This window comes from Desulfatiglans sp. (assembly GCA_012513605.1).
Lineage (GTDB): Bacteria > Desulfobacterota > DSM-4660 > Desulfatiglandales > HGW-15 > JAAZBV01.
Window position 1 is genome coordinate 1 of sequence record JAAZBV010000034.1, and the last position, 57,671, is coordinate 57,671.

The 57,671-nt window shown below is 44.3% G+C and carries 52 protein-coding genes; 30 read left to right on the forward strand and 22 right to left on the reverse strand.

What is annotated here, in order from left to right:
• Window positions 1-396 precede the first annotated feature (396 nt).
• The 4 genes from GX654_04140 to GX654_04155 all read right to left on the reverse strand — a co-directional run bounded on the left by GX654_04140 (window position 397) and on the right by GX654_04155 (window position 2,235).
• Window positions 397-732, reverse strand: a complete 336-nt coding sequence (locus tag GX654_04140) for an mRNA-degrading endonuclease (protein NLD36039.1) — start codon at window positions 730-732, stop codon at window positions 397-399.
• Window positions 733-981, reverse strand: coding sequence for an AbrB/MazE/SpoVT family DNA-binding domain-containing protein (locus GX654_04145; protein ID NLD36040.1), 249 nt, complete (start codon window positions 979-981; stop codon window positions 733-735). It abuts the gene before it with no gap.
• A gap of 124 nt (window positions 982-1,105) precedes the next feature.
• On the reverse strand, window positions 1,106-1,540 hold the full coding sequence (locus GX654_04150; protein ID NLD36041.1) for a hypothetical protein: 435 nt from the start codon (window positions 1,538-1,540) through the stop codon (window positions 1,106-1,108).
• Between the two features lie 269 nt (window positions 1,541-1,809).
• Entirely contained in the window at window positions 1,810-2,235 is a 426-nt protein-coding gene (locus tag GX654_04155; GenBank protein ID NLD36042.1) for a pyridoxamine 5'-phosphate oxidase family protein, read from the reverse strand.
• 273 nt (window positions 2,236-2,508) lie between these two features.
• Here GX654_04155 and dctP point away from each other — a divergent pair, with 273 nt between their 5' ends.
• From dctP to GX654_04200, 9 genes are all read left to right on the forward strand, one after another.
• Entirely contained in the window at window positions 2,509-3,561 is a 1,053-nt protein-coding gene (gene dctP, locus GX654_04160; GenBank protein ID NLD36043.1) for a TRAP transporter substrate-binding protein DctP, read from the forward strand.
• A 2-nt stretch (window positions 3,562-3,563) separates the two neighbouring features.
• Entirely contained in the window at window positions 3,564-4,079 is a 516-nt protein-coding gene (locus tag GX654_04165) for a TRAP transporter small permease (protein NLD36044.1), read from the forward strand.
• 40 nt (window positions 4,080-4,119) lie between these two features.
• On the forward strand, window positions 4,120-5,421 hold the full coding sequence (locus GX654_04170) for a TRAP transporter large permease subunit (GenBank protein NLD36045.1): 1,302 nt from the start codon (window positions 4,120-4,122) through the stop codon (window positions 5,419-5,421).
• Window positions 5,422-5,611: 190 nt separating this feature from the next.
• Window positions 5,612-6,049, forward strand: a complete 438-nt coding sequence (locus tag GX654_04175; GenBank protein NLD36046.1) for a hypothetical protein — start codon at window positions 5,612-5,614, stop codon at window positions 6,047-6,049.
• Window positions 6,050-6,153: 104 nt separating this feature from the next.
• Window positions 6,154-7,071, forward strand: a complete 918-nt coding sequence (locus tag GX654_04180; protein ID NLD36047.1) for a hypothetical protein — start codon at window positions 6,154-6,156, stop codon at window positions 7,069-7,071.
• Window positions 7,068-7,985, forward strand: coding sequence for a hypothetical protein (locus GX654_04185; GenBank protein NLD36048.1), 918 nt, complete (start codon window positions 7,068-7,070; stop codon window positions 7,983-7,985). Before GX654_04180 ends, GX654_04185 begins: the two co-directional genes overlap by 4 nt.
• Before the next feature lie 160 nt (window positions 7,986-8,145).
• Window positions 8,146-8,457 carry an EthD family reductase gene (locus GX654_04190; protein ID NLD36049.1) on the forward strand — a complete coding sequence of 104 codons (312 nt, stop codon included), beginning with the start codon at window positions 8,146-8,148 and terminating at the stop codon, window positions 8,455-8,457.
• 111 nt (window positions 8,458-8,568) lie between these two features.
• Complete coding sequence (locus GX654_04195; GenBank protein NLD36050.1) at window positions 8,569-9,015, forward strand: Lrp/AsnC family transcriptional regulator; 447 nt, start codon at window positions 8,569-8,571, stop codon at window positions 9,013-9,015.
• Between the two features lie 108 nt (window positions 9,016-9,123).
• A complete protein-coding gene (locus GX654_04200; GenBank protein ID NLD36051.1) occupies window positions 9,124-10,968 on the forward strand; it encodes an aldehyde ferredoxin oxidoreductase family protein in 1,845 nt (614 codons plus the stop codon).
• 167 nt (window positions 10,969-11,135) lie between these two features.
• On the opposite strand, the gene GX654_04205 is transcribed toward GX654_04200, so the two are convergent.
• Window positions 11,136-11,792: a lactate utilization protein gene (locus tag GX654_04205; protein ID NLD36052.1), complete on the reverse strand. Its 657-nt coding sequence runs from the start codon at window positions 11,790-11,792 to the stop codon at window positions 11,136-11,138.
• Window positions 11,793-12,037: 245 nt separating this feature from the next.
• Between GX654_04205 and GX654_04210 the strand changes: the two genes are divergently transcribed.
• The 3 genes from GX654_04210 to GX654_04220 all read left to right on the forward strand — a co-directional run bounded on the left by GX654_04210 (window position 12,038) and on the right by GX654_04220 (window position 14,747).
• Entirely contained in the window at window positions 12,038-12,646 is a 609-nt protein-coding gene (locus tag GX654_04210) for a hypothetical protein (protein NLD36053.1), read from the forward strand.
• Window positions 12,647-12,655: 9 nt separating this feature from the next.
• Window positions 12,656-13,765: a hypothetical protein gene (locus tag GX654_04215; protein NLD36054.1), complete on the forward strand. Its 1,110-nt coding sequence runs from the start codon at window positions 12,656-12,658 to the stop codon at window positions 13,763-13,765.
• Window positions 13,766-14,105: 340 nt separating this feature from the next.
• Window positions 14,106-14,747, forward strand: a complete 642-nt coding sequence (locus tag GX654_04220; GenBank protein ID NLD36055.1) for an arginine N-succinyltransferase — start codon at window positions 14,106-14,108, stop codon at window positions 14,745-14,747.
• An 83-nt stretch (window positions 14,748-14,830) separates the two neighbouring features.
• Here the strand turns inward: GX654_04220 and GX654_04225 are convergent, their stop codons facing one another.
• The gene (locus tag GX654_04225; GenBank protein ID NLD36056.1) at window positions 14,831-15,181 is read right to left on the reverse strand and encodes a PEP-CTERM sorting domain-containing protein; all 351 of its coding nucleotides are present in this window, start codon (window positions 15,179-15,181) and stop codon (window positions 14,831-14,833) included.
• Window positions 15,182-16,845: 1,664 nt separating this feature from the next.
• Between GX654_04225 and GX654_04230 the strand changes: the two genes are divergently transcribed.
• Window positions 16,846-17,760: a hypothetical protein gene (locus tag GX654_04230; GenBank protein ID NLD36057.1), complete on the forward strand. Its 915-nt coding sequence runs from the start codon at window positions 16,846-16,848 to the stop codon at window positions 17,758-17,760.
• A 101-nt stretch (window positions 17,761-17,861) separates the two neighbouring features.
• On the opposite strand, the gene GX654_04235 is transcribed toward GX654_04230, so the two are convergent.
• Window positions 17,862-18,095, reverse strand: coding sequence for a hypothetical protein (locus GX654_04235; GenBank protein ID NLD36058.1), 234 nt, complete (start codon window positions 18,093-18,095; stop codon window positions 17,862-17,864).
• A 362-nt stretch (window positions 18,096-18,457) separates the two neighbouring features.
• Here GX654_04235 and GX654_04240 point away from each other — a divergent pair, with 362 nt between their 5' ends.
• From GX654_04240 to GX654_04265, 6 genes are all read left to right on the forward strand, one after another.
• Window positions 18,458-19,084: a GTP-binding protein gene (locus GX654_04240; protein NLD36059.1), complete on the forward strand. Its 627-nt coding sequence runs from the start codon at window positions 18,458-18,460 to the stop codon at window positions 19,082-19,084.
• A complete protein-coding gene (locus tag GX654_04245; protein ID NLD36060.1) occupies window positions 19,071-19,493 on the forward strand; it encodes a hypothetical protein in 423 nt (140 codons plus the stop codon). The genes GX654_04240 and GX654_04245 overlap by 14 nt, the downstream gene beginning before the upstream one ends.
• Window positions 19,494-19,762: 269 nt before the next feature.
• Entirely contained in the window at window positions 19,763-20,518 is a 756-nt protein-coding gene (locus GX654_04250; GenBank protein ID NLD36061.1) for a glucose 1-dehydrogenase, read from the forward strand.
• A gap of 10 nt (window positions 20,519-20,528) precedes the next feature.
• Window positions 20,529-23,132, forward strand: a complete 2,604-nt coding sequence (locus GX654_04255; GenBank protein NLD36062.1) for an FAD-binding protein — start codon at window positions 20,529-20,531, stop codon at window positions 23,130-23,132.
• A 432-nt stretch (window positions 23,133-23,564) separates the two neighbouring features.
• Window positions 23,565-24,776 (forward strand): OprD family porin, encoded by a 1,212-nt coding sequence (locus GX654_04260; GenBank protein NLD36063.1) that lies wholly within the window; start codon window positions 23,565-23,567, stop codon window positions 24,774-24,776.
• Between the two features lie 21 nt (window positions 24,777-24,797).
• Window positions 24,798-26,486, forward strand: a complete 1,689-nt coding sequence (locus GX654_04265) for a methyl-accepting chemotaxis protein (protein ID NLD36064.1) — start codon at window positions 24,798-24,800, stop codon at window positions 26,484-26,486.
• 35 nt (window positions 26,487-26,521) lie between these two features.
• Here GX654_04265 and GX654_04270 read toward each other — a convergent pair whose 3' ends face one another.
• Together GX654_04270 and GX654_04275 are read right to left on the reverse strand one after the other, a co-directional pair.
• Complete coding sequence (locus GX654_04270) at window positions 26,522-26,845, reverse strand: hypothetical protein (protein NLD36065.1); 324 nt, start codon at window positions 26,843-26,845, stop codon at window positions 26,522-26,524.
• Window positions 26,846-26,969: 124 nt separating this feature from the next.
• The gene (locus GX654_04275; protein NLD36066.1) at window positions 26,970-27,266 is read right to left on the reverse strand and encodes a hypothetical protein; all 297 of its coding nucleotides are present in this window, start codon (window positions 27,264-27,266) and stop codon (window positions 26,970-26,972) included.
• 634 nt (window positions 27,267-27,900) lie between these two features.
• Between GX654_04275 and GX654_04280 the strand changes: the two genes are divergently transcribed.
• On the forward strand, window positions 27,901-28,095 hold the full coding sequence (locus GX654_04280) for a hypothetical protein (protein NLD36067.1): 195 nt from the start codon (window positions 27,901-27,903) through the stop codon (window positions 28,093-28,095).
• Between the two features lie 258 nt (window positions 28,096-28,353).
• On the opposite strand, the gene GX654_04285 is transcribed toward GX654_04280, so the two are convergent.
• The 4 genes from GX654_04285 to GX654_04300 all read right to left on the reverse strand — a co-directional run bounded on the left by GX654_04285 (window position 28,354) and on the right by GX654_04300 (window position 33,048).
• Window positions 28,354-29,106, reverse strand: a complete 753-nt coding sequence (locus GX654_04285) for a hypothetical protein (GenBank protein NLD36068.1) — start codon at window positions 29,104-29,106, stop codon at window positions 28,354-28,356.
• Between the two features lie 37 nt (window positions 29,107-29,143).
• The gene (locus GX654_04290) at window positions 29,144-30,340 is read right to left on the reverse strand and encodes an MFS transporter (GenBank protein NLD36069.1); all 1,197 of its coding nucleotides are present in this window, start codon (window positions 30,338-30,340) and stop codon (window positions 29,144-29,146) included.
• 26 nt (window positions 30,341-30,366) lie between these two features.
• Window positions 30,367-31,167 (reverse strand): inositol monophosphatase, encoded by an 801-nt coding sequence (locus GX654_04295; protein NLD36070.1) that lies wholly within the window; start codon window positions 31,165-31,167, stop codon window positions 30,367-30,369.
• A 63-nt stretch (window positions 31,168-31,230) separates the two neighbouring features.
• Window positions 31,231-33,048 carry a response regulator gene (locus GX654_04300; GenBank protein NLD36071.1) on the reverse strand — a complete coding sequence of 606 codons (1,818 nt, stop codon included), beginning with the start codon at window positions 33,046-33,048 and terminating at the stop codon, window positions 31,231-31,233.
• Between the two features lie 390 nt (window positions 33,049-33,438).
• Here GX654_04300 and GX654_04305 point away from each other — a divergent pair, with 390 nt between their 5' ends.
• From GX654_04305 to GX654_04320, 4 genes are read left to right on the forward strand one after another with little or no spacing between them, the layout of a single operon-like run.
• Window positions 33,439-35,670, forward strand: a complete 2,232-nt coding sequence (locus tag GX654_04305; protein NLD36072.1) for a response regulator — start codon at window positions 33,439-33,441, stop codon at window positions 35,668-35,670.
• A 24-nt stretch (window positions 35,671-35,694) separates the two neighbouring features.
• The gene (locus GX654_04310) at window positions 35,695-36,462 is read left to right on the forward strand and encodes a hypothetical protein (GenBank protein ID NLD36073.1); all 768 of its coding nucleotides are present in this window, start codon (window positions 35,695-35,697) and stop codon (window positions 36,460-36,462) included.
• Window positions 36,463-36,480: 18 nt separating this feature from the next.
• On the forward strand, window positions 36,481-37,698 hold the full coding sequence (locus tag GX654_04315) for a hypothetical protein (GenBank protein NLD36074.1): 1,218 nt from the start codon (window positions 36,481-36,483) through the stop codon (window positions 37,696-37,698).
• Window positions 37,699-37,726: 28 nt separating this feature from the next.
• Window positions 37,727-39,373, forward strand: coding sequence for a response regulator (locus tag GX654_04320; GenBank protein NLD36075.1), 1,647 nt, complete (start codon window positions 37,727-37,729; stop codon window positions 39,371-39,373).
• A 14-nt stretch (window positions 39,374-39,387) separates the two neighbouring features.
• Here the strand turns inward: GX654_04320 and GX654_04325 are convergent, their stop codons facing one another.
• Window positions 39,388-40,740 carry an MATE family efflux transporter gene (locus tag GX654_04325; protein NLD36076.1) on the reverse strand — a complete coding sequence of 451 codons (1,353 nt, stop codon included), beginning with the start codon at window positions 40,738-40,740 and terminating at the stop codon, window positions 39,388-39,390.
• A gap of 160 nt (window positions 40,741-40,900) precedes the next feature.
• Here GX654_04325 and GX654_04330 point away from each other — a divergent pair, with 160 nt between their 5' ends.
• The 4 genes from GX654_04330 to GX654_04345 all read left to right on the forward strand — a co-directional run bounded on the left by GX654_04330 (window position 40,901) and on the right by GX654_04345 (window position 47,739).
• On the forward strand, window positions 40,901-41,305 hold the full coding sequence (locus GX654_04330; protein NLD36077.1) for a hypothetical protein: 405 nt from the start codon (window positions 40,901-40,903) through the stop codon (window positions 41,303-41,305).
• Between the two features lie 18 nt (window positions 41,306-41,323).
• Entirely contained in the window at window positions 41,324-42,634 is a 1,311-nt protein-coding gene (locus GX654_04335; protein ID NLD36078.1) for a hypothetical protein, read from the forward strand.
• A 5-nt stretch (window positions 42,635-42,639) separates the two neighbouring features.
• Complete coding sequence (locus tag GX654_04340) at window positions 42,640-44,730, forward strand: hypothetical protein (GenBank protein NLD36079.1); 2,091 nt, start codon at window positions 42,640-42,642, stop codon at window positions 44,728-44,730.
• Window positions 44,731-45,162: 432 nt separating this feature from the next.
• Entirely contained in the window at window positions 45,163-47,739 is a 2,577-nt protein-coding gene (locus GX654_04345; protein ID NLD36080.1) for a DUF4268 domain-containing protein, read from the forward strand.
• A gap of 35 nt (window positions 47,740-47,774) precedes the next feature.
• On the opposite strand, the gene GX654_04350 is transcribed toward GX654_04345, so the two are convergent.
• The 4 genes from GX654_04350 to GX654_04365 form a co-directional block, all read right to left on the reverse strand.
• Entirely contained in the window at window positions 47,775-48,200 is a 426-nt protein-coding gene (locus GX654_04350) for a PIN domain nuclease (GenBank protein NLD36081.1), read from the reverse strand.
• Complete coding sequence (locus GX654_04355) at window positions 48,200-48,391, reverse strand: type II toxin-antitoxin system VapB family antitoxin (GenBank protein ID NLD36082.1); 192 nt, start codon at window positions 48,389-48,391, stop codon at window positions 48,200-48,202. Before GX654_04355 ends, GX654_04350 begins: the two co-directional genes overlap by 1 nt.
• A gap of 410 nt (window positions 48,392-48,801) precedes the next feature.
• On the reverse strand, window positions 48,802-50,034 hold the full coding sequence (locus tag GX654_04360; protein NLD36083.1) for a DUF2846 domain-containing protein: 1,233 nt from the start codon (window positions 50,032-50,034) through the stop codon (window positions 48,802-48,804).
• 20 nt (window positions 50,035-50,054) lie between these two features.
• Window positions 50,055-50,195: a hypothetical protein gene (locus tag GX654_04365; GenBank protein NLD36084.1), complete on the reverse strand. Its 141-nt coding sequence runs from the start codon at window positions 50,193-50,195 to the stop codon at window positions 50,055-50,057.
• A 277-nt stretch (window positions 50,196-50,472) separates the two neighbouring features.
• On the opposite strand from GX654_04365, the gene GX654_04370 reads away from it, so the two are divergent.
• Window positions 50,473-50,922 carry a CBS domain-containing protein gene (locus tag GX654_04370; protein ID NLD36085.1) on the forward strand — a complete coding sequence of 150 codons (450 nt, stop codon included), beginning with the start codon at window positions 50,473-50,475 and terminating at the stop codon, window positions 50,920-50,922.
• A 181-nt stretch (window positions 50,923-51,103) separates the two neighbouring features.
• Here the strand turns inward: GX654_04370 and GX654_04375 are convergent, their stop codons facing one another.
• Entirely contained in the window at window positions 51,104-51,802 is a 699-nt protein-coding gene (locus GX654_04375) for a hypothetical protein (protein NLD36086.1), read from the reverse strand.
• 1 nt (window position 51,803) lies between these two features.
• Window positions 51,804-52,847 carry a hypothetical protein gene (locus GX654_04380; GenBank protein NLD36087.1) on the reverse strand — a complete coding sequence of 348 codons (1,044 nt, stop codon included), beginning with the start codon at window positions 52,845-52,847 and terminating at the stop codon, window positions 51,804-51,806.
• Between the two features lie 180 nt (window positions 52,848-53,027).
• Between GX654_04380 and GX654_04385 the strand changes: the two genes are divergently transcribed.
• The gene (locus GX654_04385; GenBank protein ID NLD36088.1) at window positions 53,028-55,373 is read left to right on the forward strand and encodes a glycoside hydrolase family 3 protein; all 2,346 of its coding nucleotides are present in this window, start codon (window positions 53,028-53,030) and stop codon (window positions 55,371-55,373) included.
• A gap of 82 nt (window positions 55,374-55,455) precedes the next feature.
• Here GX654_04385 and GX654_04390 read toward each other — a convergent pair whose 3' ends face one another.
• Together GX654_04390 and GX654_04395 are read right to left on the reverse strand one after the other, a co-directional pair.
• Window positions 55,456-56,355 (reverse strand): hypothetical protein, encoded by a 900-nt coding sequence (locus GX654_04390; GenBank protein NLD36089.1) that lies wholly within the window; start codon window positions 56,353-56,355, stop codon window positions 55,456-55,458.
• Window positions 56,356-56,379: 24 nt separating this feature from the next.
• Window positions 56,380-57,348, reverse strand: a complete 969-nt coding sequence (locus GX654_04395) for a DUF2333 family protein (GenBank protein NLD36090.1) — start codon at window positions 57,346-57,348, stop codon at window positions 56,380-56,382.
• Window positions 57,349-57,671: the final 323 nt, after the last annotated feature.

The following is a 57,671-nucleotide window of genomic DNA, read 5'->3' on the forward strand; positions in this document are numbered from 1 at the left end:
AGTAATTTATATAAATTACTACTACTGTTCACATGGTCTAAGGCTAGAGGTATGACTAAAATAACAATTAACACTAATTTGGCTTGACAAGTGGTCCCATAGAAGAGACAAGGCATGCCTTGTCTCTGATGTGGGGCATAAAACCAATATTGTTAACTCAGCCATTTCGTTGGATCGCCCTGATATTACAGCATCTCAGGGATTATTTCTGTCAACTTTGTAGGTCATACACCTATTGTCTTTTTTAAAGGAACTCAATGTCGCCAATCGAGATATGGGCCTCTTCAAGCAACTGTTTGGTCAGGCGGAGACCATGACTGTTTACCCATTTTTGGATTTTAGTTGCCATATCAAATATCACTGAAGGATATCCAAAGCTTAGCTAATTCCGGTCTTTTAATAGATGCAGGCATCAAGTATCGACAAGACATTGTCAAGCAGATCATTAGAAGCCCTTCCGACAGTCTTGGCTTGACGTGCAATGTAATCAATGGACTTGACCTGCTCTACCATAACAAATCCAGTCATATGTGGTTCTCCTGTGACCGCTACATGAAAAGGGTAGCTTCGATCGGTGGTAGTCAGGGGACAGACAATGGCAAGGCCTGTCCGCTGATTAAACAGGGTATTGCTCACAACGAGTGCAGGACGCCGCCCTTTCTGTTCATGACCGGACTGGGGATCAAAACTGACAGTGATGAAGTCTCCCTTTTTCGGAACATATGTTCCCACCTACCAGGCCTCCTTACCAACTGGCTGGCCCCAGTCGATTTCCTCAGCCTTGCGATTTTTAGGTATACGCGACACCAGTTCCTGCAAGCTACATTTACCGCGAACCTTTCTTACCGGCGCCACAACTATGATGCCGTCCTTCGCTGTTACGTCAACGTCGTCGCCAATCGATATATGAGCATCTTCAAGCACCTGTTTAGCCAGGCGTAGACCCTGACTGTTTCCCCACTTTTGGATTTTAGTTACCATATTAAACCTCTCTGATGGATAGCCAAAGTATAGCCAATAGGGGTTTAAGTGTCAAGCCAGGAAAAGCCTCTCAACCCGAATGATTGTTCATCCTTTTACCTTTTTACCTGCGTCCATCAGTTTGTTATGCCTTTTTCTCCCATTGGTCTCGTTTGACCTGTAATTCATCTCTTAACCATCTCTTAGCGTCGAGTAATGTAGTAATGTATGATCCATCCGATTTCATTAGGATCCATCCATCAACTATTTTGTCCGGATAATAAAATCTGAGGAAATGTAGTGGCTCAGGAGAGTATCGAATTATATCCACTCGTCTTGGTTTTTCCATTTTACCATTAATTCCAGTAATAATTCTACGGCCAGTGGGCTGGTTATTCTTCATAAGGCGAACAGTACGAAGAACGTTAGGATTAAGCTGACGGTATTCATCCACTAATTTGAAAAATTTTACCAACTGATTTTCCAGTTTAACCGAATACCTCTCTAAGGCATTTGCCCATCCAATTGAAGTTTCCCACCCTGTATAATAGTTAACCCAAATTAAAAAATGGTGTCCCATTTGAGGAACGGGCTCTATGATACTGTGATTATTAAGTGCAGAGTATTAACCCAAAATTTCTGATTCTAATTCATGGATAGATTGAACGTACATTCTTGGTCGTTCACGGATCAGATCAAGCCACGTAAATATATTACTGTTTTTTTTCATCGAATTCTCTCACTCTATGGGCATAACATATGACTATCAGGCATATATTTCACTTTAATTGTTCACAGGGCATAGCATAAAGAGAAACAAAAATAGCCATGCCCTGTTTATAAACAAGTCTAGAACTTTGCCCTTGGTATGGATGCCTCCTTCATGCTGTCGGCCATTGTCCAGAAGTATGCCTCACCGGTATAGAGATGAAAGACCGCAAGAAGTGGATTATCTGGCTCGGTAATGCCCATGGTCTTAAGAAATGGCCTTTCGGCTATGCATTTTTTCTTAATCTCCATATCCTCAATGATCTTCATCTTGCCGGAAACCCTCATTACCTTGCTGAAATTTGGCATTGTGAAATAGACCTCAACTTTACTGTTTTTCTCTATCTGTTTATAGAGCGCCTTTACAGACTGGGCCTGAAACCAGAAACCTGTTTCATCAGCATACCACATGCCCACTGCCCTCACCCTTGGCTGGTCACCCTCAACAGTTGCAAGATAACACATAGGATTTTCATTTGCGAATTTGGTATATTCCTCGATACTCATATTGGCCTCCATTATTAAAGGTTGGATATAATGTGCCGACGCTGAAATAGATATTGCCGGTCTTTCTATAAATTGGATGGCTTAATTTATGACCTAACCCCCTGCTATTGTCAAGGTATTCATGCCTCATAACCTTACCATAACTGGAGAAAAGGGTTGACAATAAAAACCCTCTCAGATAGAAAAACCGAACACTCGGTAAAGTGTACGTCAGGAACTCAAAATTGATCCTGCATAATAATGATATTTGTACTCTTATTAATGGAGCAAGTTATGATCAGTAAAAACCTTCTGTTCCGACTCTCTTCTTTTATCTTCCTCATGATCCTGATTGACTCAGCCTTTTTCATTTCACATGCAGAGGCGCAAAAGGCCAAAGTTATAAGGCTGGTGGTGCCTGCCGCAGCCGGTGATCCGCTTACTATCAAGGATGAGGAGCTGGCAAAAAGATTCAATGAACGTGTAAATGGCCGTTACAGGATACAGGTTTTTCCGGGTGAATCACTTGCACGCATACCAGAATACTTTGATGCAGTACGGGTCGGGGCCATAGAGATGGCCGATGTGGCGTGGGGCATATATTCAGGCTCTGACCCCAGGCTCTCCCTCATAGAGACCCCCTTTCTCTTTAACAGCATAGAGGCGGGCATGGCAGCGACAAAAGAGCTCCTTCCCCTTCACGATAAAATACTCCAGGAAAGGTTTAATGCAAAGGCGCTGGGGCTTATGCATTTTAGCGGTATTGAACTGATTATGCGCAAACCAGTAACAAGGCTTGAAGAGTGGAAGGGAAGAATGATTGGGGCCATAAGCCCTGCCATGTCAAGGATGATAAAGGATCTTGGCGGGTCGCCTGTTACGGTAATGTGGACAGACCTTTATACCAGTCTCCAGAAGGGTGTTATAGACGGCACTGCCAACGGCATCCACGGAAGCATAGAAAACGGGCTTCTGGATGTCTGCTCTGATGTGACATATTTTTTTGGCGCCGCCGCATGGAACGGCTACACCATCAACCTGAATCTCTGGAACAGCATGCCCCCTGATGTCCAAAAGATCCTTATTGAGGAGACCGAAAAGGCGGTTGACTGGATGCATAATAAACTTCTTGAATATGAAAAAGAGGATATGCAGACATTTATAAAAGGCGGGAAAAAGATTCACATCATCTCAAAAGAGGAGCGCGACAGGTGGAGAGAAAGGCTTTTACCATACCAGAAACAGCAGATAGAGAGTATGGGAGAGTTCGGTAAAAGGGTAAAGGAGATTGCAGATGATGTTAACAGCAGGTATCCATACCAGGTAAAAACCATCAGCGTGGAGTAAAAATGTCTCAGGGGCTGCTTAATAAGACAGACAGGGCACTTGAAAGGTTAAGCAATCTTTTTGCCGCACTGAGCGGCATAATGATCCTTTTTATGGCCTTTACGGCGACATACGGTGTTGTGAGAAGATATCTCTTTAAAAGCCCGGAACCATACTCCTATGAACTGAGCACCATATTCCTCTTATGGACCTTTGTGCTTGCGCTCGCCTATCTTGAAAAACTGGATGGTCACCTGAGGGTAGATTTTTTTATCGTGCTTCTCCCTGAAAAGATCAGGCTTTTCCTGCTCAATGTAGCAGGCCCCTTTTTCGGCCTTGTGTTCTGTTCTGTTTTGACCTGGGAGGGGTGGAGATCTGCCGCATACTCCCTTGAGATAGGAGAGACAAGCATGTCTGTATGGGCTATCCCCCTTTTTCCTGTAAAAATTGTTATTCCTTTTGGATATGGCCTGCTCTGTATCGTGCTGTTATTGAAGATCATAAGAGGTTTTATAAATATTGATGGGCGTAAGATGTAATTGACATTGTTTTTATCTGGTAGCTCAACCTGGAGAGAGATTGGATTACAACACCGCATCCCTTTTATGTGCAGGATTAATGCTTTTCCTGCTGCTGATAGGCGTGCCCATAGCATATGCACTGGGATTCAGCTCAATAGTGGTCGGCTATTTTGCCTTTGGAAGCTTTGCCCTCCAGAAGGCGGGCTGGACAACATTTCAGTTACTCTATAATCTTACCTGGACCCCGCTTCCCCTTTTTACACTTATGTCATTTCTGATTGCAGAGACCAGGATGGGTGAACACCTGTTCAGGGCAGCAAGAAACTGGATGTCAAGGCTGCCGGGCGGTCTTTTTGTTGCCGCCATTATGGGCGAGGCGGGCATGGCTGCGGCCCTTGGGGCAAGCGGGCCTACCATAATCGCTGTTGGCAATGTGGCAGTGCCTGAATTCAAAAGATACTCATACAGCAAGGCCATTGGCCTTGGGGCATTAACAAGCGGGGGAGTGCTTGGGCCGCTTATCCCGCCAAGCGCAACAATGATTATCTATGCCATACTTGCCAATGTGCCCCTTGGTCACCTCTTTATTGCAGGTGTTATGCCGGGGCTCCTTCTGGCAGCCATGCTCTCAATCGTGCCGGTTATCATGTGCGCCAGAAACCCGCTTCTTGGAAGGGCCGCAGGAAGGGTAAGCTGGGAAGAGAGATTCTCATCGCTCAGGCTTATATGGCCTGTTGTGCTTGTGATGTTCGGTATCCTGGGCTCTATCTATTTCGGGATTGCAACACCAACCGAGGCAGGGGGCGTGGGCTGCTTTATTGTGCTTGTTGTGGCGATCCTCTTTTTTGATCTGAGGTTAAAGGGGCTATACAGGGCAATAGTTCAGACCGCTGTACTTAACTCAACCATAATGATCATACTTGTGGGCTCATCCTTTTTCACATATGTGTTTGGCAGCTCATCAGTAGCACAGAACCTCTCTCTGGTTATTGCCTCTTTAAACATGCCGCCAATGGCGGTTATTGTGGCCATAATGTTTTTACTCCTGGTTCTGGGATGTTTCATAGACGGGATTACCATCATGATGCTTACTATCCCTATCTTTGTACCGATAATAACTGAACTCGGGTTTGACCCGGTATGGTTCGGCATACTGTTTGTAATTAACATGGAGATAGCCCTTATAACCCCGCCAATGGGGATCAACTTTTTTCTTGTGAGAAACAATTTTGATATTTCAAGCATGGAACTCTTAAAAGGGGTGTTTCCATTTTTGATTATGCTTGTAATTTTTCTGGCAATAACAGTAATATTCCCCCAGATCAGTTTATGGCTTCCGGGGTTGATGAGAGGGAATTGAGAGGGCTCAGGGCTTAAGGCGCAGGGTAAGATAAGGGTATTTCTGTAGGGGCAGGCCTGTGTGCCTGCCCGTATCAGTTTGCATGTGGTAGAAATTTCAGGCAACCACAGGGGGTTGCCACTACAGATATTTATTTTGCAAAGAGAAGTATTCCGGATAGAAAATCGGATTTGATTGACAGGAGAATGGAATGAAATACAGCAAATACATAGTCCAGGGCATAACCCCTGAGATGAAGAGGATGTCATATGCGGGGAAACCCCAGGATATCCCCCCTGAAAATGCAAAGCGGATCGCCTGGATGGATGACCACATTGTAGAAGGCGCATTCTATACAGAGGCGGTATGGATATGGAAGGGGGACGAGGGCTCTGTTGAGCGGCCCCATACCCATGAGTTTGATGAGGTGATCACCTTTTTCGGGAGCGACTTTAATAACCCGGATGAACTCAATGGTGAAATCGAATTCTGGTATGATGATGAACAGCACATCTTTACAAAAAGCGTTATGCTCTTTATACCAAAGGGGCTCAAACACTGCCCGCTGATCATCAGGAGGGTGGATAAACCCATATTCCATTACACGGCAGGGACAGGGAAGAGTCACTTGCAGGAGATTAAGGGATAATAGAAGATAGGCTTGAGGTCTGAGGTCTGAGGGCAGGAGACAGAAGTCAGAATACAGAGGACAGAGGTCAGAAGTCAGGAGAGAGCAGGAAGGAGGAAGAGAAAATGCGAATAGATGATGTGCAAAGCTATCTGATGGAGAAACCTATAAGGAACAGGCTTAAGGGTAAAAACCAGGGGGAGGTGCTCACCTATGCAAGTGATGCCCTTATACCCGGCCTTAACTATTATGCCCAGCTCAGGTGGATAACAGGCATGCCTGTGCCTGATGTGTCAGACACAGGTCTGGTGAGTGACTGCAACAAGATAGTGCTCTTCTGGGGCAATGATTATAAAGAGCCTGAAAGCTTAGGCGCAGAGATTGAGTTCATGCTTGATGGAACATCTTTAAGGTTCAGCCGTTCAAGCGCCATATTTATCCCGGAGGGTGTTAGCCACGGGCCTGCCACATGGAAGAGCTTTGCATCTCCCCACATGGAGATGACAATCCTTATCAACAGGGGAAATCGAAATGGAGAAATAGCTGCGGATAAGGCAGGCAGTTTGAGGCACATATCTGATCCTGAGAAATACCTGGTACGAAAACCCGCATATGAGGTTGTGGCCCCAACACCAACAAAAAACAGGATGCACCCCTCCATGACCTTTATGAGCAATAACCTTGTGCCTGGCTCAAACACATACCTTGAGTTCAGTTGGATATGGGGCATGCCTGACCCTGATCCACATATCTTTGAGCATGTCCATGATGATTCAAACGAACTGGTTTTCCACATAGGTGGAGACCCTGATAACCCTGAAAGCTTAGGCGCAGAGATAGAGATATTTCTTGATGAACGACCTCTTTTATTAAAAAAGACATGCGCCCTTTATGCGCCTAAAAATGTGACTCACGGCCCGCTTAAATGGAAGAGTTATAAGCGGCCACATATAGAGATGGCCATAATTTTTGATGCAGGTGTGCTTGCCCAGTCTGACCCTGGCGGGCATCAGAAGAATATTAACGTAGAGGATGGGAAATGACCTTAAACAGTTGTAAAAAATATATGGTCACAAATCCCCTTAGAGAGGCGGGTAAAGATATCAAAGGAAGAAGCGCCCCTGTTATGACATATATGAGTAATGACCTTGTGCCGGGGTGCAACAAATATATTGATATAAGCTGGATAACAGGCATGCCTGATCCCAATCCCCATGTTATTGAACATGTGCTTGACTATGACAGGGTGATCTTTTTTGTGGGGAGCGACCCATTTAACCTTGAAGATCTGGGCGCAGAGATAACATATTACCTTGGCGGGCAGCCCATAAAATTTGATACAACAACTGCCATCTATATCAAAAGGGGGATAAAGCATGGCCCGGCCATATGGAACTCCTTTTCAAGGCCGCATCTTGAGATATCAATCATCATGGGACCTGAAAAGAATGACAGGGCATGGGTTGACCCGATGCAGAATGGAAAATCATCGGAAATAATCCCTCAGAAAAACGATGAAGTGGATTATGAAAAATATGTGGTAAGAAAACCGCTTATACTTCAGGGTACAGATGTAACAGATGCAATGGAGAGCCCGGCACAGATTTATATGAGCAGCGCCCTTATCTCTGAGAGTAAGCTCTATGTGGATTTTGGCTGGATACCGGGCGTGCCGGGGTTGAATCCTCCTATACCTGACCACTCCCATGATTATGAAGAGGTGGTGCTGCTAGTGGGTAATGACCCAAATAACCCTGAAGTTTTGGGTGCTGAGCTGGAGTTCTGCATAAATGATGAACCCCTCACATTTGATACAACAACAGCGATATATGCCCCGAAATCCTTAAAACACGGGCCGCTTACATGGAAGGGTTTTGAAAGACCCCATTTGCTTATGCCCATAGTCTTCGGTACGGGGTCGATAGCGGAGGCAGCGCCTGCGGGGTATAGGGAATAAGAGGGGTGCAGGGCTCAAGGCACAGGGCCCAGGGTAAAAAATGTAAGGCGCATCCTCCTTCGCTAAAGCTATGGCGGACAAGAGGCACAGGGTATAATAGGGTATAAGGTTTGCGGTTTGAGGTCTGAGGTATTCGGTAAAGAAAAAAAGGAGAAAAGATATGATCAGGGCTACTGTATTTTATCCATCTGGTGAGGGCAGGTTTGATATGGAGTATTATCTCAATTCACACATCCCCTTTGCGGAAAGACTCTTGAAGCCCTACGGGCTTATACGTGCGGAGGTGGACAAAGGCATTTCAGGCGGGGGCCCGGGTGAGGCTGCCCCATTTGCAACTATTGCCTGCATGGTATTTGATAATATGGAGGAGATGACAAAGGGAATGATTGCCCATGACGTTGACCTGTCAGCCGATTTGAAAAACTTCACAGATATAAAGCCCTTTTTCCAGATAAGCGAAATTTTAAGATAAAAATCTTAATTCTTGCTAAAGTGTTTTTATTTGTATTATTATTTCAATCGTATTCGAATCGGGATAAATCAAATAAAAAGATTCAAATCAGCCTGAAATGGAGGTGGGGGTATGTTACTGGATGAGATAGATCTGGCATTGATCAAGGAGTTGGAAAAGGATGCAAGGATTAGCAGTGACGCTTTGGCAAAGAGTCTTGATATCAGCTCCACAACAATAAGGAGAAGGACAAGGAGGTTAATTCAGGAGGATGTAATCAAGATCGTTGCCATCCCTGACCTGAAAAAACTCGGCTACTCCTTTATTGTAGGTATACAGATGGAGCTGGATCAGAAAAAGATCGAGAATGTTACCAAGGAGCTTATTAAGCATCCCAATGTAAGGAGTGTCTGGACTGTCACTGGCAGATACAATCTTACATCTATGGCGGTTTTTAAATCCACAGAGGAGTTTTCAGAGTTTATGCGCTCGGTAGTGGGCGAACTCGATGGCCTGAAATCCGTTGAAACAAACATTTACCTTGAACTGATTGGCTCACAGTCACAGGTGAAATCATAGGCCGCCTGGTGAGGGGAAGCCCTCACTAAAAGGCCATTTTGTTCTGCGTATGCTTCAATGCGACCGTCCCTTGGGATATTCACTTTTATCATCAAAATGGAGGGTAAAATGTACAGGGGGGGATATACAGGCAGGATACTCAGAATCAACCTTACAGATCAATCCATAAAAACAGAACCTTTACCCGAAAATCTTGCAAGGAGCTATATAGGAGGCGCAGGTTTTGGCATTAAACTCCTTTTTGATGAGTTGAAAAAGGGAATCCTCCCTCTCTCCCCTGAAAATAGACTCATATTCGCACCCGGACCGCTTACCGGTACCTCTGTCCCGTGCGCGAGCCGTATGGCGATTACGAGTAAATCACCCCTTACAGGTGCGGTGGGGATCTCTCTTACTGGCGGATATTTTCCTGTGGAGCTCAAGTTTGCAGGATATGATGTCATGATCATAGAAGGCAAATCTGAAAAGCCGGTCTACATTTCTATAAAAGATGACAGCGTAAAAATAAAGAGTGCTGAAAAGGTCTGGGGCATGAAGACCACAGATACCCAGCAGATTATAAAAAACGAACTGAATGATCAGAATACAAGGATAGCCTGTATAGGGCCAGCTGGTGAAAACCAGAGCAGGCTTGCATCCATTATAAATGAACTAAGGGCAGCCGGAAGAAAGGGGCTGGGCGCGGTTATGGGCTCAAAAAATCTCAAGGCAATAGCGGTAAGGGGCACTGGCTCTGTAAGTATTGCATCAAATGAAAGGCTTAAGACCGCCCGTGACTTCATGGCAAAGGAGATGAAGAACAGCCCTGTGCTCTACCCTCAGTTTGCTAAACTCGGTACACCCATGGTGGTGGATGCCTTGAGTGAACTTGGCATATTCCCGGGCAAAAACTATGGGGAGACAGGCGTCTTTGTGCCGGTTGATGAGATAGGGGTAAAGACGCAGCTCACCAGAAATATGGGGAAGGAGCACTGTTATGGTTGCCCGGTAGGGTGCAGCCAGTTAAAGCTTGCAAAGACAGGAGAGTATTCGGGTATTATGTCAGAGGGGCCTGAGTTTGAGACCATGTACTCATTTGGCAGTACAACGGGTGTGGACAATATAGATGCCATTATCGCCGCAGACAGGATATCAGATGAACTGGGCATAGATACTATTTCTGCCGGGGTAACCATAGCCTTTGCAATGGAGCTTTATGAAAAGGGGATAATCAATTCCTCAGATACAGGCGGGATAGAGCTCAAATTCGGAAACCACAGGGCAATGGTGGATATGCTGAGACTAATGGCCTACAGGGAGGGTTTTGGTGATATCCTCTCTGATGGCTCAAAGGCAGCAGCAGAACGTATCGGGAAGGGGTCCGAAAGGTATGCCATGCATGTTAAGGGGCTTGAACTGCCCGGTTATGATGTTAGGGGTGCAAAGGCGCACGGGCTTAACTATGCCACCGCATACACAGGGGCAGACCATAATAGGGGCTATGCATTTCAGGAGATATTTGGCATACCGATCCCTGAACCTGTGGACAGGTTTTCAATTAAGGGGAAGGGGGCGCTCACAAAATGGAATCAGGATGTGCGATCCGCCACCTGTGATGCCCCTACCATGTGCGCATTTCTTCTGGATATGGCTGTTCCAGCGGTTGCTACACAGAATACTGCTAACATTTTAGAGGCGGTTACCGGTTTAAATTTTACCCCGGATGAGATAGAAAAGGTTGGAGAGAGGATGAATAACCTTGCAAGGCTCTTTAATGCAAGGGAGGGTTTTGGCCGTAAGGATGACAATCTCCCTGAAAGGATACTTACAGAACCTATAAAGGATGGCAACTCAAAGGGCAGCTTTATAAGCCGGGAAGAGCTTGATACAATGCTGGATGAGTATTATGCAGCAAGGGGATGGGACAGGGAGGGCATGCCGACAAAGGCCAAGCTTGAGGAATTGGGGTTATGAAGGGTGCGGCTGAATAAATAATAATTGATTTGCACAAGGCTCAAGGCGCAGGGCACAAGGGAAAACATAATAACCCTAAATCTATGATCCTGAATTTTAAATTTGAGATTACAGATCTTCAATTTTGAATCTTCAATCTTGAATTTTCTCCCCCTGCGCCCATCTTTTTATATCCCCATTTCCTGATTTATCAGCACCACCTTTATCCTCCCCTTTGGAAATGATTTTTCAGTAATCGTCCATGAGTTGCATATCCTTGCAGGGCTTTTACAGTCAGCGCATCGGGCTGACTTTACGCACGGCGTCTTCATATCAAGCCTCATGGCATTTATGGGGGCTGCATAGTTTTTTATCCTGTACATGGCATCCTCTAAATCCGCCACTATCTTGTTTCTCCCGGCCAGTATTATCACATTCTTTGGCCCGTAGGTTATTGCCCCAACCCTGTTACCGATCATGTCCAGGTTGATCAGGTGCCCTGCCTCTGTAATTGCATTAGTGCCTGTAATAAAAAGGTCTGTTAGCAATGCCTGCCTGCGCCTTTCAGCCACCTCTTCCTGAGTAAATCTCTTTCTGTCATATGTATCAAGTATCTCATAATCCCTGCTGTTTTTAAGGGCATCATAAATGCCCGATGCAAGGAAGGTCATGGATCCACCCCATGAGATGCTTTTAGGTTTTATATCAGGGATAATTTCCAGCTCCACAATCTCTTTTGCCTTTGCGGCGTCCTTTGCAACAAAGGCATCAAAGTTGTTTTTTATTAATGCGCTTTTTACCTCTTCAAGCCGGTTTGCCCAGTAAAATTCAGCCGGTTTTTCCATTGGTTTTCTCCTTGTTAAATAGGTATTTACCCTTTAAAAATTGCTTTTGTGGACATTTATATAATATTTTGATTACAATGTTGAACAAATTTCAGTGTATGGTTGTCTATTCACTTATACTTTTTTGGCCTTTTAACGACTTATGGGATATTATACCCGGTATTTATTATAAAACCCTGTTTTATAATATGGAGTAAACAGGGAAATGCAATAAAAGAAAACCATCAATTAAAGGAGATGATATCATGAAGAATATCTACAGGCTTTTATTAACAGTATTTTGTCCGGCCCTTCTTGTATTTTCAGGTTGTGCCGCCCATACAAGAAACCTTAACCCTAAGGGTGAGGCACCTTATGATGCAAGTTATGATTTTTCAGATAAAAACAAGATCGTTGAAGGGCTTGTTGCCCCGCTGCTTGCTGCGCCGACCTTTCCGGTAGAAAAAAAGCCGATACTGATTGTTTATCCAGTGGTTAATGAGACATCTGAACATATCAGCACAGGGGGTATCACAGATGCGATCAGGATGAGGCTTATAAATTCAGGCAGGTTCAGGTTTATTGATGAGCGTCAGAGAGAGAACATACAGGAAGAGACCATGTATCAGGATCAGGGTTTTGTTGACCCTGCCATGCGTGTTCAAAAGGGGCGGCAACTGGGGGCAGATTATATCCTGAGCGGGACTCTCAGATCAATAAAGAGTAAACAGCCCAGGCAAATGCGCCTTAATAAAAAAGAGCGAATATACTACAGCCTTGATCTTACTATGACAGACCTTAAGACCGGTGAAATCGCTTATGCGGATCAGGTAGAACTTGCTCGCGAGGCATCAAGACCCATTATAGGCTGGTAGCAAAATAATATGCGCCACAGATATATCCTGCTAATCGTCATACTCCTGTTATCAGGCTGTGCAGGCAGGCCGCTTCAGAAGGCCAGGCTGGACTTCTTTTCAGGCAACCTTGCAGCAGCGGATAAGACCCTTGGAGACTGCCTTCAGCTCCCTTCACGGAACCGATTGCTATGTTATATGGAAAAGGGGTTAATCCTTCATTACATGGGAGCATATGAGGAGAGTACAGATATACTTCTGAGGGCATCCAGGTTTGTAAAGGATCAGGATTTTGTAAGCATCAAAGATCAGTCAGCAGCAGTAATGATCAACGACCTCACTGCCACTTACAAGGGCGAATATGCTGAAAGGCTCTGGATACATACATTCCTGATGATAAATTTCCTCTTGCAGGGGAGGCATGAGAGCGCCCTTGTGGAGGCCAAGCAGGCACTTGAGGTCTTTGACGAATATCCTGACTCACTTGAAAATGACCTTTTTACAAGGGCGCTTATTGCACTGTGTTTTGAGAACATGAACCAGCCTGACAGCGCCCGTATAGAATATGAAAAGCTGGCAAGGGCTATGGCGAGGGAATCATATCGGCCTGAACCGGTTACACAGGGTAAGGGTGAGCTGGTGCTCTTTATAGCCCAGGGGCGGATACCCGCCAAGGTCTCTTCCGATGTTGTATTGCCGCCGTCTATAAGGATATCTGTACCCAGGTATGAAGAGACCTCTGCCTACCCAACTGCGGATATAAAGGTGAATGACACTGCTATATACCCTTATACTGTAGAAACAGATATGGGTGAGGTTGCCAAGGCATCCCTTAATGACCGGGCAGCACAGTATCTTACAAGGCAGGCACTCAGGGCAGGCGCAAAGGAGGCAATCGCCCAAAAGGTAGGTAAAGAAAATGAGCTTGCTGAAGTGCTGGCCAGGGTTGTCCTTTTTCTTTTAGAGGAGGCAGATACCCGCTCATGGGAGACCCTGCCAGGAAGCCTTACCCTTGCCAGGGTCACGCTGGATGCGGGCATGCATGATATTACTGTCTCTTCAGGGTATTCTAACCCTATCCGGCTAAAGGATGTTGATATTCAGGCCGGGAAAAGGGTGTACAGATCTGTAAGATTTTAGTAATTCACCACAGAGGCACAGAGTTCACAGAGGGTTTTTATTATAATGTTTTTCTCACTGTGCTCTCCGTACACTTGTATGGTTGAAGTGAAAGACTAAAATTTAACCGCAAAGACGCAAAGGGCGCTAAGAAAAATAAAAATTATTTTTATATAAAAGCTTTTCCCCGTGCTCTCCGCCTGTCCCGCCATAGCTTTAGCGAAGGCGGATGTACTCCGTGGTAAAAATGTATTATGTTATACTTTCTCAATGCCTTTAAGATACACAATCGATTGGAGAAAACATGGCATATCAAAATGATCTATCTGAAACAGGCAGCAATAAAAAGCGGCCAAATCCTCTGTTAATTGCCCTTATTATTTTTGGTGTTGTCATTGTAACCGCAATCGTTACTGTATGGCTGACCATGATGTTCCTCTTTCCAAAGGAGTTCAGGCCTGTAAAGCTGAGCGAGCGTGAAAAAATAACCCTTGAGCAAAAGATATCCAGACTTGACACAACAGGGATATCTGACAGAGTTGGTAGAGAAAATAAAAAAACCAAACCTGAAAAACCGGTAAAACCGGAGAAATACAGCGAAGAAGGGGCAGCAAGGGAGATAAGGTTTACCGAGCGAGAGATAAATGGCCTTATAGCCAATAACACTGACCTTGCCTCAAGGCTTGCAATAGAATTGTCTGATGACCTTGCCAGCGCAAAGCTCCTGATCCCAATGGAGCCGGATTTTCCGATCGTTGGCGGTAAAACCCTGAAAATAACAGCAGGTCTTGAACTTAAATATGTAAATGGTAAACCTGTTATTGCCTTAAGAGGCGTAAGCCTCATGGGTGTGCCAATGCCAAATGCCTGGCTTGGAAATTTAAAGAATGTTGACCTGGTAAAGGAGTTTGGTAGTGAGGCTGGTTTCTGGAAGTTCTTTTCAGAAGGTATAGAGTATATACGTGTTAAAGATGGGAAGATTACAGTAAGGCTCAGAGAATAAAAGAGCGGTCCTTCAGGAAAAAGAAATGGGGAAGAGGTTATTCACCTCTTCCCCATTAATCATGAATGGGTTAACCATTAACCCTATTTGAGGAGTTTTTTACGTCCAAAACCCGCAAGACCTATTAAGCCTGCGCCAAGAAGAAGCATTGTAGCGGGTTCGGGAACTGGGGCTGGCATCCTTACCAGGTAGTTCTGTCCGCCTTGTCCTTCATCAAGCCCGATAAATGTATCGCCATATAGCAACCCTGGACTTACAGCAAGCCACCAGTTATTTGTGTCCATATAATTGATACTATTACTTAGTATGCCATTTACAGTTGTTGGAAGATAAGCTGACTGGAAAAAACCGCTAGATAAATTGGTATCATTAAAATCAAATATAGTTTCCCATATTGCTACCTGGGCAGCGGCTTTATTAGTTAAATAATTCATTTCTGCGATTTTGGCGGCAGCCTGATATTTTGCTCTAATACTCTCATCAATTACATCAAGGGTAATCAAAGTATATGGACTTGAGCCAAGTATCCCAGGCGCATTTTCAACACAGAAAACCTCGTTGCTGAGCAGAAGGCCTAATCCACCATCAGATAATTCATAATCAAGATAATAGTCTCCAGAACTCGTATCAAAAGTTGCATTTCCAGTAGGTGATTTAGCTACTAAGTTCAAATTAACACCAGAAATAATATCTGCAATAGCAGAAACAGGAACAAGTAAAAACATTAACATTACTAACAACAGTTTAATCCTTTTCATAGTTTTTCTCCCTCGCTTACTCCAATTTATATTCAAAATAAAAATATTTTTTGATTTCTTGTTTACAGATATAGCAACTGCCATGCCAATATGGAAAATATTCGTCAATTATAAAAAGTCTAGAAAATAGCTATGAATACAGCATGTTACAGGCAGCAGATTTTAGGGTGGGAAATAAAATAGAAATAAAACCTAAAAGTGTGTAAAAGTTTGCCAAAAATTAGTGTAAAGTAATTCCTAACATTGGAAATAAAATATATAGAATAAAGGAGGGCTGAAGGCTCAAAGTTGGAAGGGGGAAGAAAGAGGCTGAAGTCTGAGGGTCAAAGTTCTTTTGTATTTCTTGCCAAAGAGGCTATTATATCCGGACTTCTGTAAATAGTTTATATGACGCCCCTTTGGAGCTTTGTTTTTTGTTATCGGTTTTTCTATTAATATGCCACCCCTTTGGGGTTAAAAACAATTTTCTACCTGAATTTTGTACCGGGTTTCGTAGTGCGGTAAAGAAAGCTCGTGTTTAAAGCTAAATTGGAATGATTTTACTCCGCAAGTCAATCAGCTATATGGAGAGAATTAAAATTATGAAAAGCCTTTTGATTTTATTGCAGAGACGGGTTCTATCCGCCGCCGCAGTATGGATATGGCGCATTGTCGTCAAGCTAAGGCGAAAAGCAAAATCCTAAAGCAATATCTCACGCAGAGGTGCAAAGAACACTAAGAAAATCAAATGCTTTTTAACATAATATTTTTTTTCTTAACTTTGTGAGCTTTGTGACTTTGTGTGAGAAATGATTTTTCGTCTTGAATTATGAATAGATGTTTTTCTCATGGATCTTTATCTTATATCCCCTACCAAGTAATATGTTTTCGGTACGATATTTTTGCTAACTTGTCGCCAATGGGCTATGGCGGGACAATAACCCGTCTCTACATAATAGATACCTGGTGTGAAACCCAGGCTTTAATCTCTATGGGCAAACAATAAAAGCGCCATAGGTGCGGTATATTAATAGAACTATATGTTTGCCATTATTATCAGCCCCATCGGGGCGAAATATTAATCACATTTATACTGCCCTCCTGTGATGCTGTGAATATCTCGGTGCTGTTTAACCCTTATCTTTGCTCACAAATTCTTATGAGAAGCCAAACAAGAAGCATTTCTGCATCTCAAAACCTTAAAAATCCTTCCTTTTTGAGGTTTTGAAGTGTTTGAGTTGATTTTTACATATTGTTGGCATATCTTCACCATGTTTTAAGAACATTACAACGTTTCCGGTCACACAGGCATTAAAATGCCTTGATGATATCTTATCAACTTATAATAAAGAGGGGGGATTATGAAACGTCTTAGTATTTATTTTATTTTAATGCTTTTTGTTGTGTCCATTATTATGGCTGGCAGCGCTACAGCACAGGATTCAAAGGTAGAGGTAAAGGCATGCTGCAATCGTGCAATGCTTCAGGCAGCAGTTGACAGCTATCTGGCTACCCAGTCGTCCGGGGATATCACAAAGATGGCGCTGGCGACCAGTGTTAAGTATATGGAAAACATGGAGCCCATTGCAAAGGAAAAGGGTTTATGGCATACCGCCCTTCCCATTGCATTCAGCCGCAGCTATCTTGACCCGGATATCTGCAAGTCATTTACCGAGGTAATTGTTACTGAAGGCGGCCACCCATATGTAATAGGGACAAGGCTCACTGTTGAATATGGGAAGATATCAGAGATCGATTCACTTGTGACAGACAAGGATGACTGGCTTTTCGATGCAGAAAAATACCTGAAATATTCCAAAATAGAAGACTGGAGCGTACTGCCCCCGGAAAAACGCAGCAGCAGGAGTTTTTTGATACAGGCGGGCAATTCATATCTGGATATCTTTTTTGACAAGAGTGTTATTGTGCCCTGGGGCAAACCATGCGCCAGACTTGAGGGCGGGGCATACACCCTTGAACCCTTTCCGGGCATGCCTGCACCAAAAGAGGAGCCGGGCTGCGATATAGGTATACCTGACAATGTGCCTATTGTCGGAAGGAGCTATCTTGTGGATGAGGAGCTTGGGGTGGTTAACATCTTTTGCCGTTTCGGGGATGCTCTCACAGGCATGCCTGATTCCCACACCTTCAGGCTTGTGGATGGCAAGATGCGGTATGTGCATACCCTGAGCGTTTCACCTCCCGGAGGTATGCAGATGCCAATGCCTAAAAGCATACCTTTGAATAATGACAAGCCAAAGGTGGAAGGGAAATAATAAGACAAGGAGGTAATCATTGCGGATGTGCATCCGCCATGATTACCTCCTTATTGGAATGGGTGGGGTGTTTAGTCAGGTTTAGATGACTATTTTCAAGGCTAATCACCCATATTTATTTCATTAATCTGATTTGCTGCCACTCTTAATCCCTCCGCCTCTTCATGTGAGAGGTAACCTGCCATTTCACGGATCAATTGTTCTGTGTTTTTGGTAAGCCCCAGCTTTTCATCGATAGCTTCATTTATGAAGGCATTTACAGACTTACCTGCTTTTTTAGATGACCGCTGTATCAGTTTTTCTTTGTCAGCCAAAATATTTAGTCGTAAAAACATATAGTAACCTCTGTTAGTCTTTTATTTTTGCTCATTTTATCACTTGATATTTAAAACATCAAAGACAGTGATTCTTTAAAATGTGAGGTTAAAAAAATCACCTTAATTTTACCGGGTGTCGTATCTAATTATTTTTTGGCATAAATTTGGTAACGTATGATATACACTTTGATAACCACGGCCGCTTTCATATAAAGCTATGGCGAGATAGGGGGGAAATGATGGTTGCGGAGATTTTTCTTTTAAGTTTTATTCCGTGTTCTCCGTGCTCTCCGTGCTCTCCGTGGTGAAAAAATGTTACAGTCTTTATGCCAATGAATATGTAACTGATCAATTATTTGTATAGAAGATAGAGGCTAATTTTGAAAATAATTATTCTGGGAGGATTCTTAGGTTCAGGCAAGACGACTGTTTTACTACAGTTTGCCAGGTACCTTGTTAATATGGAGCAGGCGACCAAAAATCAGATAAAGGTTGCTATTATAGAAAACGAAGTGGGTGAAGTGGGCGTCGATGACAAGGTGATCGCCAATGAGGGATTTTCTGTAAATAACCTCTTTTCCGGCTGCGCATGCTGCTCACTCGCAGGCGACCTTATTTACAGCATAAGAAACATAGAGGAAAACCTCGGCCCTGAATGGCTGATCATAGAGGCAACAGGCATAGCACACCCAGGCAGCATAAAAAACATCATTTCAAAAAGGCTTGAGATTCCTTCCTACATATTGACTGTAGCGGATGCAAAGAGATGGAAAAGGCTTGCAAGGGCAATGGAGACATTTGTTTCCGGTCAGTTGGAAGAGAGTTCAAAGGTGCTCTTGAACAAGGCTGATCTTGTAACTGATGATGAGCTGGAAGAGGTTAAGAAAAGCATCGCGAGTTATAACAGCGGGGTTGAGATCATATCTACAAACGCAAAGGATGTGTTGCCGGATCACCTGTGGGAAAGGCTGGTAGTTGAGGTAAAAGGGCTGTATGGAGTTAATTAAAAATATACTTAGCGGAGTCCGGCAGCATGAAGATTCACACAGAGGCGCTGAACAGGGCATCTATCCACCGGATGGGATCTCCACAGATTTTCATGATAAGGCCCTTGTCTGCTCCGCAAACAGGCATGTAACAGGAGAGATTGAAGAGATAAAAGAGAGGCTTGCCTTTGAGACAGGTGCGCTTGACAGATGGGTAGAAGAGGAGGGTGGCATAACAGGTCATATAAAGGCGATTGTAAGTGCTAACAGCCCTGTATGCAGGATCTCTGCAACAGCAGGAGAGGTTGATATAAAAGAGCTGCCCATAAAAAATTTTCATGTAAGCCTGGTGGCGATTGTTTTTGAGATTGAGAAGACGGATTTGGAGAAACGGGTTAAGTCTTTAATGGAAGGATTGGTAATAACATGAGGGGTTATTACCAGTGGCTTAAATACTGTAGCATCAATATTTGCGTCATTCCCGGCCAGGCGCATAGGCGCAAAGTTAAGGAGTTAATATACTGAATGCTATTTATTTGGTGAGAAATACGATATGTTTTTACGTATAAGGGTGGGGGTCTATACCCATAGAAGAGACAAGGCATGCCTTGTCTCTACATATATTCCTGTAAGGTATAAAACCTGCCCCTACGAAAACCGACGCGTGTGATCTGGTGAAAGGCTATTATAGGAAAAGATATGAACTTTAATATGAATAATAAGATTGCCCTTGTAACTGGGGCCGGGTCAGGCATTGGAAGGGCTATAGCCATTGCATTTGGTGAACATGGGGCTCATGTAATAGTAGCCGATATCTCACAAAAGTTAGCAGATGAAACAGTCAACCTCATTACCGCAAAGGGTGGCAAAGCGGTATTCAGGCACTGTGATGTCTCGAAATCTGAGGATGTTAAGAATCTCATAGAAAATGTTGTTAAAGATTATGGTCATCTGGATTATGCTGTTAACAATACAGGAATTCATAACCCAGATGTTGAGTTTCTGCCTGATGCAGATGAAGACCTCTGGGACAGGATAATTTCAGTAAATCTCAAGGGTGTGTTTCTCTGTATGAAATACGAAACGAAAGTCATGCTGGAGCGTGGATGCGGGGTTATTGTTAATATAGCCTCCATGTCTGGCCTATTAGGTGAACCTGGGTCATACGCCTATGTGGCATCAAAGCATGGGATTATGGGGCTGACAAAGACCGCGGCATATGAATTTGCAGACAAGGGTATCCGCATCAATGCGGTATGCCCTGCTGCGGTTGATACACCGGGTATGGCAGAAGCGCCGCCGGAATTTAGACAGAAGTATACAGATTCAAACCCTATGAAAAGAATGGCAAGGCCGGAAGAGGTCGCAGGGGCGGTTATGTGGCTCTGCTCTGATATAGCAGGGTTTGTAACTGGTACAGGATTAGTGATTGACGGTGGGGTTAGTACAGTATAAGGAGTTTTAAATGGAATATATAGATGAAATAATAAAAATAGTCGGCGATAAAAATATCTTCACTGACCGCGTAGAGTGTCTTTGCTATTCACGCGACATGTCTGTGCATCAGGGTATCCCTGATGCCATTGTGTTTCCATCTACCACAGAGCAGGTCTCTGCAATCATGAAACTTGCCTCGGAACATAAGATACCTGTTGTGCCAAGGGGCACAGGCACAAGCGTTACAGGGGCAGTGCTTGCCATAAAGGGCGGGCTGATCCTTGATCTCCACCTCATGAATAATATCATCGAGATCAACAAGAAGGATTTTTACGCACGCGTTGAGACAGGTGTAATATGTGATAACCTGAATAAGGTGCTTGCAGAGGATAATCTCATGTTCCCTCCAAACCCGGGAAGCGAGGTTATTGCAACCATAGGAGGCATGGTATCTACTAACGCGAGCGGTCACAGGGCGGTTAAATATGGCACCACCCGCGACTATATAAAGGGCTTAAAGGTGGTACTCGCTGATGGCAGGATTATAGAGACAGGCACGATCGCCCCCAAGTCATCACTTGGCTATGACCTTACCCACCTCTTTTCTGCGGCTGAAGGAACCCTGGGAATCATCACCGAGATAACAGTTAAAATAATGCCAAAGCCTGAATACAGCGCACTTGCAATGGCCATATTCGGCAGTATCAATGCTGCTGTTGAGGCGGTTACTGAGATCTCCACATCAGGGATAAAACTTGCCGCATGCGAGATCATGGACAACTTTGCACTCAAGGCTGTAGAAAAGGCGCTTGGCAGGGATACCAGCAAAATAGAGGCAATGCTGCTTATGGAGGCGGATGGTGCTGAGCCTGTGGTTAAAAGGGATATGGCCCGTATGGAAGAGATATGCAAGGGCCATGATGGTATGGAATTCACATGGAGTGATGACCCCGTAAAAAGGGAAGAGATGATGAAGGCAAGGGGCGGGCTGGTGCCTACTCTGTCGCGTATCAAACCGGGAAACCGTATGATCTCCATTACAGAAGACCTTGGCGTACCATCCACGCGTATCCCTGAAACAATTAAAAAGGCACAGGCAATATCAAAGAAGTACGAGATACTTATTACATCATTCGGCCATGTGGGTGATGGAAATATCCACACCACCTTTGTGGCGGATGTAAGAAGCAGGGATGACTGGAACAGGGTTAAGGGTGCATCTGAAGAGCTTTTTAATGCAGTGCTGGAGGCAGGCGGTACAATCACTGCCGAGCATGGCACTGGTCTTGCGCGGGCCCCCCACATAGAAAGGCAACTGGGCGAGGGGCTTAATGTAATGCGGAGTATTAAAAAGGCGCTTGATCCGCTTAACATATTGAATCCAGGCAAGATGAACCTTGATGATGGCGCAATACCGGGTATCTTTGACCATTTTGCATATAAGCAGTTCATGGAAAACCCTGATGCTGTAGATTCCTATGGCTCTGATACTGATAATGAGCTCCTGGGTTGTATTCAGTGCGGTTACTGCCGTATGGGGTGCCCCACCTTTAACGTTACACACAGAGAGTCAAGAAACGCCAGGGGCCGCAACACGCTGGCCTATTATCTTATGACAGGGGAGGAAAAGCCATCAAAGGAGATGGCAGAGGCATTTTATACCTGTGCCACGTGCCAGACATGTACCTATTACTGCCCGGCCCTCATTAAGGTGGATGACATTGTACAGGGCGCAAGGGAAAAATTGTTCAGGGAGGGCTTTGGGTCAGAAGCTGTTATTGCTCTAAGAAAAAATATCTTCTCAAACGAGAATGTTTACGGCAGCCCGAAAGAGGAGAGGATAGAGGTATATCCCCCTGCGCTTCTTGAGATAGCAGAAGGGGGTGCGTTAAAAGAAACAGCAGAGACACTCCTCTTTATGGGGTGTGTGCCAAGCTATTCTGATACAGAGATGGTGCCCAGCCTTTTGAAGCCCCTTGATGCAGCAAAGGTTGATTACACAGTGCTTGGTGAAAACGAGGGGTGCTGCGGCCTTCCCCTTTATCTGATGGGGGCGGCTGGTGACTTCAATGCCCATATGCAGAAGATGATCCAGAGAATAAAAAAGACAGGGGTAAAGGAGCTGGTGACGCCATGTGCAGGATGTTACAAGGCATTTAAAAAACTATATGCGAAAAGTAGTGACTTTGATCTGGAGGTATACCACTCTGTCCACTACCTTGAAAAACTGATAAGGGAGAAGAGAATAAAACTCAAAGAGGGTTTTACAAAGAGGATAACATACCATGACCCGTGCGACCTCGGGAGGTCTTTTAAGATATTTGATGAGCCACGGAACATAATCAACAGTATCCCCGATGTTAATTTTGTTGAGATGGAGAGAAACAGGCTCCTATCACGTTGCTGCGGTGGTGGAGGGCTTATCATGGCAAATGACCATAATCTTGCAAAGGATGTTGCAACAGTAAGGGTAAGGGATGCCCTTGATGTGAACGCTGAGCTTATTATCACAGGTTGTGCTGCCTGCAAGGATAACCTTACAAAGGGGGCAAGGGCCATACCAAAGGAAAAGCGCAGGAATATCAAGGTTATTGATATTACCGAGCTTGTTGCACAGTTGATGGTTGAGTAGATAAGGCCGCTTAACATTTTTACATGGAGATAAAAGGTATCCAGAATTATCTCCCTGATGTAACTTCTTTTTACTGTTTGACAGGTTCGACCCTGCGGTTTTTCTGTTTCCCCTCCTCTGTACTCTATTTAATCCGGCTGTGAGCAAGAGGATCAGGCTGTCATGAATCCGGTAAACTGTCAAAAACAAAGGGATGTCACTATCTGTTTTGTGTCTAAAGACAGATAACTATTTGATATTATGTGATAAAAAATGTGCCATCTGCTGGCATATTATATGCAAAATACAATTCAAGCCTTGCTCAGACCAGTATCTTAAGATAGCGACAGGTGGAGTGAATAATTAAAGATCCTATAATTATTTTTTAAAATCAGCGTGGCAAGTTTTTTCAAGATTTTTTTACCTGTGTGTGAATCGTGAAAGGAGGTATTTATGTTTCTTAAATCTATCCTGGTCGTAATTATTTTATCCCTATCCTCAAACCTCTTTGCCGCTGAAGATCTGAAAAGCGCCCTTAAAGAGGGAAAGGCCAGTGGCCAGTTCAGAACATACTTTTTTCAAAGAGATTATGACACAAGAAACACACGGGAGGATATCGCGACAGGAGGTATGGTTTATTATAACTCAGGGGAGCTTTATGGCATAAGCCTTGGCCTTGCTTTTTATACTGGCCAGGGTATGGGGCTTAATGATGATGACAAGGATGTATATGGTCTGCTGGACAGGGGGGCGAATGGCGATCATGAAAACTTTACTGTTCTGGGAGAGGCTTATATCAAGGCAGCATTTTCTGATACAACCCTTAAACTTGGAAGGCAGGAGCTTGAACTCCCATGGGTAAACACGGACGATAACAGGCTTACCCCCCAATCCACAAACGCATATACAATCACCAACAACAGCATTAATGTCCTTGAACTCCTCTTCTCCTATATCACAAGGATGAGAGGCAAGGCATCCGAGTCTTTTGTGAGCATGACCGAATATGCGGATATACCTGCTGACAAACATGTGGCTGCATTTGGCCTGACCTACAAAGGTATTAGTGACCTTGAGATCCAGGCATGGAACTTTCATGCAGAAGATTTTATCAATAACATTTATATGAAGGCGATCTACTCAGGTGAAACTTATAAGGGCCTTGCATGGCATTTAGCAGGGCAATATCTGAAGCAGGATGATACAGGTGATAGTTTAGGTGGTATGGTAGATACTTATATGTATGGCCTTGAGGCAGGTATTAAAAAGCACGGGTTATCATTCAGCCTTGCGGTGTCAGATATAGGAGATAATGATATCTTCTATCCCTGGGGTCATGATTTTATGGTGTCAGCTATAGTAAATGACCTTTATCAGGCAGAAGGCAAGGGATGGATGGCAACCCTGGCTTATGACTTTGCTGAGGTGGGCATACCTGGGCTTACCTCAAAGATTGTTTATGCTGACATGGACACACCGGACAGCGGCAGAAATGCGAGCACGGATGTGACAGAGAAAGACATAACCCTTACATATAAATTCAAAGGTCTTCTTGAAGGGTTAGGAATAAGGACAAGGTACGGGATCATAGGACAGGATGAATCCATTGGGGGTGAAGACTATAATGACCTGAGGATACAACTGACCTATGATTTTGAGATATAACCTAATTTTGAGGAGCGAAAAATGAGATGGTTGAGTGATCAGAAGATTGGCGTAAAGCTTGGAATCGGCTTTGCTGTAATGATTTTTTTTATGATCTTTATCGGGGCGAGAGGTTACCTCAATGTAAAAAGTATATATGAAAATCTTGATGAGATATTTTCTGTAAGTCTACCTGCCCTGGACAAGCTGATTGAGGCAGACAGGGATCTTCAGCAGCTCCTTGTGGCTGAAAGAACCATGATATTTGCAGATGCGACATCAGATACATTCAAGAAACTTATTGCTGATTATGATGAAAATATGCGGCAGTCTGATGAACGCTGGAATATTTATAAAGGGCTGGCTTCTACAGATGAGGAAAAACAGCTTATACCCAAATATGATGCGGCCAGAAAAGAATGGCAGGTGCTTACGAAGAAGGTTGTGGAGAGCCGAAGGTCTGACACAAGCGAGGGCAGGAGTGAGGCCATTGATTATACCCTTGGGCCTGCAATGGAAAAGTTCGAGGATATGAGGGAATACATCAATCAACTGACAGAGATCAACCTGAAGCTTGCAGAGGAGTCAAGCATAGAGGCAGGAACAACATACAGAAATACCATAATTACCTTTTTTATTATAATCGCTATAGGTGTATTGATAGGACTATTGATGGCCTTTATACTGGGCAGGGGGATCACAAAACCTGTCAAGGCAGCAATAGCAGGTCTGAGGGACATAGCAGAGGGAGAGGGTGACCTTACAAGGCGGCTTAACATATCCAGTAAAGATGAGGTGGGGGAGCTTGCAAGATGGTTTGACACATTCATAGGAAAACTACAGGGGATTATCAGTGACGTTGCACAGAGTACAAACACACTGGGGGTATCATCAAAAGACCTGTCCGGTTTATCCTCCGAGATGTCAGAGGGCACAGGCAACATCTCATCAAAATCAAGGACTGTTGCATCTGCCTCTGAGCAGATGAGTTCAAGCATGGTTTCCATAGCTGCCTCCATGGAACAGGCATCAACCAACCTTGACATTGTGGCATCATCAGCAGAGGAGATGAGCGCGACTGTAAACGAGATCGCCAAAAATGCTGAAAACGCAAGGGGGATTACAGGAAAGGCTGTTACCCAGGCAGGGAGCGCCACTGCCAAGGTGGATAAGCTTGGAGGGTCTGCAAAAAAGATAGGCAAGGTTACAGAGGCTATAACAGAGATATCAGACCAGACTAACCTGCTTGCGCTTAACGCAACTATAGAGGCTGCCCGTGCAGGTGAAGCAGGAAAGGGTTTCGCCGTTGTCGCAAACGAGATTAAAGAGCTGGCCAAGCAGACTGCGGAGGCTACAGAAGAGATAAAGACACTGGTAAAGGATATACAGGATGATACATCAGGGACTGTTGTGGAGATCAGCGAGATAACAAAGATAATAAATGATGTTAATGAGATTGTTACCATGATTGCAACCGCTGTTGAGGAGCAGTCAACCGCCACAAGGGAGATAGCCGGTAATGTCTCTCAGGCATCACAAGGTATAACCAGCGTTAATGAGAACGTTGCCCAGAGTTCAACCGTCTCAAATGAGATCGCAAAGGATATCGGTGATGTTAACAGCCTTGTTGATGATTTGAACAACGTGGGTGCTAACGTGAATAAAAGCGCAGTGGAACTGAATGGCCTGGTAGAAAGGTTATTAAGTATAGTTGGCAGGTTTAAGACATAGGGCTGCTGTATAAAAAATATGCTCGAATGTTTAATTCAGGGCTCTTTTAATAAAAATGAGGTTATTAAATACCATAAACAGTAACATGTAAGAGATGATATTGGTTCTTTCTCTGTAACCAAATAATGACAGCGCCATAGGTGCGGCATATTAATAGTTATATGTACATCATTGTTTTCAGCCTCTTTGAGGTCGATTGTGATAATGTGTACTTTAAATGGCGCAATAGACGGTGGCCAGATCGGGCCGAATTTATCGTGACGTGCTTCAATAACAGATGCCATCAAGCGACCGATTCCAATACCATAACACCCCATGATAGGTGTGCATTCATTACCCTTTTCATCCAGATAGCGCATTCGCATCTTGCCAATCATCTTAATACAGGAAGGATAATGCTCATAAAATAACCTCTCCTATCTATTGCGCTCCTTCGGCTATAAGACTTCCTCTTAAGGTTCCGGTGCAGACAAGTTCACCTTTTTACCATTCCCCGTCCTCAAAGGTAAAGGGCATCTGACTGCCTGCGACCGTGGCGGTTCCGTTCATCTCAACCATACCGTTGTAACATATGGAGGCCCGGTTTAAAAACGCCGTGGGTATCAGTCCTGTTTCGATGTTTTTTGTGTAGCCGTTCTGGCAGGCGACATAGGTGCCGAAAACATAATTTGACCAGCATGCATACCTGTTATTGAGATCGGGTATCCTGGATATTCTTTTCCAGCGTCCTGTAACAGTGGGGGCGCCAAACGGACTTCTTCCAATCATAATGGAGCTCATCTCATACCCCTGTTATGGACAATTATCTCTGCTTTTGAACCGCCATCCCACTCTACAATACCTGTGCAATCTGAATTTACAGTAATCTTTCCCAAAAAGTTTTTCTGACATAAGCTCCTGTATTGCTACAGGTTTAAGTAATTCCAATATTAAAAAAGCAATACTGAGTAACGATTTGATTACCCACAAAATGGCCAGTCTTGTCCTGCATCTTAATATTTCCATAGGTTACCCCTCCTTTTTTTGCCCTGTGATCCATCGGAAACACTTTTTAATATTCCATAAAATACCTGGATGTTGCCATGTTCATTAAAACATTCATAGGTGACATGGACAATAGCTTCATCTCCGGAAAGAACGGCTGTTTCTTTCACGCAGACTCGGCCACTCTTCTTGGTGATTCCTTTTAATGAAAAACTAAAGTCAGGATCAGAAAAATAAACCCAATGCCACCCCAGGTTCTCTCAACGTGATGCAGGTTATAGATATTGAATTGTGTAAAGTTGTGAGTAGAAATAGCGCTTGAATGGCAAATTTATATGGCGTTCAATGTTTCATGTCAATTGAAATTCCTGCATTAAGCAGGAATACCTGAAGGGTGGCGCAGGAGTAGACAATCAGACAGTCGAGATGTATGAAAAGAGCCTGGAACATAACCTTAAAAGGATATCAGAAGGAATTCAGCTATAACAGCTATGGATTCCGACCCGGAAGGGGCTGCAAGGATGCCCTTCTCAGAAAGCGTAAAGGAGGAAACGGTCGAGTAGAGGCAGTGATCATCAGCGCTGGCCGAATGCTTTCTTTACAGAGAAGGGGTTATTCTCATTAACCGCAGCCTTTTCAGAACCCTGTCAATCCTGTAACAGGTGAAGTGCCAACTGGAGAGCCGTGAGCGGGAAAACCGCCCGCACGGTTCGGAGGGGGGAGGACCCCTGGGTATTCAACCAGATCTTCCTACCCCTATCACCAGGATAAGGCGACTCGGTAGGCTGTTTTTCCAAATAAATTATTTAATCCAATCATTTCCTGTTAGCGGGTATTTTCCCATAACATAGCGGTGAATGGGGTTGTAAAACACCCAGTATCTTCACTTTTGTTCTCCGCTAATCGGTTTTTTAAATGGTGTTCCTCGCTTTATCTCCTGCACAACAGGATCAGTCTCATACATAGTCATATATACCTTGCGCCCTGTGTCTGTTGCAAGGTACGGGATTGATGCGGCCATCAGCATGGGGAAGATACGCCTCAAATCATCGGTTGTGCCGGTGCTGGATACTGTTGTCTTCCAGAGCTGCACTTCTGTTTCATCCTTTTTAAACTGACTGTAATCATAGGCCGTAATAACCGCAAACCTCATATAGGTTGTTACAGAGTCTATATAGCTATTGTAGCCAATAAAGCCATATGAGGGGGTGTATGTTGTATATGTCCTGTAACTTGTCTTGCCATCTGTCGTGGTCTCTGCGACGCGGGTTCTAGATGCGTAATAACCTGTCCTGCCCCAGACAGGCATATCATATGAGTACAGATGCGTCTCAGGGTCACCCATTCCATAGGCCAGGTATATGGCCACATCGGCATCATCCTTTGACTCTGTGTACACATATCCCTTTTTATTAAGCACGCGCTTAAGATATTCCGCATACTCCTTGAACTGAAGGTCTGCCTCTGTTACACCCTGGTTACCTGGTAAAAGCAGGTACGTCTTTTTTGAGTCTGCACCCGAAGCAGCTAGTGAATCAACAGCTATACTGAACCTTGCCCTGCCAAAATTGGAGAGGGTCGAACAGCCGCACAGGGCGAGTATGCACATGAGTGTAAATATTTTTTTGAGTTTCATGAAAGCCTCCTCTTAATGACATTATAGATTTGTAAAATCACTCTTTTTTTGTCCCTTTCATTATAAGTCCGAAAAAGAACATGAAAAGGCCAAAAAATGCGCCGGCAAAAAATGGCCCCCTGATGCCCCACAGGGTTAATGCAAGCCCCATTATAAGCGGGCCCAAAGTCTGACCCAGGCGAAGCACCATGCCGTTTATGGACATAAATGTTGCCCTGTGTTCCACAGGCGCAAGCCCTGCCAGCAGTGTCTGGATGCATGGTATGTTAACACCATGCCCGATCCCGAATATGGCCATCGGTATAAACATGAACCAAATGCCGGGCATAAACGGGATCAATAATACCGCAAGACTGTACAGGAGAAAAGAGTACCGGAATATTACACGCGCGTCAAATCGCTCTGTAATTCTACCGATCTGGGAAGACATTACAGCCGTGATAAATGACATGGAGGTAAAGATCATACCTATTTGAGCGGATGATGCATTAAAGGAGCGGGCCATAAGTATCGGTATATATGTGAGACATGTGCCATAGAGTATAAGAAAGAGTGTGACGCTTGCTGTAAAAAGCACCAGCACCTGTCGGTTCATCATGCTTTTTAAGGCCCCTTTAAACTGGTCAATGATCCGCTCATCATTTATGATTACAGGGGTCTTAAGAAAAAATAAAACGACAAACCCCATTGGTATGGCAAATAGCGGCAGGAAAAAGGGCCAATTCCACCCGATCATGGCAAGCGCCCCGCCAATAGCAGGGTAAGAGGCAGTCCCGATGCTGAGCACGCTGGCATTATAACCCATTGCCTTTGTCCTTTGCCTGCCTGGAAATATGTCGCCTATCAGTGTGACATTCATGGAACCCAGGGAGGCCGCCCCTATCCCCTGAAACATCCTCAATAAGAGCATTGTATTAAAATCCCTGCTAAAGGCGCAGGCTGCGCCTGCAATCCCAAATAGAAACAGGGATGGTATAAGCACCCTTTTTCTGCCGTAATGGTCTGCAAGTATGCCCAGCACAGGGGTAAGTATGACACCGGGCATGGTAAAGACTGTAATAAGCAGGCCGACTGAACGGGCTGATATGTTTAGCTCCTGCATTATTTTCGGGAAGGCGGGTGTAATACTGGCCACACCCATTACAGAGGTGAGTGTCACCCCGAATATTATCCGGAGATTTTTATCCAGATAGAGTCTCCCGCCCGGTGTTGAATTCATGCCACTATTACCCATGATTATCCAGGTTAGAGGTTGCCTCTCTATATGCCCATTAACCTTAGCATATCATTATGTATGTGGCTGTTTGTTGCAAGTATGCTCTTTAACCAGGGGTTAAAGCCCTTTCCGCTAAAGTCACTTATCTCACCGCCTGCCTCTGTGAGTATGATACTCCCGGCTGCCGTGTCCCAGGGTTTTAAATCCTGTTCCCAGAACCCGTCCAGCCTGCCATTAGCCACATAACAGAGATCAATGGATGCAGCACCCGGTCTTCTCAACCCCTGTGCCTCCACAATGATCCTTTTCAGGCGGCCAATAATCTCGTCGCTCTTTTTATCAATATCATAGGGGAACCCGGTGGCAACAAGGGCATCCCTGATATTAGCTGTTGCAGATACATTTATTGATTTTTTATTAAGAAAGGCTCCCTTTCCCTTTTCAGCCTCAAAGAACTCATCCATGACCGGGTTATAAACAACACCTGCCACAACCTCATCACTGACCATGAACCCTATTGATACGGCAAAAAATGGGAATGAGTGGGCAAAATTGGTGGTGCCGTCAAGGGGGTCAATAACCCATTTGCGATCGGATATCTTACCCTGCTCTCCACCCTCTTCCGCAATGATCATATCATCAGGGAATGCCTTTGTTATTGCTGAAACAACCGCCTTTTCTGACAGAAGGTCTGCCTCTGTAACAAGGTCTCGCTTACCCTTTTTTCTGATCTCTTCAAGGTTCCCGTAAAAACCCTTTATGATCCTGCCCGCTTCAAGCGCTGCTAAGCGGGCTGTTTCCATCTCTTTATTGTACATATGAATAATCCTTTTATATTTAGACATCTTATTTTAAAAGGTATCTGTAACATATAAAAAACAAAAATTAATAGTTAATCTGGATGGACACTAATTATACACAATCCTTTCCTTCGGCTTTTTATCCAGCTCCTCCCTTACCGCACAGGCGACAGTCTCTGTCAGGTACGGTTTTTTAAGGTATGCCCCTGCACCCAGCTCAAGTGCTCTTTTGAGACGATCCGTTTCAGCATAGCCGCTTATGATTATTACCTTTTGTTCAGGCCTGAGTTCATGGATCTTCTGGTATGTATCAAGTCCATCCATTCCCTTCTGCATAACCATATCCAGCAGGACAAGGTCAGCAGGATGATCTTTAATATAATCAAGGGCCTCTTCGCCGTTTGATTTCACTGCCACTGAATAGCCAAGCATGGTCAATATCTTTGTGGCTATCTCCCTCTGCTCTTTAACATCATCCACAACCAGTATAGATTCACCCCTTCCATTTTTAAGGGACAGGGCAGGCCTCACCTTTTTTTCAGGCAGGGGTTCATGGGTTATTGGGAAGTAAAGACGAAATGTGGTGCCACGTCCCTTTATACTGTCCAGAAAGATATAGCCCTCATGATCTTTGATTGAATTCCATACAATGGTCATACCCAGGCCTGTCCCGCTTCTCCCCATCTCTTTCTTGGTATAAAAGGGCTCAAAGATCTTCTCCTTTTCCTCTTCTGAGATGCCTTGACCCTCATCAGAGACCTGTAAGAGGGCATATTCACCCTCGCTCATTTTACTGTCAGGCCGGTTTTCCACAGTAATTATTTCACTGGAGGTCTTTATAACTATTTTACCACCTTCCGGCATTGCCTCAGCGGCATTGGAGACAAGGTTTGTAATGGTCTTTGCAAAATGTACCGGAAACCCCTTTATCTTGAGGGGTGTTCCCTCATGCTCCACCCTGATATCAGCCTTCGGGTGAAAGATTTTGATCCTTTCCACCTCCGGGCCTGCAACACACTCAGCAACAATATTGTTTATATCAAGCACCTCTTTATTTGCCACCCTCCTCCTTGAAAGGGTAAGGAGATCTTCAACGATGGCTGCTGCCCTGAGACCTGATTTTTTTATGGTTTCCAGGGGCTTTCTCAACGGGCTATCTTCAGGTGTGTCTAAGAGGAGCATTTCAGGGTAATTGATTGATGCCGCAAGCACATTATTGAGGTCATGTACCACGCCCCCTGCTACAATACCCACAAGTTCCATCTTCTGCGCCTGCTCAAGCCCTGTTTTTAGCCTCCTTGTTTCATCGAGGGCATCGCTTAATGCCCTGTTTGTTGTGAGGAGCTCTGTGTTCTGCGTATTCAGGTCTCTGACAAGCCCGGCAAGCTGACTGTTTACCTTTGACATGATAATGACAATGAGCCCTGTTAAAAATACCATGCTTACAGTGCCCAGTATCCAGGAAAAAGGGGATTGTATATATCCAAGGATATCCAGGTTTAATGTCAGCATACCCTTAACAAAAGAAGCGCCGACAACAGCTACAGCGACTGAACTTAACAGGACAGATATTATCCCGCCACGGGTTCCATAGAACACTGTCACCACAATACAGAAAATAAGCATCATTGCTGAACTGTATCCGACAAGACCAAATTTTGACAGACCTGATACGGCAAGTAAAAAAAGGATGCCTGCCAGGAGGATTGACTTTATTGTGTGAGGAAGGTGTTTTTTATAGAGGGAAATCCATAAGACTACGATATAGGAGAATATATGAATATAGAGGAAGTTTTGCCATCCCATAGAGAACACCCTTGAAAGGGATGCTGCAAGAACAAATGCGCCTATATAGTTAAGGCACATTAGTACACGGTCAAGCTGCTCTTCATGAATTTTTTTCATTACATCTTCATTATTACCCATAATTACCTCCCTGGTTTCAACTGTAATTAAAAAGGAATAGGATCTATCGCTGCTTCAGTTTATTATGGTTTTGCACCTATTGTGATTTTCATACCTGAAAAGTCTATGTTCAGGACATTATATTCCCCCTTTATAGTCAGATATTGTTATGAAATGGTGACAGCAGAAGGAGTATGACACCTGAACCAGCCTTTGCGGGCATAAGGGTATTTGACTGTGGACAAAAAACTTGATCATTAAAGCCGCTAAATGGAAATTAATGGAAAAAAATGCCTGTACAACTAATTATGTATAATGTATTTGTACGCGTGTTTCAAAAAAAAGCAAAGTAATTTTGTTTTTTTTTGATCCGACTGGTAAATACTGTATCTCAAGGCAGCAGCTGATATTATGACACCAGAAAAAATAATTTTACAGTCAGCCGGGTCATTATCTGTAGGCATAATCGCCCTTCTCATGTTTACCCTGCAAAGCCTTCTTTTTTTAAAAAGGAGAGAAAAAACCTGGTACGCATGGAGCGCTGCCATATCATTTTCCGCTGTTCTTTACACAACAGGAATTTTTATAGAGTATAACACCCCGGCAGGGCCGCTCAACCGCTTTTCCGGCATCCTTGAATTTGCCGCACTGATCCTTTTGATTCACTGCATGTATGGCTTTACCTATTCGTACCTTGGTATGAATGCGAAGAGATACCATCTGATAGCAGGGCTATTTCATCTACTTATCATGACACTATTATGGGCCACAGACCTGATTGTCTCTTATGAGTTTTCCACATGGCAGTTTCTGTTCCTTAAGTCACCCTATGTGGAGCCCTCCATAGGTATTATTGGCCCTTTTTTTATGCTTTATATCGCTGCTTCTGCTCTATATGGGATGATATTATGGATAAGGCACAGGCAAACAGAGGTTAAATATCGAATAATATTTCTGTCAGGCATGGGTTTTTGGATTATACTCGGTATTCATGACGGGCTTGCTGCATCCGGTGTATCAACCATTCAATATATGATGGAATACGGGTTTCTTGGCTTTGCCTTTACAGTCCTGTGGGTTGTTATCAACAGCTATATGGATACGGAAACCGATGAAAAATACCGCCTGATTACTGAGCATGCAAATGAAAGTATCATTATAGTGCAGGATGAAAAGATCGTTTTTGGCAATCCCGCCTTCTGCAATCTTATTGGTGAACCCTTGACCGATTTATCTTCTTTAACTTTTTATGAGATGATGAATCCAAAAGACCGGGAATTTTACACCAATGTCTACTTTTCACTTTTAAAAGGAGAGGCCCCTCCCGGCAGGCACACCATGTGTGTTAAAGAAAAGGGGGGCGAAGAGCGGTTTCTTGAAATAGTTATAACCGCAATAACATACAGGGGGAGGGCTGCCGCTCTCGGGGTTATGCGTGATATCACTGAACAAAAAAAAGAGGCAGAGGCGCTTCGGGACACAGAAGAAAAAGTGCTAAGGTTGAAAAAGATGGAGTCCCTTGGCCTGCTTGCCGGAGGGGTTGCCCATGATCTTAATAATGTGCTTTCAGGTATAATAAATTACCCTGAACTGTTGCTGATGGACATTGGTCAGGATAGCCCCCTGAGAAAACCGCTTGAAGGGATAAAGAGCTCCGGGGAGCGTGCAGTAGCCATTGTGCAGGACCTGCTTACAGTGGCAAGGGGAGTAGCCATTCAGAAAGAGCCGTTAAATATTAATGATATAGTTATAAGCTATCTTGACTCCCCTGAATATACAAAACTTAATCAATTTCATTCCGGGGTCACAGTGAAAACAGCCCTTGACCCTGATCTGCCAGATATTGAAGGCTCACCGATCCATATAAGAAAGGTGATAATGAACCTTGTTTCAAATGCGGCAGAGGCAATCAGTGATAAAGGTAATATACTGATATCCACCATGCCCTGTTGTCTTGAAAAGCCGGTAAAAGGCTACGATACTTTAAATACAGGGGAGTATCTGATGCTTTCTGTGGCTGATAACGGGCCGGGGATCGATCCAGAGGATATGGAAAGGATATTTGAGCCCTTTTATACAAAAAAGGTTATGGGGAGGAGCGGTACAGGCCTTGGGCTTTCAGTTGTCTGGAATGTGATCCATGATCACAAGGGGTATATAGATGTAACGAGCAGCAGTGAGGGCACTACATTCAGCCTCTACTTCCCTTCATTGAAACTGGTTGATTCCAGAAGAAGATTTGCGGTTCCTGTCAGTGAGTATCAGGGGAATAATGAAAAAATTATGGTCGTTGATGATGTTGATGCGCAGAGGGACATTACATGCAGCATGCTGGAGAGGCTCGGCTATGAGACAATTGCTGTATCGAGCGGTGAAGAGGCGGTTTCCCGTATCAAAAATAATCCTGTTGACCTTGTGCTGATTGACATGATCATGGAGCCTGGTATAAACGGTAAAGAGACTTATGAAAGGATGTTAAAAATCAGACCCGGACAAAAAGCTATAATAGTGAGCGGTTTTGCTGAGACAGATGATGTAAAAAAGACACTTAAAATGGGGGCTGGCAAGTACTTGAAAAAGCCGTTTTCATTTGAGGATATTGGACTTACAATAAAGGCGGAACTTAAAAGAAAGGCCTCTTAACCATTCGACAACAAGGAGAATAATATGATCCAGACCTCTATAACACCTTCGGCAGGGAAACGTCTGATTGCAAGATCCATTGTCTGTCACCCGGCGATCAGGGAAGCGCTTACATCCGGGACCATCGTTGTTGTTGCAGGCACCACAAATGGATATGTAGCAGAGGAGCTGCTTGCTGCATGCGGAGATGAAAGTGGGTTTTCCCGCAGACGTTTCTTTCGCGGCATAACACTCCCGCCCTATCAGAAGATTACTGATTCAGGAAGGATATCAGATGAGAGCCGTTTTCCCGGGGACATTATTATCCAAAAAGGGACAATCATAAAGGGAAAGACCATATTTGATGTGGTTGATGAACTCAGGGAAGGGGATGTTATCCTTAAGGGCGCCAATGCAGTTGACCTGATACATAAACAGGCTGGGGTTCTGATCGGCGATGCAAAGGGCGGCACCATTGTAGCAGCATTACAGGCCGTTACAGGAAGACGTGTGAGGTTCATCCTGCCTGTGGGCCTTGAAAAACGGGTCTCAACAGACCTGAATATCATAGCAAATTTATTGAATACACCAGGGGCATCGGGTGCCAGACTGCTTCCGGTACCGGGAGAGGTTGTAACAGAGCTGGAGGCAGTTAATATACTCACAGGCGCCAGCGCTGAGCTGGTTGCAGCAGGCGGTGTTTGCGGGGCAGAGGGCACAGCATGGCTTGCAATATTAGGCTCTCCTGAGCAGGAAGAGGCGGCAAAAGAGCTTTTTACCGATATCAGGAAAGAGCCCAATTTCACGCTGTAAACAGGTATAGGAGGAAAAATGAAAGCCGGTATAGGGTATGCAAACATAGCTGATGGAATGTCCTCTGGCAGGAAGGTTGCTGAAAATGCTGTCAAAGATGGCAATATTGTTAACCCCGGTATTGTTATTGCCTTTGCAAGCGGTAACATTGATCATTACCAGTTTTTTAATGGTATCAGGTCTGTGGTGGGCCATGATGTGCCTGTTATCGGGGGTTCTGCAATCGGTGTTATCACAGGCACGGAGATCTCTTACGAGGGATATCCCTCAGCTGCGGCGGTAATAGAGTCTGATACCCTCAAACTGGAATTGGGTGTAGCAGGGGATCTTGATAAGGATGAAAAAACCGCTGGTGAAACCCTGGGTTCAAGATTTACAGATACAGGCAAGCTTTTATTGATATTATATGATTCGGTAAAAAAAGGTCCATCAGAATCCGGGCCGCCCGTGATAAATGCATCACGGCCCCTGATCAGGGGAATAGAGAAGAAGCTGAATCAAGAAATACCGATCCTTGGCGGAGGAGTTATCGGCGATTACGGGTTTGGCACTACATGGCAATTTTGCGGCTCATACGTGGCCAATCAGAGCGTTGCAGGGTTAATGCTTGGCGGTAAATTTACACCATATTACCGGATTATGCATGGCTGCATCCCCAAGGATGGGATTTATCACAGGGTTACAAAGGCGGAAGGCCCGGTTATTTATGAGCTGGATGGAAGGCCGGTCGTGAAAATCATAGATGAACAATATGGAAGCAGCGAATGGCGTAAACAGACCCCTGTTCACCGTCTCACCCTTGCCATAAACCATAGCGAAAAATATGCGGACTTCACAGAGACAGACTTTGTAAACAGGCTGATTTCAGGGGCATTGCCTGATGAAAAAGGGATAGTGCTTTTTGAACCTGATATAGAGGAGGGTGATGAGGTATTGTTTATGCTGCGCAACGGGGCAATGATGATAGGTTCCGCAAAAAAGAACACGCTGGAATTATTTGAAGAGATAGCCTCAAGGGGTGAAAAACCGATGTTCGGTCTCTATATAGATTGCGCAGGGAGGACTGCGGTTTACTCTGAAACCCTTTCTGAGGAGGCATCAGAAGTGCAGAAGGTTTTCAATCAGCACAATGTTCCTCTGCTGGGGTTTTATTCCGGGGTCGAGATTGCGCCGGTTCAGGGTAAAAGCAGGGGGCTTGACTGGACAGGGGTTTTACTGGTACTTGCACAAAAATAATATATGACAACGGGTTTCAGGGATAAAGATGGGAACAGAACTTGAAGAGGCCAGAAAAGAGGCTGAATATTACAAAAAGGTTGCTCAAAATACCGGGAACCTGTTTCTAAGAGAGACAGAGGAGCTGTCAACCCTTGTCAACCGGATCAGGGGCGTTGAAAAGGCACTGAGAGAAGGTGAAGAAAGGCTCCGCAATATCATAGAACACAGCAATGAGATGTTTTTCCTGCATGATACCAGCCATAAATTTATTTATGTGAGCCCTAAATCACAGGAATTTTTTGGTTTCAAGCCGGATGATATGAATATCATGTGGACAGATCTGGTCACTGATAACCCCGATAACAGGGCTGGATTTGAATCAACTGCCAAGGCGATAGAGACCGGCATTAAACAAAAACCCTATATTATTGAATGCAGAAAGAAAGATGGTAATAAAATCCTGCTCGAAATCGATGAGTCCCCTGTCAGGGATGAACAGGGTCGGGTCGTTGCAATAGCCGGTGCTGCAAGGGATGTAACAGGAAGAGAAAAACTGGAGGCGGATCTGCGCCAGGCAATCAAAATGGAGGCTATCGGTACACTGGCAGGGGGAATAGCACATGATTTCAACAACCTGCTTATGGGGATACAGGGCAGGACATCACTGATATTGATGGATATTGACCCGAACCACCCCTTTACCGAGCACCTTAAGGGCATAGAAGAGCATGTACAGAGCGCAAGCAACCTCACAAGTCAGCTCCTGGCCTTTGCCAGAAAGGGAAATTTCGAGGTTAAACCTCTTGATCTTAATGAACTGATCAAACACTCTTCGCACATGTTTGGGCGCACCAAGAAAGATATCAAAATCAATCTACAGCTTCAGCCTGGCCTCTGGACAGTTGAAACAGACAGAGGCCAGATGGAACAGGTATTTTTAAATCTCTTTATTAATGCCTGGCATGCAATGCCGGGTGGCGGAGAAATATGTATTATCAGCGAAAACATTATGCTTGAAAATACTTCTGCCATATCATTTTCGGTCATGCCCGGTAATTATGTAAAGATTTCAGTGAGCGATACGGGTGTCGGCATAGACGATGCCATAAAGGAAAAGATATTTGACCCATTTTTTACAACAAAGGAGATGGGCAGGGGTACAGGTCTTGGGCTTGCCTCAGTGTACGGGATCATCAAGAACCATGGCGGTATAATTGATGTTCACTCAATAAAAGGTAAAGGAACAACCTTTGATATCTACCTGCCAGGGTCAAACAAAGAGGTTGCAGAGGTCAAGGCTATTAATGAAGAGGCAATAAAGGGCACAGGGACAATACTGCTTGTCGATGATGAGCCCATGATCATTAATGTAGGAAAGGCCCTGCTTGAGAGACTGGGATATAAAGTAATAATAGCAGAAAGCGGCAATGCTGCGATCAACGTTTTTGAAACAGATAAAGATAAGATTGATATAGTGATTCTGGATATGATAATGCCGGGCATGAACGGAATAGAGACATATAGACGCCTGAAAAAAAGCAATCCGGGCATAAAGGTCCTTTTTTCCAGCGGGTACAGCATGGATGAAGGGACATCAGAAATATTGAACCTGGACTCAAATGGGTTTATCCAGAAACCCTACAAATTTGAAAAGTTATCGCAGAAGCTGAAAATCATGCTGGGTACGAATTGACCCTGCCCGGCCTTTTATAAACTGTGTTTATGCCGCCTCCTGTATTCTCTGAGCAGAAAATAGAACACCACATGAAAACTCAGGACATCTGAAACTGGCAATGCAAGCCATATACCGGTTAGTCCGAACAGGTATTCAAGGAGAAAAAGCACCGGGATAAAGAGTATAAACTGGCGGATGAGTGACAGCCAGAGGGCCATGCCCCCCATTGACAGGCCCTGAAATGCGGTAATAAAAAGTATGGATGGCCCGATAAAGGTAAGGGCTGAGAGCATTATCCTCATGCCAGGTATTGTTACCTTAAGCACTTCAGGGTCTTTCATGAAGATGGCAAGGATCTCCGGTGTCCAGATCTCAATTATTATGGTGAAGATGATAAGGAGCATTGCCGTGCCCACTGATGAAAGCCTTATGGCCTTCCAGAGCCTTGCCTCTTTTCCTGCGCCCATATTGTATCCCACCACTGGAAGCAGCGCATTTGCAACACCCATGATTGGCATAAAGGCGAGATCAGACAGCCGCATTGCAAGGCCGACAGCCGCAATAGGCGCTGAACCATATGCGGATACCACCTTGTTAAAAAGTATAAATGCCAGGCTTTCTGTAAGCTGCTGAATGGAGGCAGGGGCGCCCACATGATATATCCGGTTCAGGATGATCCACCTTGGCACAAGGCTCAACGCGCTTATCCTGAATGCTGTCCTCTTTGCAAAGATAAAATATAGACCTATCGCCATTCCCGAGCACTGTGCAATGACAGTGGCAAGGGCCGCCCCCTTGATCCCCATTTCCGGGAAAGGGCCTATACCTATGATCAGAAACGGGTCAAGGAGTATGTTTATTACACTTGCAGTTATCATGATTACAGTGGGTTTTACTGTGTCTCCTGACCCGCGGATAAGGCCGCCAACCAGAAATATAAAGACATTGGCAGGCGCCCCGAATGCGGTAATAACCAGGTATATCCTCCCCATATCCATGATATTATCTGTGGCCCCGAGAAGGCGGAGTATTGTATCAGGCATAAACAGAGGCGGTATCAGAAATAAAAGGCCCCATACAACACTTAAGAAAAAGATCTGCCCGGCGGCAAGGTTTACGCCATTAATATTCTTTTCACCAAAATATCTGGACACAAGGGCGCCTATGCCTGTGCCTGTGCCCATACCCACAGCCATTGCAAGTATCTGGTATGGGAAGACGATCGTTAATGCGGCAATAGCCTCATGGCCGAGCCTTGCCACCCAGAATGTATCTACTATATTATAGAGGCTCCCGGCAATGGTAGCGGCTATACCCGGAAGACTGAGTCGTATAAGAAGAGGGCCTAAAGGGGCTGTCCCGAGCCGTTCGGTATATTTTTCCATATGGCAAATCCGAAAATAAAAGTTTCAAAAGCGAACGGTCACGATCGCCAACTTTAAAAATATTGTCAACCATAAAATAGCTGATAACATGGAGAAACAATTACTTTGACACCCTTAACCCGGATTCGTATACTTCTTCAATACTGATAAGGAGGAAAAAATGAACAGAAGATTTGTATTACACTATTCTCTTTTAATATTTTTTCTAATGGCAGTAACAGGCATTGCCATGATACCAGGTTTTTGCAGTGCAGCTTCCTCAAAGGAGCCGCTGATCACCGTCATGAACCCCGCCATTACAGAGAAACCCGCCGCCAGGGTAAACATTGCGCCAAGACTCACAACGCTTGACGGGAAGACCATTTATCTTGTTGATGTCAACTACGAGGGTATCTCAGGCACCCCTGTAATGGGAGAGATACAGCGATGGTTTGCCAAGAACATGCCAAAGGTAAAGACAGTGCTCAAGGTAAAGAGCGGTAATTATGCAACCGATGACCCTGCATTATGGAAAGAGATAAAGGATAACAAGGGGGATGGTGTGATACTCGGCGTGGCCGGGTGATGGGGCTGCATAGCGGCCGTGAGCCGTTTCTGCGGAAGCATAGAAAAAGAGTATGGACTTCCCACCGTGGCGCTTTCAAATGAAAATATCGTATCATTCGGGATTGATGGCCATGCAAAATACAGCACAGGCATGCCCCTGCGTTTTGTAGGCATGCCCTATCCCTTTACTGGTTTAAGCGAGGAAAAGCTTAAGAACTACCTCAATGGAACAGATAATGTAACAGGCAAACCCCTGATGCAGGCCATTATTGATGCACTCACGCTTCCCATAAAGGAGTCCGAATGGCCGGGTGAGCCAGCCCCTGAACCGAGGCTTTTAAAGCCCGACACAGAGGATAACCTCCAGCGCCTTTTCAAGGATAAGGGGTGGACAGATTACAACCCTGTGATCCTCCCCACAGAAGAAAAGGTAAAGAGGATGCTTGAAGGCACAAGCCATGCCCCTGATGAACTTGTCAAAAAAGAGGCAGGCACATTTGGGACCCAGAGGCCGTTTACAGTAGAAAAGATCGCCATAATCGCAGTTATGGCCGGTGCAAAACCAGAATACTTTCCTGTAATACTTGCCCTTTCAAGCCAGGTGCCATACATGGACTCAACCACATCAAGCTCCCGCATGGTGCTCATAAACGGCCCCATACGTGAAGAGATAGGGGTGAACTCAGGCATAGGGGCGCTCGGCCCAAATGCAGAGGCCAACTCTGTTATTGGCCGCTCAATGGTGCTTATACACAAGATCATCCAGGGGTACAAGGAGGGTGTAAGCGGATTTTCTTCTTTGAGTAACCCCATACTCTACAATAATCTGACCATTGCGGAAAATGAGGAAAACCTGCCCGAGGGGTGGAAGCCCTTCCATGTACAGAAGGGGTTCAAGCCTGAACAGAGCACCCTTACTGTATTCTTTGGCTGGAACTTTGTAAACTGCTCGGGTTCAGTGGTGGAGCATTATGCGCCCCAGCTTATGATGAGGGATTTTACGAGGGTCCTTGCTGCAACCTCAGGTGCAACGCTTATTATGGACCCCTCTGTTGCAAATCTTTTAATGGAGACGCAGGGGTTTAAGACGAAAGAGGCATTCCACGAATGGCTCGCCAAAAATGCCGAGATGCCTGCAAGGCAGTACTGGGCAAACTCCATTGTCTCTGGCATGCAGGGGCCCACAGGGGCAAAGGATTATAAAGATATCCCTGAAGAGAGGATGGTCAACCATATGAGTAACCCGAAGATGATAAACACGGTTGTTGTTGGAGGTAAGACAGCCAGTGTCTGGTTTATATCAGACTTTATGGCAGGTATGCCTGTCTCTATTGATGCATGGAGGTAAATAGAATGGCTGCACAAGTGAAGGGTGGCTATACAGGTAAAATACTTAAGGTGAACCTTACAGATAACTCCTTTACCCATATCCCCACTGAAAAATATGAGGAGTATGGTGGAGGGCATGGCATGGGCTCTGCCATATTCTTTGACCTGGTGGGCGATCAGCTCCCATTTGAGGCATTTGATCCGAGGAACCTGATCATAATCATGGGCCACCCGTTTGCAGGCACCTTTATGCCGGGTTCCGGCAGGAGCGAGGTGCAGGGGCTTGCGCCCATGCTCTACCCTGTTGAATGGTTCGGCCACAGCAGCTTTGGGGGCAGGTTTACCAGCCAGCTTAAATTCGCCGGGTGGGACGGCATTGTTGTTGAAGGGGCGTCAGACAAACCTGTGTGGATCAATATTGTAAACGATAAGGTCACCATCGAAAACGCTGACGGGATATGGGGCATGGACACATGGGATACACAGGAGGAGATTTCAAGGCGTGTAAACCCCTCCCTTAAATTCGGTGAATGGGCGGATTACAGTGACAGCTTCTCCACCCAGATACCCGCGGTTGTCTGCTGCGGGCTTGCAGGAGAAAACAAAAGCCGCATGGCAGCGCTGCTCCACGGCCCCGGCTCACAGGCCGCCCTGGGCGGTTATGGCGGGGTATTCGGTTCAAAGAATCTAAAGGCCATAAGTGCAATAGGGACAGGCAGCGCACCTGTTGCTGACCCTCATGCATTTATGGAGACCCGCCTCTGGTACAACCGGTTTCAGTTTAATGTGGATAACCCCAGAAGAAAGGATATGATGGGCGGGTTCTACTTCTGGATCAACGGCTCACCTGCCGGTGCAAGTGTATCCAATAATCCCTTTTTCATGTCTGATAACACCCCTATTGTGCCGGCAAGGGCAGCAGCATGCGCATCATGCCCAAGGGGCTGTCGCCAGCGGCTCGCGAGCGGTGATAATAATGAATCGGTCTGCGCTGGCGCTGCCTCTGTATTCCTCGATAATGCCACACGCAAGATGAACCGCCAGGGTAATGACATGATGCAGAAATACGGGCTGAGCCACTGGCATTTCATGGCTACAACCCAGTATGTTAAACATCTCTATACAACGGGCATCCTTGGAAAAGGAAAACGTATCGAATGTGACCTCCCGATAGACAAGGCTGGAACATTAGGCTTTATGGATATGTTCATGAGGCAGATAGCCACAGGCGAGGGCATTGGTAAGGAGCTGTCACAGGGGCTCGCCAGGGCAGCTAAAAGCTGGGGCACCTATGATGAAGACTTTAACAATGGTAAACTCCAGCTCGCCTACTGGGGCACCTCCATGCACTATGACCCGAGGGTTGAGGCAGAGTGGGGTTATGGCTCACTCATGGGAGAACGTGACCTCATGCTCCACGGTATGGCAAACTATCCCCTGCACTGGATGCCGGAATCTTTCCGCATGGAGGGTAAGGAACCATACCTCACGGCTGAACAGGCGGTGCAGCTTACAGCGGACGCAATGATCCCATACAAGGGTGATGTGTTCATGCTTGACTACAGTGACGGCCCCACAGGCATCTATTCAGAGCACAAGGTAAAGCAGGTGGCATGGGTAAAGCACTATGAAAAATTCTGGCTTGGCTCAAACGGCTTTTGCGGCTGGGTATGGCCCATGTGCTTTACAAATAACTCCGCAGATAACAGGGGCGCAACACCAGAGGCAGAACCAAAGTTCTTTAATGCGGTAACAGGTAAAAACATTACATTTGCTGATGGCATGGAACTTGGTCATAAGATATTTACCCTGGACAGGGCAATATGGACACTTCAGGGCAGACACAGAAACATGGAGGTGTTCCCGGATTACCTTCATGAACAGGGCTCTCCCGGCGCGCTCTTACCCATGTATGACAGCAAGACAAAAAAGTGGGAATACGCAGATGGCAAGGGACGCAAGCTTGACCGCAAAAGGTTTGAAGAGTGGAAGACAAAGTTTTATGAGTTTGAGGGATATAACAAGGAGACCGGCTGGCCAACAAAAAAGACACTTGAAGACATGGGGCTGAAAAGAGTGGCTGATGTGATGAAGAGTAAAGACCGACTGGGATGATGCTCTAAGAACAATCGCGAGTTGTATCTGAAAACCTGTTCTCTTATTGGCAATAGGAGTACAGGGATATCCATGGTATCATTAGTAAAAAGGTTTCAGGTAGCGTTACCCTCTGCAAGTGAATCGGTAAAAAAGGGCACATGATTGTGGGAAAAAGGCTTTAACCTTTTAAACCTTAGAAATCCCATAACATAAGGATAATCCCCTTTTCCACATTTTCATAAGTACTAATTTATTTCTGGTTTTTGTGTTTTGCTAAGTTGTTTCGGAACAACAGTCTCGATTTACGTTTTACAAGGCATGGGACAAGGCATATAATCTACGAATGGAAAAAAAGGAGTAAGAGTCAAGACCAGGATTGACCTCTCACCATTGAAAGAAATTGAAAGCAAAATAAGCGACCACCACTGAATACGTTAAGGAGCATATCGAATGGCAAATGAACTTCAATCTTTATCAGTACTTTTTCAAAATAGATTATTCCGTATACCTGACTATCAACGTGGTTATGCTTGGAAGCACGAGCAACTTGCGGATTTTTGGGAAGACCTGTTGAATCTCCACGAGGATAGATATCATTATACCGGTCTGCTTTCTCTTAAGACCGCCATCCGCAAAGAAACGCACTTATGGCATGAGGATGAGTGGTTGCTTGATATTGGGTATAAACCGTTCCATGTTGTAGATGGGCAACAACGTTTGACTACGTTTTCTATACTTATGTATGAAATAACCGCCTTTGTTAAAAGTCTTTCTGATAACAAAGACAAGCTAGATGAAGAGATATTCCTTGGGTACGAATCACTTAAGGACATTAAGGCGAAATATGTTCTTCGCAAGCGTCCTCCCCAGAATATTGTAACAACGTATTTGTTCGGATACGAAACTGATAACCCAAGTTCTGACTATTTAAAACACAAGGTTTTTGAAGAGCCTTTCGGTGGAACTGTTTTTGAGACGTATTATACAAAAAATCTGAAATACGCTAAGAATTTTTTTGGGGAGAATCTACGTGCAATGTATGATACCGACGGGATAGCGGGTATTGAATCACTATACAAGAAACTAACTCTACGCCTTATGTTCAATCTACATGAAATAGAAGATGATTATGATGTTTTCGTTGCTTTCGAGACAATGAACAATCGAGGAAAGAAGCTGACAAATCTTGAGCTGCTGAAGAACCGCCTTATCTACCTCACAACACTTTTCGATGACTGGCAACTTGATTCAAAAGACAAGGATCAATTACGCAAAAACATCAATGATGCATGGAAAGAGGTATATTATCAGCTTGGACGTAATCAGAACGCCCCGCTTTCCGACGATGAGTTTCTGCGTGCTCATTGGATTACTTACTTCCGTTACTCTCGTAAAGGTGGAGATGATTACATACGGTTCTTGCTTGGGAAGTTCTCCGCTAAGAATGTCTTTGAGAAACACGCTCCAGTACAGGAAAACGACGATACTGTCCTTATGTCGGATATAGAAGCTGGTGAGGACGATGAAACACCGGAGGTTCAGACTGAAGCGGAAATCCAGTTGGTCAGCAAGCTCACGCCAAAGGAAATCAGCGACTATGTCAACAGCCTGAAATTGCTGGCTGAATCTTGGTATTATAGCTTCTTTCCTTATGATAGTGGGTTCTCAAATGATGAAAAAGTTTGGATAGACAAATTGAATCGTATTGGCATCGGGTATTTCAGGCCTTTAGTAGTAGCCGCATTGTCTTCGGAAAAAGACACAACGCCGGAAGAGCGCATTGTGCTGTTCAAATCCATCGAGCGGTTCCTTTTTGTATCATTCCGTCTCGGTGGTTTTCAGTCGAATTACCAGAGCAGCGTCTATTACAACAAGTCTCGTGATGTGTTAAGCGGTAATGTCTCTCTAGTTTCGATTTCTGAGGATTTGATTTCCACAGTGGATAATGATATGGCTTCTGCAATCAAAGCCTTTACCGCACGTACCAACAGACGGTTTGATTCTGGAGAGGGTTTCTACGGGTGGCGTGATTTACGCTATTTCCTTTACGAATACGAGTATGAAAAAGCCGTGAAGAATAACATTCAGAAAGTCGACTGGAGTATGTTCACGCGAGTTGAAAAAGATAAGGTAACCATAGAGCACATACTACCCCAAACGCCGGCGAAATGGTGTTGGCGCAATACCTACAGGATGTTCTCGGAGAGCGAGATAAAGCAACTGTCCGCTTCGCTTGGAAATTTGCTCCCGTTGTCCCAGAGTATTAATTCTTCGCTCCAAAACGATAGCTTTCAGGACAAAAAGAACTCAACAGCGGCAGGTAGAAGAGGTTATATAAATGGTTCTCATTCTGAGATAGAAGTTGCCCAAGAAGATGATTGGACAGCCCAAAACATCTTTAATCGTGGGCTGTCTCTTCTGAATTTCATGGAGAAACGCTGGCAGTTGCAATTTGGAAGTAATGAAAAAACTGAGTTGCTTCATGTATCATTTATAAATGACGGCCGTGAAGCGCCCGATGACATCCCCGAAACCGAGCCGACTCAGACAGCTGTAATCGAAACAACGAGGGAACTGTCCGACAGGCATTATCTCCGTTTTGATTTCTGGAGTAATTTTGTGAACTACTGTAGGGAAAAAGGGCGCGGCGAAGACATAGCTTCACGTAAACCTTCTACTGCTGATTGGTATGACGTCACAATAGGCAGCAGAAATTATCATATATTCTTTCAGCTTGTGCGGCAAAAAATATTACGCATCGGGCTATATGTTTATCGCCCTGAGGATTTTACCAGACTAGATTCTCGGAAGGGTGAAATAGAAGCCGCATATGGTTCTTCACTTGAATGGTATACCAGTCGACAAAAAAGTATAGCAAAGCGCATATTGCATTCTGTTGATGCAGATATTCATAATCCGAAGTTGTATCCGAAGAATTTTGCTTGGCTCATTGAACAGTACGATAAGTTACTGCGAGTTTTACAAATGGTCGACCCTGAAGGCTTTATAGAGGGGGATGCTCTTTAGAAAAATTGGGGTCAGGCGTTGACCTTGACATATATTTACATGAAAGATTTTCTTTCACTAAGATTTACGATTTTCAGGTTTGAATATTTTGCCATAGCTGTAAAATCTCTATCCCTGTGCAAAACAGGGATATTATAAAAAATGGCATGATATCCTATCAGGCAGTCATTGCTTTTTCTTATTGTTATGCCTTTCTTTTTTAGTGTTCTATATAACTCAGCGGCACCAATAGCAAATTCAAGGGGCTTTGTTTCTAGAAACTGATAAGAGAGTAATATATCTTTTGCAATCCTGTATTCTTTATCATTATTAAAACCCTGCAATATTTCCTGCAGGATAATAGAGCAAATATAGACAGGGTAATCTTCCTGAATTAAGGAATGCAACAGATCGGCTTCTTTGGTTTTTGTATCATTGAATAAATCAATCCACACGGAGGTATCAGCCAGCACACCATCCATTATATCTTCCTCATTTCATCAAGATCCCCTTCCCATTTAATCTTGCCCTTTAAACCCAGAATAGATTTTCTTTTTTTCTGGGCTATTAATTCTTTGAGGGCATACTCTACAATACCCTTCTTTGTCTTAATATGGGTCATTGACATGGCTGAATTTATTAATTTATCATCAATATCAAGGTTTGTTCTCATTTTTCCACCCCCATTAATATATGCAAGCATAATATAAAAATTACACATCAGGAAGCAAGGTATTTAAAAGGGTTAAATATTTCCCTACTGATCCTCAAAAGCCTATGGTCACCAGGATTTTTGACAGGATAAAGGGTGACACTGTCACCATGTCTCAAATCAATAGGAATGCCCATAAATAAAAAATAGTGCACGAGACACTTCTTATTAATGGCATATATATTATGGAGATGCTCAACCTGGATGGTGTAAAACCAGGTAATTATGAAATGATATGTCTGCCGCTCAGGATGGAAAAGGGTGACGCAGGCCCCGTGTAGGGCAATCATCAGGACGATAACTAAACAGAGTTAGAGCGTTTTGGTTAACAGGGGTGTTTAGTACAGCCCCTGTTTTATCCATTTTTTGATTTATAACTGTCCAAGGCTTTTTTCTGCATGGCCCCTTAATTTGCGGTGAGGGGCATTCTGCGCAACTGTCCTCAGTGTCTCTGAATAGCGGCGGTCTCCTGTCCTTCCAAGCGCCCTGCAGAGCCACGCCATTGCATCAATCTGGATGTTGCTTGCATCTGCTGAATAATGTTTAAGAAGCGTCTGCTCAGCAATGCCCGCAAGATAGCTGTTATTGTAATGTCTATGGTAGATATTTTTAGCTGCATCACGGATTTCGGTTAGAGAACCATTCTGGAGCATCCGGGCATAACGCTGTTCCTCAGCGCTAAAGGCCTCTGACACATTAGCCTTTTGTTCTGCTGTTAATGATGAGACTACAACGGCCTGCTCCTTAACCGCAGGCTGTTCAGCCACAGGTGCAGGTTTATTCATCGGTTCAAGCAGCACCTGAAGATTCTTCATCTCTCCTTTTTCAAGGGTAACCCATTCACGGTGGGATTTATAACCGGCAGCAGAGACCTCCAGATCATAGCGACCCTGATCAAGACTTAGCCCCTGCTCAAATACAGGGGCAATATTCATGATGCGAATCCTTGCATTCGAGGGGTTTGCATCCACATAAAGCCTGGCCTTCTGGTCTTTGACAGCTACTGGCCTGGATGATACCGGGGCAGGAGCCTTTTCCTCAACAGGAATAGCAGGTACCTGCTGAACCTCTGTCTGAGCCTGAACAGTTGCAATCTCATTACTTCTTACAGGTGCTACAGGCATGGAAGAGACTCTTTGACCGGAGATTACGCGCGGGTCACGGTAATATTTGGAGTCCAGGAGATGGCATGTAGCCATGTAGGCCATGGCCTCATCTCTATTCATAAGGTCAAACTCCAGACTACCCATTGATACCTTCAGGCGCACAAAATATACCTCGCCCGGCTGCGCATTAACAGTTGCCTCGGTGGTTTTGAATATCCCGAAAAGTTTTGGGGTAAAGGTATACTGCCCCGGATCAACAGAAAGGGAAAAAAAAGCGATCTCAGGCAGCGTCTCAACCACCTCTATATCATTTACCTTTACTCCCGGCATTGTTGTGGCTGTCATTACACCCCTCTGCCTGTAGACATAAATTACCGCCTTTCCAGACTCCGGGGTTACCGCATGTGTAAACTTTGGACCGATAGAGGTTGTAAGGCATCCTGTGATTAATGAAGTTAGAAAAAGTACTGAAATTAATATAAAAAACTTTGTTTTCATAAACATAATTACCCCTTAATTTATCTTAACATTAATTTGCCGGAGGCAACCCCGGTATATTTATTATGCACAAGATATTTATCGGTCAGGGGGCATGATATCTTTAGAAAAAATGGCCTTGTCTCATACTGGGAACCAAATGACATGCCTTCTCTGATCATGCAAGGCATCATATTCAGTTTATAATTAATTTCATTTAAGCCAACTTTACCGATTACAAATTCAAAATCTAATGATATACTTTTGCCATGTTTCATCATGATCTCCTTTCTATGCTTTCTGGCGCCACTCAAACCTGACAGGGAGATCAGGCTTTTTCCGCTTTTTAGATGATAAGAACACTCTAATACGATGTTTGTATTTTAAAGTAACTGGCCGGTTTTAAGCAATTTGCTTTTTGGACATTAACCGTATTATCTTTCTTAAAGGGAGGAAAAAATGAAATTAGTCAAGGATATCTTAAAAAACAAGGCCATCAAGGAGCTCTTTTCGGTAACCCCTGAATCACTTGTTTTTGATGCCCTCAGCCTTCTGGCTGAAAAAAACATTGGCGCGCTGATGGTTATAGACAAGAAAGGCAAGGTCGTTGGTATTTTTTCCGAAAGGGATTATACGCGTAAAGTAATCCTGAAAGGGAAATCCTCAAAAGAGACAAAGGTTCAGGATATCATGACCTCTGCACGCGCAATGTACAAAATCAAACCTGAAACAGAGATAAACGAATGCATGGTTCTCATGACAGGCAAACATATCCGGCACCTGCCGGTTTTTGACGGGCAGAAATTTATAGGCCTGATATCAATCGGCGATATTTTAAAGGCCGTCATTGTTGAAAAAGAAAAACTGATCGATGATCTGAGCGACTATATTGCTGGCAAGTACGCATAGTCTACTACTCTAACTGACTGAAATAACTTATGCAGCAATAGGGCGAAAGATTTTTAGCCCCTTTTTATTTTATATTGTCAGTAACAACCCCCTCTTTTAGGCAGATACGTGCTTTATTGGGGGTATATTGTCAGGAAAGAGTTTTTAATATGGGATTCAATATGCCAATACAACTCAGGTTTCAGGTTATTTTGAAATTTTCAAACAAGTCGTCTAACTGCTCTGGATAATTCCCACTTATTATCCATACGCGGCTTTTAAGAGGCAGGTTTGAAATTGATGTGAAATCCTCCCTTATTGATTGAGAGATGTTCTCTGATTGCTCCCTGATTCCCTTCATTATTTTATAGAAGAACGGGTCAACTATATCTCTCCCCTTTAACTTTTCCAGATCAACTGGCAACCTGTAATCATTCTTATCCCCTGCTCCTGCGGGCATACTTGTGCTTTTAACTAATACAAGTCTTTCCGCCTTTATATATCCCGCGATCCATGCGGCTATAGAATCGGATGTAATATCCCAGGAGTGGGGAAGGGGATCTTTATCCTTCATAAGTTTATATGGAAGGAGTATGGCTGGTTGATATTTAACTGCACAGTTTATAGCATCATCTATATTTTCAAAACATATGGTGCCGGGGATCAATGATGATAACAGGTAGCCATACTGGTTCATGGAGAGTATTGCCATCCAGTGGGAGGTGTCCTGGTCAAGATTGAAACTCTGTGTACTGTCTCTTACAGCATCCGCAAAGATACCACCACCCGGTATGAATAAAACCTTGTGATTTTTCCCAATGTTACCGAGTTGAGTGCAAAGCTCGCCAAGTAATTTAGTTTTCAGGAGGCTGCCACCCACCTTGATTACTATGACAGACATTCTAAAGCTTCCCTATGTGTTCATTTAAAAGTGATGCTACAGAAAAGGCAGGTAAACAGTTGTGGTCATCCTTTGATTCCCAGTGTATGACATCCTGGATGCCAATAGCCCTTGCAGCCCTTTCAGCAAGAAATGCCCCGGTACCGGTTACAACAACAGGGATAATTTTAGAAAACGCTGCCGTGGCAAGGACATTTAATATTGCTTCAGAAATCTGTTCTGTCTGTTTCTGACTCAGGTATTGAGCCATACTGTCAATTTCGTCTGTTGTAAGTATTTCAGTGTCTGCGCATATGAGTCTTGCAAGCCGTGCCCTTGCATCTCTAACTGTCTTTTGTCGTTTATCGGCTGTGGGGCAGGAGTATGTATCAGCAGAGATATCCCCGAGAATTAGATATACATCAGCCATGGTTGTGAAATATTCAGCAGCAAACGGGCACTCCTTATCACGGAGAGGGACAGTGTGGACAATTGCATTCGGGTTGGTTCGGAGGACCCCGGAGTAAACCAGTTCGTTATTGATCAACCTGCCTGTATCTGTCCGTTCATGACAGATGACCTTCCCCTCTTTTATTGGGATAATATCAGTTGTTGTGCTGCCGACATCGATGAGGATGCAGTTGTTGTGAATATTTGCGATATACCTGGCACTGGCTAACCAGTTTGTAGCAGCACACATAAGCGGTTTTTCATCTGCTTCCAGGAAATTATAAAAACCGCCTTCAAGATTAAAAATATAGACAGGTGAGTAGACAAAAGCCTTTTGAAGTGCGCTCAGTATAAAATGAATTCCCTCTCTTTTTATCCTGAAGGCATCAGAAAGTTCTGCAGTTATTGTTACACCGTGGGGCTCTTCTGTTTTGAATGTAAGATTTTGCCCTGCTATTTTAAGCTGATCAGCAAGCTCAGAGGGGTTATGCCATATTTCAAAGGGTATGCTTACCGCTTTAATAACTCTGGCCCTGTTGCCGTGCCATTCAACGCGGACAGCCTTGATATTTACCCCGCCAATGTCCCAGCCGTTTATTATTGTTGCAGACCTCATATTTTACCTTTAAAAATTTGAGATATTACCACACCAGAAGGTAATTTGTACATGGCGCAGATTTTTTTGTCAGGTATGATCCTGCTTAAAAGAAAAACAGAGTGAGAATGGATGTATACTGCAAATTGACAATAAGAAATAATTCCAATATGGTTTATATATATCAGGAGGTTTCCTAACATGAAAAATAGAGTATCAAGACCAGTTGCGAATATTACTCTTTATTTGATTCTCACTGTTTTATCATTAACCGACTGCGGCCCGAAATGGACTGAGAGTGAAAAGGACGGTGTAAAAATCGTTACCAATATGGGTGGTCAAACCCTTGGATATTCTACATCCTCCGGTATTAAAATACTGACTGTAGACAGGCTTGCCTTTAAAGATCTCAACAAAAACGGTGCGCTTGATCCCTATGAAGACTGGAGGTTGTCTGTAGATGAAAGGGCAAAGGATCTGGCCGCAAAGATGTCTGTTTATCAGATATCAGGCCTCATGCTCTACAGCGGGCATCAGAAGATACCGGGTGGTGGTATTTATCAGGGCGATACTTATGATGGTAAACCATACAATGATAGCGGCGCAAAACCACATGACCTTTCAGACGGGCAAAAGGATTTTCTTGTAAATGATAACGTGAGGCATGTCTTAATAACCAGTGTGGAAAACCCTGAAGCAGCAGCAAGGTGGAATAACAATGCTCAGGCTTTAAGTGAAGCCCTTGGTCTTGGCATCCCCATAAATACGAGCAGTGACCCAAGGCATGAGGCCGCCTCTGATGCAGAGTACACCCTTGGCGCAGGCGGTGAGATATCAAGGTGGCCGGGCGCTATCGGGCTTGCCGCAACATTTGATCCTGAACTTGTAAAAAGATTCGGGGAGATAGCCTCTATTGAGTACCGTGCGCTTGGGATTGCAACCGCTTTATCTCCGCAGATAGATATTGCAACAGACCCGAGGTGGTATCGTTTTAAAGGTACATTCGGGCCTGATCCAAAATTATCAACCGACATGGCAAGGGCCTATATTGACGGGTTCCAGAGCTCATCTGGCGGGAGTGCCATAAGAGATGGCTGGGGTTATGAGAGTGTAAATGCGATGGCAAAGCACTGGCCCGGAGGGGGATCAGGTGAAGGCGGCCGCGATGCCCATTTCGGGTTTGGTAAATTTGCAGTATACCCCGGTAACAATATCCAGACACATATGGATGTCTTTATCAACGGGGCTTTTAAACTTGCAGGGGGAACAAAAACCGCATCAGCCATCATGCCCTATTACACCATATCCTTTAACCAGAACCCTGGAGGCGAAAATGTGGGTAATGCCTTTAGCAGGTATTTTATTACTGATCTTCTTAGAAACAAATATGGCTACGATGGTGTGGTCTGTACAGACTGGGGTGTAACCCGTGATGATGCTGGTATGGCAGTATTCGGTCAGACACCCTGGGGAGTTGAAAACATCTCTGTTACTGATCGGCATTATAAAGTCCTTATGGCAGGGGGTGATCAGTTCGGAGGCAACAATGACGCAGGCCCTGTAATTGAGGCATATGAAACGGGGGTAAAGGAATTTGGTGAAAGGGTTATGCGTGAACGCTTTGAAAAATCCGCAATACGGCTCTTAAGGAATATCTTCAGGACAGGCCTCTTTGAGAACCCATACCTTGATATAGAAAAGACAAAGGCCACAGTGGGTAACCCTGAATTCATGAAGAGAGGATATGAGGCACAGGTTAAATCTATAGTCATGGTGAAAAACAGGAATAGTGTCCTTCCAATAAAAAAAGAAAACACCGTGTATATACCCAAAAGGTATTTCCCTGAGACGACAAATTTCTGGGGACAGAAGACCGCTGCGAGGTGGGGTTACCCTGTCAATATGGAGACTGCAAAAAAATATTTTAATGTAACCGAAAACCCTGATGAGGCAGATGCAGCTGTTGTAATGATCAACAGCCCTGACAATGGCCCTACACAGGGTTACAGCAAAGAGGATAAAGAAAAGGGCGGGAACGGCTTTGTGCCTGTAAGCCTGCAATACGGGGAATATACTGCATTAGAGGCGCGGGAAACAAGCATTGCAGGTGACGAGCGTGAAACAGATGTGCTTAACAGGTCGTATAAAGGGAAGAGAGTAATTGTAAACAACAGCAGTGATCTTAAGCTTTTGATGGACACCCGGTCAGCCATGAAGGACAAGCCTGTTATTGTTATTGTAAGGATGTCAAACCCGACTGTTGTCAGGGAATTTGAAAAGGATGTTGATGCACTTATTGTTAACTTTGATGTGCAGGATCAGGCTATACTTGATATCATCTCCGGTAACAGTGAACCGTCAGGGCTTCTGCCTTTTCAGATGCCCGCAAATATGGATACAGTGGAAAAACAGATGGAAGATGTGCCGTTTGATATGGAGGTGCATGTTGATTCAGAAGGCAATAAATATGATTTCGGGTTTGGCATGAACTGGCAGGGTGTTATCAAAGATAACAGGACAGAAAGATATTGCGGGAAGCATGATTAATTCGTAGGGGGACGCAGCAGCGTGCCCAATAGAAAACTGTGCTGCCATTCGGGCACGCTGCTGCGTAACTACAATATAAATACTAATCTCTCGTGAACTGTTGTGCAGCAGGGTGTTTTAAGATATATGGTACGCCGATCCCAAACAATACATTAATGATTCGTGCCAGAAGCCAGAATGTCCCCAGTGGAAGGAGAATGACCTGCATGATAAACACCGCCACATACAGGTAAGAGAGCCTGAGGAGGTTCGCAACCATGCTCCCCATATTGTTAATCATTGTCTTAAGCGCAGCGCCCATATCAGAGGTTTTCCTGCCAACAAAATCAAAACCATTTTTTATGGTTCCAATAACCCCATCAATCTCCGGCATGCTCATATCCTTAAGCCTCTCCATCTCCGGAGACATTATTGTAAGCTCATCCCTTGCCTTTATGATCTGTGGAGAAAAATAACTTTCATTCAGATACAAATTAATGATGGAAGAGGCTGGCAGGCAAAGACGGGCAACTGCGAGTAGAATAATAGATTTAAGCAGTATTCCTTTTATTGCCGAAGCCCTTTCCCCTTTAAAAAAGGAGGTCACGACAAATATGATTATTATAAAACCTGCAATGGGAGGCATAAAGGCGACGCACAACTCATATGCAATTTTTTGGATACCCAGTGATACTATTGCTGTTATGAGGATATCAGAAGCCCTTTCTGTCAAGTCGTCTAATGGATCGAGCACCTGCCCTGCAGCCAGTGAGACACCTAAACCCGCCGGTTCTATCTGGATTTGCGATTCCTTTATAACAGATACAGATGCATTAACCACCCTGCAGACGCCATAGGCCAGGCCGGCCTTTGCCATGGATTCAGAAAAGTAGGTGTCAGTGGTTTTATCCAGATATGGCAGTTTAAACCCTGGCAGTATTAATAAAACAAATGCTGCAACAATAAGGAGTATTGATTTGATGATGGCTGGATATCTTTTCATTTTTTATCCTCATCCCTGTACTGCTCACCCCTGTACCAGAGCCACAGTAAGAGAATTTATCTTCTGCCGTGCATCATTAAAAATTCCTGACAGGTTAAGTGAATGGTTTGCAAAGATACTGTCAGGGTCACCATTAAAGACGATCATGGGTTCAAAATTGCACCTTCCAAGGTCTTCAATAATCCTGTCTACCATCGCGATACAGTTTTTATCCTGAAGCACAGAATAAAAATCCTTTTTAATCGCCTTGAAAGAGAGGTGCAGTGAATATGCGATCCCCTGGGCATAGTAAAAGTTGTTATCAACCTCATACCATGGAACCACTATGTTTGTTGTGTCTTCACTTGTAACATCTTTATCATAATTTGATGCAGGTTTAACAGCACGGGATGGCCTGGCCGCGCTGACCAGTTTTGTGTTTACCCCTCCCATAAGTGAGAGATACTGGTCCAGCAGCTGAACCAGGTTATCGGCCCTTGGAAAAAATGTTGATTGGCCTGATATTAGATTTTCATAATACATCCCCAGACTTTTGTAACCCTCTTCCCACTTGCTCTCCGAAGATGGAAACATCCATTTGTACGGGTCGTTTGAAAATGAGGTGAAAGCCTTCTCAGCGTATGGGTCAAGCTTGTCTGTTGTTCGCATGCGGGTAAGGTTATCCCTTAAAACCCTTGTGTTGTAACGTACCACCTCAAGCATTCCAAGCTGGAAATTGGGCATGTTATCCAGAAATATGGTTGGCCAGAAAATATCATTGGGAAGCCATCTACCCTTCATCTCTTTAACAAGTGACTGGTTTGCCTTTACAAAGTATGCCCCTTTCTTACCGCCGGGGATATCTGTAAGCTCCACCGGATCAGGCTTTAAAGAGTTTCTGAACATTACAAACAGGATAAAAATCAGGAGAAGAAGAACAATCAAGATGATTATGCAGATGGTTTTATTTTTCTTTTCCCCAAAAAGGGCTGGAAAAGACATTTTACTGGACATTATTTCCTCCATGGTTGAGTGTAAATCGTTCGTTACTATAACAGAAGCTATAGGGATTTTCCTTAAAAATCTTATCATGCCATTGATGGCGCAAAATGGTGCTTATGAATGGCTGTGAAAGCCATCATTCGGTTTTTTTATACTATTCAATTATTTGAGCTCTTTTTTTAACCAACTGAATAAATTAATGTAATTATATGGTACGGTTTATGCTTTTGTAAGGCATATCTAAAATTTCAAACAAATTTAAATGGAGATCAATATGAAAAGCAAAGTCAAAGAAAAAGGCAGAAGCTATACTATCAGAAATAGAAATAAATGCA

What these genes read in the sequence shown, in the direction of transcription:
- GX654_04145 (NLD36040.1), bottom strand. Translation starts at nt 981, where the DNA reads ATGGTAACTAAAATCCAAAAGTGGGGAAACAGTCAGGGTCTACGCCTG.
- GX654_04150 (NLD36041.1), bottom strand. Translation starts at nt 1,540, where the DNA reads ATGGGACACCATTTTTTAATTTGGGTTAACTATTATACAGGGTGGGAA.
- GX654_04155 (NLD36042.1), bottom strand. Translation starts at nt 2,235, where the DNA reads ATGAGTATCGAGGAATATACCAAATTCGCAAATGAAAATCCTATGTGT.
- dctP (NLD36043.1), top strand. Translation starts at nt 2,509, where the DNA reads ATGATCAGTAAAAACCTTCTGTTCCGACTCTCTTCTTTTATCTTCCTC.
- GX654_04165 (NLD36044.1), top strand. Translation starts at nt 3,564, where the DNA reads ATGTCTCAGGGGCTGCTTAATAAGACAGACAGGGCACTTGAAAGGTTA.
- GX654_04175 (NLD36046.1), top strand. Translation starts at nt 5,612, where the DNA reads ATGAAATACAGCAAATACATAGTCCAGGGCATAACCCCTGAGATGAAG.
- GX654_04180 (NLD36047.1), top strand. Translation starts at nt 6,154, where the DNA reads ATGCGAATAGATGATGTGCAAAGCTATCTGATGGAGAAACCTATAAGG.
- GX654_04185 (NLD36048.1), top strand. Translation starts at nt 7,068, where the DNA reads ATGACCTTAAACAGTTGTAAAAAATATATGGTCACAAATCCCCTTAGA.
- GX654_04190 (NLD36049.1), top strand. Translation starts at nt 8,146, where the DNA reads ATGATCAGGGCTACTGTATTTTATCCATCTGGTGAGGGCAGGTTTGAT.
- GX654_04195 (NLD36050.1), top strand. Translation starts at nt 8,569, where the DNA reads ATGTTACTGGATGAGATAGATCTGGCATTGATCAAGGAGTTGGAAAAG.
- GX654_04200 (NLD36051.1), top strand. Translation starts at nt 9,124, where the DNA reads ATGTACAGGGGGGGATATACAGGCAGGATACTCAGAATCAACCTTACA.
- GX654_04205 (NLD36052.1), bottom strand. Translation starts at nt 11,792, where the DNA reads ATGGAAAAACCGGCTGAATTTTACTGGGCAAACCGGCTTGAAGAGGTA.
- GX654_04210 (NLD36053.1), top strand. Translation starts at nt 12,038, where the DNA reads ATGAAGAATATCTACAGGCTTTTATTAACAGTATTTTGTCCGGCCCTT.
- GX654_04215 (NLD36054.1), top strand. Translation starts at nt 12,656, where the DNA reads ATGCGCCACAGATATATCCTGCTAATCGTCATACTCCTGTTATCAGGC.
- GX654_04225 (NLD36056.1), bottom strand. Translation starts at nt 15,181, where the DNA reads ATGAATTATTTAACTAATAAAGCCGCTGCCCAGGTAGCAATATGGGAA.
- GX654_04230 (NLD36057.1), top strand. Translation starts at nt 16,846, where the DNA reads ATGAAACGTCTTAGTATTTATTTTATTTTAATGCTTTTTGTTGTGTCC.
- GX654_04235 (NLD36058.1), bottom strand. Translation starts at nt 18,095, where the DNA reads ATGTTTTTACGACTAAATATTTTGGCTGACAAAGAAAAACTGATACAG.
- GX654_04245 (NLD36060.1), top strand. Translation starts at nt 19,071, where the DNA reads ATGGAGTTAATTAAAAATATACTTAGCGGAGTCCGGCAGCATGAAGAT.
- GX654_04250 (NLD36061.1), top strand. Translation starts at nt 19,763, where the DNA reads ATGAACTTTAATATGAATAATAAGATTGCCCTTGTAACTGGGGCCGGG.
- GX654_04255 (NLD36062.1), top strand. Translation starts at nt 20,529, where the DNA reads ATGGAATATATAGATGAAATAATAAAAATAGTCGGCGATAAAAATATC.
- GX654_04260 (NLD36063.1), top strand. Translation starts at nt 23,565, where the DNA reads ATGTTTCTTAAATCTATCCTGGTCGTAATTATTTTATCCCTATCCTCA.
- GX654_04265 (NLD36064.1), top strand. Translation starts at nt 24,798, where the DNA reads ATGAGATGGTTGAGTGATCAGAAGATTGGCGTAAAGCTTGGAATCGGC.
- GX654_04270 (NLD36065.1), bottom strand. Translation starts at nt 26,845, where the DNA reads ATGCGCTATCTGGATGAAAAGGGTAATGAATGCACACCTATCATGGGG.
- GX654_04275 (NLD36066.1), bottom strand. Translation starts at nt 27,266, where the DNA reads ATGAGCTCCATTATGATTGGAAGAAGTCCGTTTGGCGCCCCCACTGTT.
- GX654_04280 (NLD36067.1), top strand. Translation starts at nt 27,901, where the DNA reads ATGAAAAGAGCCTGGAACATAACCTTAAAAGGATATCAGAAGGAATTC.
- GX654_04285 (NLD36068.1), bottom strand. Translation starts at nt 29,106, where the DNA reads ATGAAACTCAAAAAAATATTTACACTCATGTGCATACTCGCCCTGTGC.
- GX654_04290 (NLD36069.1), bottom strand. Translation starts at nt 30,340, where the DNA reads ATGGGTAATAGTGGCATGAATTCAACACCGGGCGGGAGACTCTATCTG.
- GX654_04295 (NLD36070.1), bottom strand. Translation starts at nt 31,167, where the DNA reads ATGTCTAAATATAAAAGGATTATTCATATGTACAATAAAGAGATGGAA.
- GX654_04300 (NLD36071.1), bottom strand. Translation starts at nt 33,048, where the DNA reads ATGGGTAATAATGAAGATGTAATGAAAAAAATTCATGAAGAGCAGCTT.
- GX654_04305 (NLD36072.1), top strand. Translation starts at nt 33,439, where the DNA reads ATGACACCAGAAAAAATAATTTTACAGTCAGCCGGGTCATTATCTGTA.
- GX654_04310 (NLD36073.1), top strand. Translation starts at nt 35,695, where the DNA reads ATGATCCAGACCTCTATAACACCTTCGGCAGGGAAACGTCTGATTGCA.
- GX654_04315 (NLD36074.1), top strand. Translation starts at nt 36,481, where the DNA reads ATGAAAGCCGGTATAGGGTATGCAAACATAGCTGATGGAATGTCCTCT.
- GX654_04320 (NLD36075.1), top strand. Translation starts at nt 37,727, where the DNA reads ATGGGAACAGAACTTGAAGAGGCCAGAAAAGAGGCTGAATATTACAAA.
- GX654_04325 (NLD36076.1), bottom strand. Translation starts at nt 40,740, where the DNA reads ATGGAAAAATATACCGAACGGCTCGGGACAGCCCCTTTAGGCCCTCTT.
- GX654_04330 (NLD36077.1), top strand. Translation starts at nt 40,901, where the DNA reads ATGAACAGAAGATTTGTATTACACTATTCTCTTTTAATATTTTTTCTA.
- GX654_04340 (NLD36079.1), top strand. Translation starts at nt 42,640, where the DNA reads ATGGCTGCACAAGTGAAGGGTGGCTATACAGGTAAAATACTTAAGGTG.
- GX654_04345 (NLD36080.1), top strand. Translation starts at nt 45,163, where the DNA reads ATGGCAAATGAACTTCAATCTTTATCAGTACTTTTTCAAAATAGATTA.
- GX654_04350 (NLD36081.1), bottom strand. Translation starts at nt 48,200, where the DNA reads ATGGATGGTGTGCTGGCTGATACCTCCGTGTGGATTGATTTATTCAAT.
- GX654_04355 (NLD36082.1), bottom strand. Translation starts at nt 48,391, where the DNA reads ATGAGAACAAACCTTGATATTGATGATAAATTAATAAATTCAGCCATG.
- GX654_04360 (NLD36083.1), bottom strand. Translation starts at nt 50,034, where the DNA reads ATGAAAACAAAGTTTTTTATATTAATTTCAGTACTTTTTCTAACTTCA.
- GX654_04365 (NLD36084.1), bottom strand. Translation starts at nt 50,195, where the DNA reads ATGATCAGAGAAGGCATGTCATTTGGTTCCCAGTATGAGACAAGGCCA.
- GX654_04370 (NLD36085.1), top strand. Translation starts at nt 50,473, where the DNA reads ATGAAATTAGTCAAGGATATCTTAAAAAACAAGGCCATCAAGGAGCTC.
- GX654_04375 (NLD36086.1), bottom strand. Translation starts at nt 51,802, where the DNA reads ATGTCTGTCATAGTAATCAAGGTGGGTGGCAGCCTCCTGAAAACTAAA.
- GX654_04380 (NLD36087.1), bottom strand. Translation starts at nt 52,847, where the DNA reads ATGAGGTCTGCAACAATAATAAACGGCTGGGACATTGGCGGGGTAAAT.
- GX654_04385 (NLD36088.1), top strand. Translation starts at nt 53,028, where the DNA reads ATGAAAAATAGAGTATCAAGACCAGTTGCGAATATTACTCTTTATTTG.
- GX654_04390 (NLD36089.1), bottom strand. Translation starts at nt 56,355, where the DNA reads ATGAAAAGATATCCAGCCATCATCAAATCAATACTCCTTATTGTTGCA.
- GX654_04395 (NLD36090.1), bottom strand. Translation starts at nt 57,348, where the DNA reads ATGTCCAGTAAAATGTCTTTTCCAGCCCTTTTTGGGGAAAAGAAAAAT.